56 protein-coding genes and 1 tRNA gene (1 of these 57 only partly in view) are annotated in these 57,671 nt (G+C 44.4%); 28 read left to right on the forward strand and 29 right to left on the reverse strand.

Features of this window, described 5'->3' with window-relative positions:
- Positions 1-492, reverse strand: partial view of a DNA-processing protein DprA gene (dprA, locus tag ABIX36_RS08170; RefSeq protein ID WP_348081675.1) — the 5' end (the start) only. Its footprint begins 609 nt before the window's first position; 492 of the gene's 1,101 nt are visible here — the first part of the coding sequence; the start codon lies at positions 490-492; its stop codon lies beyond the left edge, outside the window.
- 390 nt (positions 493-882) lie between these two features.
- Between dprA and ABIX36_RS08175 the strand changes: the two genes are divergently transcribed.
- Positions 883-1,260 carry a BlaI/MecI/CopY family transcriptional regulator gene (locus ABIX36_RS08175; protein WP_348081676.1) on the forward strand — a complete coding sequence of 126 codons (378 nt, stop codon included), beginning with the start codon at positions 883-885 and terminating at the stop codon, positions 1,258-1,260.
- Positions 1,257-3,674, forward strand: coding sequence for an energy transducer TonB (locus ABIX36_RS08180; RefSeq protein ID WP_348081677.1), 2,418 nt, complete (start codon positions 1,257-1,259; stop codon positions 3,672-3,674). The genes ABIX36_RS08175 and ABIX36_RS08180 overlap by 4 nt, the downstream gene beginning before the upstream one ends.
- Positions 3,675-3,679: 5 nt before the next feature.
- Here ABIX36_RS08180 and rsmG read toward each other — a convergent pair whose 3' ends face one another.
- From rsmG to ABIX36_RS08195, 3 genes are read right to left on the reverse strand one after another with little or no spacing between them, the layout of a single operon-like run.
- Positions 3,680-4,306, reverse strand: a complete 627-nt coding sequence (gene rsmG / locus ABIX36_RS08185; RefSeq protein ID WP_348081678.1) for a 16S rRNA (guanine(527)-N(7))-methyltransferase RsmG — start codon at positions 4,304-4,306, stop codon at positions 3,680-3,682.
- Positions 4,296-4,901, reverse strand: coding sequence for a sigma-70 family RNA polymerase sigma factor (locus ABIX36_RS08190; RefSeq protein WP_191190959.1), 606 nt, complete (start codon positions 4,899-4,901; stop codon positions 4,296-4,298). The genes rsmG and ABIX36_RS08190 overlap by 11 nt, the downstream gene beginning before the upstream one ends.
- On the reverse strand, positions 4,892-5,905 hold the full coding sequence (locus ABIX36_RS08195) for a glycosyltransferase (protein ID WP_348081679.1): 1,014 nt from the start codon (positions 5,903-5,905) through the stop codon (positions 4,892-4,894). Before ABIX36_RS08195 ends, ABIX36_RS08190 begins: the two co-directional genes overlap by 10 nt.
- A 392-nt stretch (positions 5,906-6,297) precedes the next feature.
- Here ABIX36_RS08195 and tgt point away from each other — a divergent pair, with 392 nt between their 5' ends.
- The 4 genes from tgt (at position 6,298) to ABIX36_RS08215 (ending at position 10,617) form a co-directional block, all read left to right on the forward strand.
- The gene (tgt, locus tag ABIX36_RS08200; protein ID WP_348081680.1) at positions 6,298-7,428 is read left to right on the forward strand and encodes a tRNA guanosine(34) transglycosylase Tgt; all 1,131 of its coding nucleotides are present in this window, start codon (positions 6,298-6,300) and stop codon (positions 7,426-7,428) included.
- Entirely contained in the window at positions 7,429-8,547 is a 1,119-nt protein-coding gene (locus ABIX36_RS08205; protein WP_348081681.1) for an LptF/LptG family permease, read from the forward strand. It abuts the gene before it with no gap.
- Positions 8,548-9,450: an EamA family transporter gene (locus tag ABIX36_RS08210; RefSeq protein ID WP_348081682.1), complete on the forward strand. Its 903-nt coding sequence runs from the start codon at positions 8,548-8,550 to the stop codon at positions 9,448-9,450.
- 894 nt (positions 9,451-10,344) lie between these two features.
- Entirely contained in the window at positions 10,345-10,617 is a 273-nt protein-coding gene (locus ABIX36_RS08215) for a hypothetical protein (RefSeq protein WP_348081683.1), read from the forward strand.
- Positions 10,618-10,693: 76 nt separating this feature from the next.
- Here ABIX36_RS08215 and ispE read toward each other — a convergent pair whose 3' ends face one another.
- Positions 10,694-11,500 carry a 4-(cytidine 5'-diphospho)-2-C-methyl-D-erythritol kinase gene (gene ispE / locus ABIX36_RS08220; RefSeq protein ID WP_348081684.1) on the reverse strand — a complete coding sequence of 269 codons (807 nt, stop codon included), beginning with the start codon at positions 11,498-11,500 and terminating at the stop codon, positions 10,694-10,696.
- Between the two features lie 608 nt (positions 11,501-12,108).
- Here ispE and ABIX36_RS08225 point away from each other — a divergent pair.
- The 7 genes from ABIX36_RS08225 (at position 12,109) to ABIX36_RS08255 (ending at position 19,820) form a co-directional block, all read left to right on the forward strand.
- Positions 12,109-12,930, forward strand: a complete 822-nt coding sequence (locus ABIX36_RS08225) for a thymidylate synthase (RefSeq protein WP_348081685.1) — start codon at positions 12,109-12,111, stop codon at positions 12,928-12,930.
- 5 nt (positions 12,931-12,935) lie between these two features.
- Positions 12,936-13,775 (forward strand): hypothetical protein, encoded by an 840-nt coding sequence (locus ABIX36_RS08230; protein ID WP_348081686.1) that lies wholly within the window; start codon positions 12,936-12,938, stop codon positions 13,773-13,775.
- Between the two features lie 37 nt (positions 13,776-13,812).
- Positions 13,813-13,989 carry a hypothetical protein gene (locus ABIX36_RS08235; protein ID WP_348081687.1) on the forward strand — a complete coding sequence of 59 codons (177 nt, stop codon included), beginning with the start codon at positions 13,813-13,815 and terminating at the stop codon, positions 13,987-13,989.
- Positions 13,986-14,468 (forward strand): dihydrofolate reductase, encoded by a 483-nt coding sequence (locus tag ABIX36_RS08240; RefSeq protein ID WP_348081688.1) that lies wholly within the window; start codon positions 13,986-13,988, stop codon positions 14,466-14,468. The genes ABIX36_RS08235 and ABIX36_RS08240 overlap by 4 nt, the downstream gene beginning before the upstream one ends.
- A 114-nt stretch (positions 14,469-14,582) precedes the next feature.
- Positions 14,583-17,552, forward strand: a complete 2,970-nt coding sequence (secDF, locus tag ABIX36_RS08245) for a protein translocase subunit SecDF (protein ID WP_348081689.1) — start codon at positions 14,583-14,585, stop codon at positions 17,550-17,552.
- Between the two features lie 93 nt (positions 17,553-17,645).
- The gene (locus ABIX36_RS08250) at positions 17,646-18,959 is read left to right on the forward strand and encodes an NAD(P)/FAD-dependent oxidoreductase (protein WP_348081690.1); all 1,314 of its coding nucleotides are present in this window, start codon (positions 17,646-17,648) and stop codon (positions 18,957-18,959) included.
- Positions 18,960-19,820 (forward strand): hydroxymethylglutaryl-CoA lyase, encoded by an 861-nt coding sequence (locus ABIX36_RS08255; protein WP_348081691.1) that lies wholly within the window; start codon positions 18,960-18,962, stop codon positions 19,818-19,820.
- Positions 19,821-19,910: 90 nt separating this feature from the next.
- Here ABIX36_RS08255 and ABIX36_RS08260 read toward each other — a convergent pair whose 3' ends face one another.
- From ABIX36_RS08260 to fbaA, 3 genes are all read right to left on the reverse strand, one after another.
- On the reverse strand, positions 19,911-20,342 hold the full coding sequence (locus ABIX36_RS08260) for a GNAT family N-acetyltransferase (RefSeq protein ID WP_348081692.1): 432 nt from the start codon (positions 20,340-20,342) through the stop codon (positions 19,911-19,913).
- Positions 20,302-20,805, reverse strand: coding sequence for a low affinity iron permease family protein (locus ABIX36_RS08265; RefSeq protein WP_348081693.1), 504 nt, complete (start codon positions 20,803-20,805; stop codon positions 20,302-20,304). The genes ABIX36_RS08260 and ABIX36_RS08265 overlap by 41 nt, the downstream gene beginning before the upstream one ends.
- A gap of 86 nt (positions 20,806-20,891) precedes the next feature.
- Positions 20,892-21,971 carry a class II fructose-bisphosphate aldolase gene (gene fbaA / locus ABIX36_RS08270; protein WP_348081694.1) on the reverse strand — a complete coding sequence of 360 codons (1,080 nt, stop codon included), beginning with the start codon at positions 21,969-21,971 and terminating at the stop codon, positions 20,892-20,894.
- Positions 21,972-22,215: 244 nt separating this feature from the next.
- On the opposite strand from fbaA, the gene accD reads away from it, so the two are divergent.
- Positions 22,216-23,079 carry an acetyl-CoA carboxylase, carboxyltransferase subunit beta gene (gene accD, locus ABIX36_RS08275; protein WP_348081807.1) on the forward strand — a complete coding sequence of 288 codons (864 nt, stop codon included), beginning with the start codon at positions 22,216-22,218 and terminating at the stop codon, positions 23,077-23,079.
- A 12-nt stretch (positions 23,080-23,091) separates the two neighbouring features.
- Here accD and ABIX36_RS08280 read toward each other — a convergent pair whose 3' ends face one another.
- The 4 genes from ABIX36_RS08280 to glmM all read right to left on the reverse strand — a co-directional run bounded on the left by ABIX36_RS08280 (position 23,092) and on the right by glmM (position 26,625).
- Positions 23,092-23,379, reverse strand: a complete 288-nt coding sequence (locus tag ABIX36_RS08280) for a hypothetical protein (protein WP_348081695.1) — start codon at positions 23,377-23,379, stop codon at positions 23,092-23,094.
- A gap of 162 nt (positions 23,380-23,541) precedes the next feature.
- Complete coding sequence (locus ABIX36_RS08285; protein WP_348081696.1) at positions 23,542-23,967, reverse strand: hypothetical protein; 426 nt, start codon at positions 23,965-23,967, stop codon at positions 23,542-23,544.
- Positions 23,968-24,003: 36 nt separating this feature from the next.
- Positions 24,004-25,140 carry a cysteine desulfurase family protein gene (locus ABIX36_RS08290; protein ID WP_348081697.1) on the reverse strand — a complete coding sequence of 379 codons (1,137 nt, stop codon included), beginning with the start codon at positions 25,138-25,140 and terminating at the stop codon, positions 24,004-24,006.
- A gap of 99 nt (positions 25,141-25,239) precedes the next feature.
- On the reverse strand, positions 25,240-26,625 hold the full coding sequence (glmM, locus tag ABIX36_RS08295) for a phosphoglucosamine mutase (protein ID WP_348081698.1): 1,386 nt from the start codon (positions 26,623-26,625) through the stop codon (positions 25,240-25,242).
- A gap of 128 nt (positions 26,626-26,753) precedes the next feature.
- On the opposite strand from glmM, the gene ABIX36_RS08300 reads away from it, so the two are divergent.
- Positions 26,754-27,323: a phosphatase PAP2 family protein gene (locus tag ABIX36_RS08300; protein WP_348081699.1), complete on the forward strand. Its 570-nt coding sequence runs from the start codon at positions 26,754-26,756 to the stop codon at positions 27,321-27,323.
- A 410-nt stretch (positions 27,324-27,733) separates the two neighbouring features.
- Here ABIX36_RS08300 and ABIX36_RS08305 read toward each other — a convergent pair whose 3' ends face one another.
- From ABIX36_RS08305 to ABIX36_RS08345, 9 genes are all read right to left on the reverse strand, one after another.
- Positions 27,734-28,186: a MarR family transcriptional regulator gene (locus ABIX36_RS08305; RefSeq protein WP_348081700.1), complete on the reverse strand. Its 453-nt coding sequence runs from the start codon at positions 28,184-28,186 to the stop codon at positions 27,734-27,736.
- A 36-nt stretch (positions 28,187-28,222) separates the two neighbouring features.
- A complete protein-coding gene (locus tag ABIX36_RS08310; protein ID WP_348081701.1) occupies positions 28,223-28,384 on the reverse strand; it encodes a DUF5522 domain-containing protein in 162 nt (53 codons plus the stop codon).
- Positions 28,384-29,322 (reverse strand): MBL fold metallo-hydrolase, encoded by a 939-nt coding sequence (locus tag ABIX36_RS08315; RefSeq protein WP_348081702.1) that lies wholly within the window; start codon positions 29,320-29,322, stop codon positions 28,384-28,386. Before ABIX36_RS08315 ends, ABIX36_RS08310 begins: the two co-directional genes overlap by 1 nt.
- The gene (gene coaE / locus ABIX36_RS08320) at positions 29,319-29,927 is read right to left on the reverse strand and encodes a dephospho-CoA kinase (RefSeq protein WP_348081703.1); all 609 of its coding nucleotides are present in this window, start codon (positions 29,925-29,927) and stop codon (positions 29,319-29,321) included. Before coaE ends, ABIX36_RS08315 begins: the two co-directional genes overlap by 4 nt.
- Positions 29,927-30,871: a CdaR family protein gene (locus ABIX36_RS08325; protein WP_348081704.1), complete on the reverse strand. Its 945-nt coding sequence runs from the start codon at positions 30,869-30,871 to the stop codon at positions 29,927-29,929. The genes coaE and ABIX36_RS08325 overlap by 1 nt, the downstream gene beginning before the upstream one ends.
- Before the next feature lie 102 nt (positions 30,872-30,973).
- A complete protein-coding gene (gene yajC, locus ABIX36_RS08330) occupies positions 30,974-31,303 on the reverse strand; it encodes a preprotein translocase subunit YajC (protein WP_348081705.1) in 330 nt (109 codons plus the stop codon).
- A gap of 19 nt (positions 31,304-31,322) precedes the next feature.
- Entirely contained in the window at positions 31,323-31,745 is a 423-nt protein-coding gene (locus tag ABIX36_RS08335) for a DUF1573 domain-containing protein (protein ID WP_348081706.1), read from the reverse strand.
- 7 nt (positions 31,746-31,752) lie between these two features.
- Positions 31,753-32,700, reverse strand: coding sequence for a transcription antitermination protein NusB (locus tag ABIX36_RS08340; protein ID WP_348081707.1), 948 nt, complete (start codon positions 32,698-32,700; stop codon positions 31,753-31,755).
- Between the two features lie 48 nt (positions 32,701-32,748).
- Positions 32,749-33,834 (reverse strand): Glu/Leu/Phe/Val dehydrogenase, encoded by a 1,086-nt coding sequence (locus ABIX36_RS08345; RefSeq protein ID WP_348081708.1) that lies wholly within the window; start codon positions 33,832-33,834, stop codon positions 32,749-32,751.
- Between the two features lie 198 nt (positions 33,835-34,032).
- Between ABIX36_RS08345 and ABIX36_RS08350 the strand changes: the two genes are divergently transcribed.
- From ABIX36_RS08350 to ABIX36_RS08365, 4 genes are all read left to right on the forward strand, one after another.
- Positions 34,033-34,518, forward strand: a complete 486-nt coding sequence (locus tag ABIX36_RS08350; protein ID WP_348081709.1) for an antitoxin Xre/MbcA/ParS toxin-binding domain-containing protein — start codon at positions 34,033-34,035, stop codon at positions 34,516-34,518.
- Positions 34,515-34,970 (forward strand): RES family NAD+ phosphorylase, encoded by a 456-nt coding sequence (locus ABIX36_RS08355; protein ID WP_348081710.1) that lies wholly within the window; start codon positions 34,515-34,517, stop codon positions 34,968-34,970. Before ABIX36_RS08350 ends, ABIX36_RS08355 begins: the two co-directional genes overlap by 4 nt.
- Positions 34,971-35,044: 74 nt before the next feature.
- Complete coding sequence (locus ABIX36_RS08360) at positions 35,045-36,835, forward strand: ABC transporter ATP-binding protein (protein WP_348081711.1); 1,791 nt, start codon at positions 35,045-35,047, stop codon at positions 36,833-36,835.
- A gap of 123 nt (positions 36,836-36,958) precedes the next feature.
- Positions 36,959-37,279, forward strand: coding sequence for a DUF3276 family protein (locus ABIX36_RS08365; RefSeq protein ID WP_128531608.1), 321 nt, complete (start codon positions 36,959-36,961; stop codon positions 37,277-37,279).
- A gap of 85 nt (positions 37,280-37,364) precedes the next feature.
- Here ABIX36_RS08365 and ABIX36_RS08370 read toward each other — a convergent pair whose 3' ends face one another.
- Together ABIX36_RS08370 and mgtE are read right to left on the reverse strand one after the other, a co-directional pair.
- Entirely contained in the window at positions 37,365-37,847 is a 483-nt protein-coding gene (locus tag ABIX36_RS08370) for a DUF5362 family protein (RefSeq protein ID WP_348081712.1), read from the reverse strand.
- A 54-nt stretch (positions 37,848-37,901) separates the two neighbouring features.
- A complete protein-coding gene (mgtE, locus tag ABIX36_RS08375; protein WP_348081713.1) occupies positions 37,902-39,272 on the reverse strand; it encodes a magnesium transporter in 1,371 nt (456 codons plus the stop codon).
- Between the two features lie 200 nt (positions 39,273-39,472).
- Between mgtE and ychF the strand changes: the two genes are divergently transcribed.
- The 5 genes from ychF to ABIX36_RS08400 all read left to right on the forward strand — a co-directional run bounded on the left by ychF (position 39,473) and on the right by ABIX36_RS08400 (position 46,233).
- The gene (gene ychF, locus ABIX36_RS08380; RefSeq protein ID WP_348081714.1) at positions 39,473-40,576 is read left to right on the forward strand and encodes a redox-regulated ATPase YchF; all 1,104 of its coding nucleotides are present in this window, start codon (positions 39,473-39,475) and stop codon (positions 40,574-40,576) included.
- Between the two features lie 424 nt (positions 40,577-41,000).
- Positions 41,001-43,019: a M13 family metallopeptidase gene (locus tag ABIX36_RS08385; RefSeq protein ID WP_348081715.1), complete on the forward strand. Its 2,019-nt coding sequence runs from the start codon at positions 41,001-41,003 to the stop codon at positions 43,017-43,019.
- Positions 43,020-43,163: 144 nt separating this feature from the next.
- Entirely contained in the window at positions 43,164-45,569 is a 2,406-nt protein-coding gene (locus ABIX36_RS08390; protein ID WP_348081716.1) for an outer membrane beta-barrel family protein, read from the forward strand.
- A 124-nt stretch (positions 45,570-45,693) separates the two neighbouring features.
- Positions 45,694-45,765 (forward strand) — tRNA-Arg (locus ABIX36_RS08395).
- A 117-nt stretch (positions 45,766-45,882) separates the two neighbouring features.
- A complete protein-coding gene (locus tag ABIX36_RS08400; RefSeq protein ID WP_348081717.1) occupies positions 45,883-46,233 on the forward strand; it encodes a hypothetical protein in 351 nt (116 codons plus the stop codon).
- An 11-nt stretch (positions 46,234-46,244) separates the two neighbouring features.
- Here the strand turns inward: ABIX36_RS08400 and ABIX36_RS08405 are convergent, their stop codons facing one another.
- From ABIX36_RS08405 to ABIX36_RS08425, 5 genes are all read right to left on the reverse strand, one after another.
- The gene (locus ABIX36_RS08405) at positions 46,245-46,436 is read right to left on the reverse strand and encodes a hypothetical protein (RefSeq protein ID WP_348081718.1); all 192 of its coding nucleotides are present in this window, start codon (positions 46,434-46,436) and stop codon (positions 46,245-46,247) included.
- An 89-nt stretch (positions 46,437-46,525) separates the two neighbouring features.
- Positions 46,526-46,975 carry a KTSC domain-containing protein gene (locus ABIX36_RS08410; RefSeq protein WP_348081719.1) on the reverse strand — a complete coding sequence of 150 codons (450 nt, stop codon included), beginning with the start codon at positions 46,973-46,975 and terminating at the stop codon, positions 46,526-46,528.
- Positions 46,976-47,133: 158 nt separating this feature from the next.
- Positions 47,134-48,222: a hypothetical protein gene (locus ABIX36_RS08415; protein ID WP_348081720.1), complete on the reverse strand. Its 1,089-nt coding sequence runs from the start codon at positions 48,220-48,222 to the stop codon at positions 47,134-47,136.
- 5 nt (positions 48,223-48,227) lie between these two features.
- Positions 48,228-49,082 (reverse strand): methyltransferase domain-containing protein, encoded by an 855-nt coding sequence (locus tag ABIX36_RS08420; protein WP_348081721.1) that lies wholly within the window; start codon positions 49,080-49,082, stop codon positions 48,228-48,230.
- Complete coding sequence (locus ABIX36_RS08425; RefSeq protein ID WP_348081722.1) at positions 49,075-50,832, reverse strand: FAD-binding protein; 1,758 nt, start codon at positions 50,830-50,832, stop codon at positions 49,075-49,077. The genes ABIX36_RS08420 and ABIX36_RS08425 overlap by 8 nt, the downstream gene beginning before the upstream one ends.
- Before the next feature lie 149 nt (positions 50,833-50,981).
- Here ABIX36_RS08425 and ABIX36_RS08430 point away from each other — a divergent pair, with 149 nt between their 5' ends.
- From ABIX36_RS08430 to ABIX36_RS08445, 4 genes are all read left to right on the forward strand, one after another.
- Positions 50,982-51,512, forward strand: a complete 531-nt coding sequence (locus tag ABIX36_RS08430) for an OmpA family protein (protein WP_348081723.1) — start codon at positions 50,982-50,984, stop codon at positions 51,510-51,512.
- 938 nt (positions 51,513-52,450) lie between these two features.
- Positions 52,451-53,707 (forward strand): glycoside hydrolase family 5 protein, encoded by a 1,257-nt coding sequence (locus ABIX36_RS08435; protein ID WP_348081724.1) that lies wholly within the window; start codon positions 52,451-52,453, stop codon positions 53,705-53,707.
- Between the two features lie 869 nt (positions 53,708-54,576).
- Positions 54,577-54,936, forward strand: a complete 360-nt coding sequence (locus tag ABIX36_RS08440; protein WP_348081725.1) for a hypothetical protein — start codon at positions 54,577-54,579, stop codon at positions 54,934-54,936.
- A 94-nt stretch (positions 54,937-55,030) separates the two neighbouring features.
- The gene (locus tag ABIX36_RS08445) at positions 55,031-57,064 is read left to right on the forward strand and encodes a PAS domain S-box protein (protein WP_348081726.1); all 2,034 of its coding nucleotides are present in this window, start codon (positions 55,031-55,033) and stop codon (positions 57,062-57,064) included.
- A 128-nt stretch (positions 57,065-57,192) separates the two neighbouring features.
- On the opposite strand, the gene ABIX36_RS08450 is transcribed toward ABIX36_RS08445, so the two are convergent.
- Complete coding sequence (locus tag ABIX36_RS08450; protein WP_348081727.1) at positions 57,193-57,636, reverse strand: carboxymuconolactone decarboxylase family protein; 444 nt, start codon at positions 57,634-57,636, stop codon at positions 57,193-57,195.
- Between the last annotated feature and the right edge of the window lie 35 nt (positions 57,637-57,671).

Raw genomic sequence — 57,671 nt, forward strand, 5'->3', positions numbered from 1 at the left:
ACCCATACGCAAACATTCTTTGTGCGCAGCCACATCTATACCCAGGGCCAGGCCGCTTGCTATTAATATATTGTATTCCTGCAGTTCTTCTACCAGTTGCTTACAAAGTTGCCTGCCGTAATCGGTAGCATTACGGGTGCCTACTATACTAATCACCCGCTGCATATTTAAGTTGGCGTTACCGCGTGAAAATAATAGTAATGGCGAATCGTGGCAGTTTTTTAAGCGCTTGGGGTATCGCGGATCGGTATAAAAAAACACATCGATGTTATTTCTTTCGATGAATTTCAACTCCAGCTCCGCGCGGCGCAGCGCCTCATCAAAATCGGCGAGTTGTAAAGTTTTTGCGCCAATACCACGCGCTTTGGTCAGCGCGGTTTTCGATAAACGGAAGATCTGCTCGGCATCGCCAAACTGACTTATCATGGATTTGGCCAGCACCGGGCCTATCTTTTTTACAAACGTTAAAGCGAGTTGATGATGTAACGACATAGTTTTTGCTGCACCTAAAATAGCAATAAATACCAAAATAATTAGCAATTTATTTGAAAACTCTCTCTTTTTATAAAGCGGCGGCTATGAGGCTGCTACAACTGTTCGGAAGATTAAAAAAGCGGAGGAATGTGCGGTTCCCCTCTTGAGAGGGGTGGAGGGGCGTGTTTCTGCCCCATGCATTTCGCAATTGCATGACGGCTAACACACCCCGCCACCACACAATCCCGCGCGCGCCCCTCTCGAGAGGGGAATAAAAGATTCTTCCGAACAGCTATGGTGTCCTCATTACCAGCTTAGCAGATTAAAAAGAATTTTAAAAAACTACAAAAATAGTTTGCAAACTATAAAAATAGTTCTACCTTAGCCTAACTACAAAAATAGTTTGCTATGAAAGTAAAAGAACTCACCAAAGCCGAAGAGCAGATCATGCAGATACTGTGGCAATTAAACGAAGCTATAGTAAAAGACATCATTGAGAAAATACCCGAACCAAAGCCTGCTTACAACACCGTATCTACCGTGGTAAGGGTGCTGGAGGGGAAAGGTTTTATCGATCATAGGGCGTACGGCAACTCGCATGTGTATTTCCCGCTCATTAGCGAGGACGATTATAAAAAATTCACTTTTGATAAGCTGATGAAAAACTACTTCAGCGATTCGTATAAAAGCCTGGTATCTTTTATTGCCGATGAGAAGAATCTCGGCCTGAAAGAACTGGATGAGCTAACCGAACTATTAAACAACCTAAAAAACAAAAAACAATGAACTGGCTGCACTACCTTGTTGAAGCAAATATTTACCTGGGGGTATTTTATTTGTGCTATTGCTTGTTTTTAAATAACGAAACCCACTACCTGCTGGGCCGCGCGTATCTGCTGTTTAGCTGCGTAGTTTCGTTTGTTCTGCCGGTTACCCAGCTTAGCGTGCTAAAACCGGTTGAGCAACTCACCCTGCAACCCGTAGTGTATACGCAGCCGGCAAATTATGGCCCCTTGCCCGAGATCACCATAATAGAGCCAGAAAAAAACGTTTCGATGGATGATGTATTGTTTTATGCCTACATCGCCGGCGCTATAATTACCCTATCGGTGCTGTTTTACCGCCTGTACCGCCTATCCTTACTCACCCGCAAAAGCAAGGCGTTATATGGTAATAAGTACAAGCTTATTCAACTCAACGGAGATAATACGGCCTTCTCTTTCTTCAATTACCTGTTCATTGGCACCGAAGTACCGCAAGCAGATACCATTATAGCGCACGAACTGGTACACATGCGCCAAAGGCATTCGGCCGATATTATTTTTGTGGAACTGCTAAAGGTCGTCAGTTGGTTCAACCCATTTATTTACCTGCTGCAAAGGAGTTTGCGTAGCATACACGAGTACATTGCCGATGAGCAAGCCGCCGCGCAGGAACGCGACGCCCTCACCTATTCTTCGTTTTTACTCAACAACGCCTACGGCCTGCAGGGCTCGCCTATTGCACATTCTTTCTTCAATTATAATCTTCTAAAAAAGAGAATCATCATGTTAAATCAAAAACGATCAGGCAGGTTAGCAAGGCTAAAATACCTGGCGGCGGTACCCCTTTGTGTAGGGATGCTGTGCGCATCAACACTCGTGTTCAGTAAAGATTACGCGCTTATCGACCTGGCGCCGAAGGCCACCCCGGTTGAAAAACCAACAGCTATCGACAGTAACTACACCTTAAAAATTGTCGACAAAAAAGGCATGACCCTCATTACCGATAAGGTTACCTTAACGGATAAAAAACATGGGATAAACAAATTTTACAGCGCCAACACCCTTACCCAAAAAGATATTGACGATGCCTTTAAAGTGGATGGCACTGTAATTTCAAAAGTAACAAGGGAATCGGTAAAGATCGATACTAATAAACGTAAACTATTCCCTCCGCTACCACCATATTCACTCAGGAAACCCTATGAGGCGATATCGGCCTATCTGCATAAAACTATAAAGTTCCCTGCCGAAGCGTTAAAGGCTAACGAGAACGGCGCGGTTGTATTTAGTTTTAAGTTGGATGCGGCAGGGAAAATAAATGATATAAAAGTGCTGCAAAGTAAAGGTAACGGTTACGAAGCGGTAGCGATTAAAGCCCTACAAGATTATCCTTACCCTATAAAAGAGGCCGCCGGGAAAAAAATACTCGAAATGAATTTTTGGTTGCCCAATAACCAGGCTACCTACCTTGCAAGCAATAAAACGAGGATGATACCCGGTTTTGTAGGCAACATTATTTTTCATAACGAAACAACCCCAGGTAACATACCTAACTTGCCACCTCCCCCTCCGCCCCACGCACCCAAAAAAATTGCCGCAGTACCACCAAAAGTAAAGCTGGCCCCACCCGTGGTAATAGCCGATCTGAACCCAAAAGCGGCTCCCGAAATTGAAATAGTACCAGTGCCTGCGGTTAAGGTTAAGGTTAAAGCAGCGCCAAAAGTATTAATTGATGTTAAACCAGTACCTCAGATCACTATAGACCCGTTACCGGCAATTGCACCGGCAAAGCCCGCAAAAGCAGCCAAGCCCGCTAAGGTTAAGGCAATTAAATTAGCGCCGCCTGTAGTGGTGCCAAACACCCCGGAAATAAAAATTGATGAGCAGCCTGCCACGCCAAAAGTTGGGCAGACGAAGTATAAAAAAGCTGAAAAATCTTTTATTATCCCACCATCTCCCCCGCTTAAAAATGCGCAATTGCAAGGGCCGCCGCCTGCTTATGATAAAGCTTACGTAGCGCTATATAGCCATATGACCCGCGCCATTCACTACCCAAATGCCGCCATCGAAAACAAAACTACGGGTAATGTAGTGCTATCTTACCGCGTAAACGCCAGCCATAAAATTATTGATATTAAGGTTTTAAAAAGCATCGGCAAAGGCTGCGACGAGGCGATGATAACTGCCTTAAAACAATACAAAGGTACTATTGCCAAGCCGGAAGGTGAATATTTTATCGCGGGTGCATTTATCCTGAACAAATACAGTAAAGCTTTTGAATCCCTTGGCGATTTGAGGTTTAAACCAAACTTTACCGGTTGGGTAGTGGTCGCCGCTAACGCCATGATGAGCAACGATAAAACAGCCAACATTATTCAAAATTCGCCAACTGCTGATATGGTTAGGCCCATAATTGCGTTCCAGGCAAATAAATAAAGGGCTTAACCCTTTACGTAGATAACCTGCTTGGTATCAAAAAACTCCTCCTCAAAATAATCCTTGAGGTAGAATTGCTGAACGATTAAACCCGATTCGGCAATTTCTTGTGTAAGGTCGCCCCCTTTTAAATAGAGGATCCCACTGGGTAACTTATTGGTGGTAGCCTTACTGAACTTCCCTCTCACCCATGGGTAAAAATCCTTCAGTTGCGTAACCGCGCGCGATACTACAAAATCAAATTTCTCCTTTATTTCTTCGGCGCGTGCGTGTGTCCCTGTAACATTTGTTAAGCCAAGTGCTGCCGCAACCTCGTTAACTACCTTTATTTTTTTGCCGATAGAATCTACCAGGTGAAAACTTGTTTCTGGGAAAAGGATAGCCAGGGGGATACCCGGGAAACCGCCGCCGGTGCCTACGTCAAGCACATTTTCGCCGGGTAAAAAGGACATTACTTTAGCTATTCCGAGGGAATGAAGCACGTGGCGCTCGTACAGCAGGTTGATATCCTTGCGCGATATTACGTTGATCTGGTTGTTCCAAAAAGTGTAAAGCTCCTGCAGGCGGGCAAATTGTTCTTGCTGTGCCGGGGTAATATCCGGGAAATATTTTAGGATCAGATCAGATGTCATCCTTATTATGTCTGTTAATAATGTTGCCTAAAAGGAACCTCGCCCTAAATAATTGCGCCTTTACGGTACCCAAAGGCAGGTCCAGTTGCTGGGCAATTTCCTCGTAAGATAACTCATCAAAATAGCGCAGGGTTATTAAATTACGGTAGCGGATGGGCAAGCTTTCTATGAGTAATTTAAGTTCCTCGGTTTGTTGCTTTTTGATGGAGGTTTCCTCCGGGTTCAGCACATCCGCCTTTATTTGCAGCGGTTTTTCGTCCCCGTCCTCGTCCAGCATACCGTGGATAGATTGCGTGTTGAGCTTTTTCTTGCGGATAAAATCGATACAGTTGTTGGTAGCCACGCGGAAAAGCCAGGTACTAAAAGCGTACTCGGGCTGGTATTTTTCCAGTTTTTCGAAGGCTTTGGCAAAGGTTTCCACGGTGAGGTCCATCGCGTCTTCCTTGTTGTTTACCATCTTCAGCACCATAAAGTAAATAGAGTCTTTATAGCGGTGCATCAGGTCGGCGTAAGCCTTTTGGTTACCTTCCCTGGCTTTCACTACCAGGTGAAAATCATTCTTGGCGTTCTCGGTAAAATTGGCGTTTACTTCCATCGGGTCGGTTTTATAAAAGTCCCTATCAATCCAAACACGTTTAAGTAAAGGTAGTATATCAAATCAAAAAAAGGCAGTGCCCAAAGCATATCGCCGGCATCCAGCTTTTTGTAAACCTTAAAATATATTGTTACCTGCAATATAAGCCTAAAAGCTACAATACCTATGGCAAGCAACGGTTCAAACTTAAATACAAGGCATAATATAAATAAAACATAAAACAAAAAGCCACTTACCGCATCAAAACTTAGCATACGGCGATGCTTGTTCTTATACTCTTTGCCCACACCCATATGCCGTTTTTTTTGCCTGAACCAGCTGCCAAGCGTTGTTTTTGCGGGCGTATAAGTAAAGGTATCGGGGTGTATCTCAATTACGGAATTTTCGGCTGTAGCGTTTTGGTTTACAAACAAATCGTCGTCGCCGCTCATCAGATGCATGTGCGCTGCAAACCCTTTCGATCCAAAAAACAGCGTTTTTGTATAGGCCAGGTTACGCCCTATGCCCATATAAGGGTCGCCGTTTAGGGCCGACGACAGGTAATTGATAGCCGTTTTCACGGTCTCGAACCGAACAAAGGAATTTAAGAAATTGCTGCTGCGGTAGTACGGCGAGTACCCTAAAACAATCTCCGCGCCCGGTGTGGTAAAGTTGGCGGCCATGCGGGTGATCCAATTTAAGGTAGCAGGCTTGCAATCGGCATCGGCAAACAAAAGATGCTCGTTTTTGGCTGCTTTTATGCCGAGGGTAAGTGCGAATTTTTTGCCGGTTTTATAGCGGTCGTGCTCGGTAATGGTTACAATTTTAAGGTGCGGGAATTCGCGTTGGATATCTTGCAACACATCATGCGAGTTGTCGTGCGAACAATCGTTCACAACCACTACCTCGTAATCGGGATAAGTTTGCTGTAATATATAAGGTAGGTTTTCGGTAAGGTTGCGGCTCTCGTTGCGCGCGCTGATGATCACCGAAATGGGAATATTAACTTGCGGCAGTTCTTCCAACGGCCTATAACTATATAGCCTGCTATGGTTACCAACTAAGTAGTATAGCTGAACAATGAAACAAAGCTGAAATAAAACAAATAACGCCTCTTGAATATAGCCTTCCAAAACCCTAAATAAAATGAATGCAAATTTGATAAAAAAGGTTGATATAGTGTTGGAAAAGTTGGGAGAAGTTATAAAGGTTGAAAGGGTTGTAGAGGTTAAAAAAATTGGAGTTGTTATGGAATGTGCTACTCAAAGCAAAAGTGGATTTGCTAATGGTTATTGCTTAAGAATATATCCCTTTTTAACACACAAAGTCTTCAACTTCTACAACTTTTTTTACCCTTTCTAACCTCTTCAACATCTCACATCCTTTCTCAACCTAAATCACTAATTTTGCGGCATTAATGGAATTTACTTTAACAGCACAAGACCCCCTATCTAAAGCCCGCGCGGGCGAACTTGTTACCGACCATGGCGTGATACAAACGCCCATTTTTATGCCGGTTGGCACAGCGGGCACCGTAAAAGCAGTGCATCAGCGCGAACTTAAGGATGATATTCAAGCTCAAATTATATTAGGCAATACCTACCATTTATACCTGCGCCCGGGTTTAGATACTATTGAAGGTGCTGGCGGATTGCATAAATTTAACGGCTGGGACGGCCCTATTTTAACCGATAGCGGCGGCTACCAGGTGTATTCGCTTACCGATGTACGCAAAATAAAGGAGGAAGGCGTTACCTTCCGCTCGCATGTGGATGGCTCAAAACACCTGTTTACTCCCGAAAATGTGATGGATATTCAGCGTGTAATTGGTGCCGATATTATCATGGCATTTGACGAGTGCACCCCTTATCCCTGCGATTATAACTACGCGAAACGCTCTATTGAAATGACCCATCGCTGGCTGAAACGCTGTTGCGACAGGTTTGATACCACCCAGCCAAAGTATGGTTACAACCAAACGTTGTTCCCTATTGTACAGGGTTCGGTGTATAAAGATCTGCGTGTACGGTCGGCAGAAGTGATCGCCTCTTTCGAACGCGAGGGCAACGCCATAGGCGGTTTATCTGTTGGCGAACCTGCCGAAGAGATGTACGCCATGACCGAAATTGTATGCGATATTCTACCGCAAAGCAAGCCCCGTTACCTGATGGGTGTAGGCACACCGGTGAATATTTTAGAGAATATTGCCCTCGGAATTGATATGTTCGACTGCGTAATGCCTACCCGGAACGCCCGCAACGGGATGCTTTTCACTAAGGATGGTATCATTAACATGCGTAACGAAAAGTGGAAAAACGACTTCTCGCCCATTGAAGCAGACAGCGACCTGTTTGCCGATACGCAGTATACTAAGGCCTATTTAAGGCACCTTATCCACTCGGGCGAGATGCTGGGAGCACAGATAGCAACGCTGCATAACCTGCACTTTTACTTGTGGCTGGTGAAAGAAGCACGCAATAAAATCATCAGCGGAGAGTTTTACGACTGGAAGAAAATTATGGTGAACCGCCTGGGGCAACGATTATAAATGAAGAAGCTCTTAGACCCGTATTTAAAGACCATTGATTGGTATATTATTAAGAAGTACCTGGGTACATTTATATTTACCTTGGGGCTGTTTATGGCTATATCTGTCGTATTTGATATCTCCGAACACCTGGATAACTTTCTCAGCAAACACGCATCGCTAAACGATATCATCTTTAAATATTACGCCGGTTTCATCCCGTTTTATATGATGATGCTGTCGCCGCTGATCAACTTTTTGTCGGTAATTTTTTTCACCGCCAAGATGGCCAACCAAACAGAGATAGTTCCTATACTGACCAGTAAGGCGAGTTTTTACCGCTTTTTAAGGCCGTATATGGTGTCAGCTTCGGTGATTTTTACCGTATCTATACTGGCTAATATCTTCATTATCCCGTTCACAAATAAATTAAAGGTAGACTTCGAAACCGCCAATTCCTTCATTAGCGGCGACGACCCAACCAAAAGCGAGGTCCACATTCAATTAGATAAAAACACCTTTGTTTTCCTGCAATCGTACGACCCGCAGGTGCATACCGGCTACCAGTTTATGCTCGAAAAATTCGAAGGGACGGAGCTTAAAATGCGGCTCACCGCGCCCAGTATTCAGTTTGATACGGTTAAAACAAGGTGGAAAATTATTAGTCCATCTATCCGTTATGTGAACGGCTTAAAGGAGAAATTCATCTCTAACGGACCGATGATAGATACCGTTTTAGACATGCGCCCAATTGATTTTGAGGTGCACGATAATGTGAATAGCAACGTGTATGGAGGTATGAGTTTAAAGGTTTTAAACACCCTTATAGAGAAAGAAAAGGTACGCGGAACCGGCGCTTTAATGGATATGGAATTTGAAAAATATCGCCGTTTTGTGGAGCCATTATCTTCATTTGTACTCTGCATTATCGCGGTTGCCATCTCATCCAGAAAGGTGCGGGGAGGCGTTGGCTTGCCCCTGGGGATAGGTATTTTTATCTGTTTTGTGTACATCGTAGTGAACCGTTTTGCGTTGGTTTTTGCAGTAAAAGGTCACTTCGAACCGCTACTTTCTGTGCTTATCCCTAACATAGTTTTTGGTATATTAGGCTGCGTATTGATAGTAAAAGCGCCCAAATAAATGCCCGAAAACGCCCCGGTACCGGCCTTAAATAAGAACCTCGTTATCCTCCATTTCACTGTTTTTGTGTGGGGATTTACAGGCATATTGGGCCAGCTCATCACCATATCTGCGGTAACGTTGGTTTGGTACAGGGTTGCAATTGCCGTTATTTCGCTGTTTTTTTACTTCACTTTCAGCAAAAAAGCGTACAAAATTGAGCCGAAAACACTGCTAAAAATGGCGCTTACAGGCGCTTTAGTGGGTGGCCACTGGATTCTTTTCTTCTCTTCCATTAAACTTTCCACTGTTCCGGTAACATTGGTTTGCCTCTCGTCCATCACGCTTTTTACGGCAATTTTCGAGCCCCTCATCAATAAAACGCGCATCTCAAAAATGGAGATCGTGGCCGGAATTTTTATAATCATTGGCATCGTCCTCATCTTTAAATTCGAAACACGATACACTAAGGGTATCATCGCAGGACTCATTAGCGCGGTGCTGGCGGCGCTCTTTGCCATCATCAATTCGCGTTTCGTGAAGAAGCACGAGGCTCCTGTCATCGCTTTTTATGAGCTCTCTGGTGCCTTTGTATGGATCACCATTTACCTCGCGGTAACCGGTAGCTTCCAAAATTTCAGCTTTCCAAAACCCACCGATATAGGCTACCTGGTACTGCTTGGCACCGTTTGTACATCGCTGGCTTACGTGGCCGGCGTATCTGTAATGCGCGAACTTTCTGCGTTCCGGGTGGCCCTCATCACCAACCTCGAGCCGGTGTACGGTATCATTATGGCTTTCCTTTTTCTGGGCGACAGGAACCGCGTAACCCCCGGTTTTTGGATAGGCGCGTTTATCATCCTCTCCACCATCTTCCTGTACCCGGTGGCGCAGAAGCAGGTTGCCAGGCGCAGAAGCAAATAATTTCATTCCCCAAAATTCTCATCAAATTCGTTGACAGTTGCCCAATCCTCTACCGGGGTAGGGGCAAAGCGCGCTTCAAAAACAGACCACGTTTTAAGCCCTTTTAAGACATCCAAATTTTCGGAGGGGAAATAGTGCACCTTATACAATTCCGCGCGACGCGCGCAAAATCACAAATCTTAATAGTGTACCGAATTAAAAATTCAGCAAAAAACAGCACTGGTATTGTCACGAGCTTTTATAACGATTTTATTGGACAATAAATTTTGAATTATCGATTTTATAAATAAATATATTTAACTTAAAATCAATATATTATATCATCTATATAACTCATTAATGCAAATAATTTAAACTTCAAAATTTTCAAAATACTAAACATATTAGTAGTCATTGACGCAATGTTTAAAATACCCATTTAAAAACATAATAATGAGTAAGATACAAGTTATTATATAACGCGATTATACAAACGACGAAAATTCAATTTTACACGTTAGAAAGTGTACCGAACTAAAAACAGAGAGTTACTAAAAAATCTCAGGAGTACTCCCGGCGTATTCAAATTGAAAAAAATGGAGAGAAGATCTGCCTTAAAAATTAGCTCGGCAGTTCCAAAGGGATTTAAAAACCGAGACAAAAAACTATGATATACGGGCACAAGCAATTGTGAGATTTTGGTACGCCTGAAAATTTCAAGCCGGGAAATGCATGGTAAATTTTCAACGTCCGGAAAAAATGGCCTGGTAAATTTTTCTACCGGAATTTTTGATCTGCAAGCTCCCCTCCTTTACCCCCACGTGAATTTTGAGCGCGGGCAATTCCCGGAACCGGGCCGGATAAAAAGTTGATTTTAAAATTGCATATTAGAGTAACCATAAGCGGTAGAATTTTATGCGCATCAAAACCATCATCATCGTGGCCATTGTTATTTTGTTGGCCATTATCTTTTTTCAAAATCAGCACACGGGCACGTTCTCTATTTTATTCTTTAGCATTTCCATAACCACCACGATGCTTGTTGTCGCGGTTATAGCGTTCATTGCTGGTTACCTCGCGGGCAAGCCAGGCAGATCAAAATACAACCACCTTGGCTACGAAGAAGACGTGCCCACCAACACAGATAAAAATACACTAAGCGACGAGGATAAGGATTACCTCAGTTAGATAAAGGAGTTAGTACAAATGAAAAAGGACAGGCGTTAGGCCTGTCCTTTTTCATTTTATTTTTGCTAACGATTTTCTAAACGTTATAAAAAACCTGGTTATATTCTTCCATCGCGCCCAGTGCTGGCGTACTCTCAAAAATCCCGAAAACGGACGCTCCACTCCCGCTCATACTGGCGTATAACGCGCCGTGTTCGTACAGCTCTGCTTTTACGCCACGGATAACGGGGTTGTCGCGGAAGATGTGCCCCTCAAAATCGTTCTTAATATGGCGTTTCCAATTCGCTATGGGGGTTTTTATAAGGTCGTATAATGATTCCTTAACAGGCGCCGGTTTTACGCCTCTGTAAGCCTCCGGGGTAGATACATGGGCATCTGGCATCACCAAAACAATTTGATAGGCTGTAAGGTCTAATTTTATGGCGTCAAACTCGTCGCCTTTGTCAAAAGCAAAAACGGGTTTACCTTCGATGAAAAAAGCGCAGTCGGCACCCAGCACGCGGGCGTAGTCCATCATGGCATCAACTGACAAACCAAGCCCGAATTTTTCGTTCATCAGTTTGATAAAAAAAGCGGCATCACTCGAGCCTCCGCCAAGCCCCGCGCCTATCGGGATGTTTTTGTGGAGATGGATTTTTACCGGTGGTAATTGGGGGAAATCCTTCTTCAGCAAATGGTAGCCTTTGATGCAAAGATTATCATTAAGATCGCCCGGAATATCCAGCCCCGAATAATCGAAGCTCAGCTCGTTGGCTTCTATTACTTCCAGCACATCGTTAATTTTTATCGGGTAAAAAACGGTCTCCAAATTGTGGTAGCCATCTGGTCGGCGTTCGGTAATATTGATGCCTATATTTATCTTTGCGTTTGGGAATACGATCATCCTTAAAATTTGATTAACAACCCATGTATTTATAAACATCGGTAGGATACCAAAATTAGATTATTTTTCTTTGTGTTGAGTTGAAGAAGTTGGAAAGGTTGGAGAAGTTAGAAAAGTTAAAATTGACATCTGAATAGTTACAAGATATGAATAGTTTCGAGGAACTTGATGTTTGGAAACAATGCCGATTGTATCGGATCACCATCCATAACCTTTTGCCAAGTTTCCCTATGGATGAAAAATACCGCTTGGTTGACCAATTAAAAAGATGTTCCAGATCGGTTACCGCCAACATCGCAGAGGGTCATGGCCGGTTTCACTACGGCGACAATATTAAATTCTGCAGAAATGCACGGGGCTCGTTAAATGAAACGTTAGATCATCTGATTTGCGCCCATGATGAAAATATTATCACCGCTGAAACACTAAGCGAACTAAGAATTATTTACGAAAACTGCTTCCGGCTTTTGAACGGTTACATATCATATTTAAAAACAAGATTAAGTCAAACTACAAGTTAGTAATTTCCAATAGTTGAAAATTAGGATTTGTTTATCAATCTTCAACTTTTCTAACCTTTCTAACTTTTAATAACTTTTACAACCAACATGAAACAATACCTCGACCTGATGCAGCACGTGATGGATGCCGGCGCGCAAAAGCACGACCGCACCGGCACCGGCACCCTCAGCGTATTTGGCTACCAAATGCGTTTTAACCTGCAGGATGGTTTTCCGATGGTGACCACCAAAAAGCTGCACCTGAAATCTATCATTCACGAACTGATCTGGTTTTTAACCGGCGATACCAATATCCAATATTTGAAAGATAACGGCGTGCGCATTTGGGATGAGTGGGCCGATGCCGACGGAAACCTCGGCCCGGTGTATGGCTATCAGTGGCGCTCCTGGCCAAAACCCGATGGTGGCCACATCGACCAGATCACCCAGGTGGTAAACCAGCTCAAGAACAATCCCGATTCGCGCCGCATTATGGTATCGGCCTGGAACGTAGCGGATGTAAACCAGATGGCCCTCCCGCCCTGCCATAGCCTGTTCCAGTTTTATGTGCAACCCCCTAACCCCCTGAAGGGGGAACTAAGAGGAAAGTTGTCTTGTCAGCTTTACCAGCGCAGTGCCGATATATTTTTGGGCGTGCCTTTCAACATTGCATCCTACGCCCTGCTCACTATGATGATGGCGCAAGTGTGCGACCTGGAGTATGGCGACTTCGTACACACCTTTGGCGATGCCCACATTTACAACAACCACCTGGACCAAGCCCGCCTGCAACTGAGCCGCGAGCCGAAGCCGCTGCCAACAATGAAGATCAATCCGGATGTGAAAGACATCTTCGGTTTTAAGTTCGAAGATTTCACGCTGGAGAATTATGAGCCGCATCCGCATATCAAAGGGGTTGTAGCAGTCTAATTATAATGGGCACTTGGGGAACGGCAATTTCATCCAATGATACCTTCGCGGATATCTATGCTGATTTTTTTGAGCAATACAATGATGGAGCAGTGCCACAAATTACTTCCAACCTAATCAAAGTAAATAAGGAAATCATAAACGATGATTCCGACAGCAATAACTTTTGGTTTGCGATAGCAAAGGCTCAATGGGAATGCAAAGCTTTAGAGCCTTCGATTTTTAGAAAAGTAAAAGAAATAATAGAATCAGGTGCCGACCTTTTATTGTGGCAAGAACTTGATGCCAATTCCAAAGATTTAAGAAACCGAAAAATTGCTTTAGATAAATTCCTCGCAGATATATCATCGGAACGGGCAAAACCAAAACCAAGAAAAAAGCCGATAGTAATACAAGCCCCTTTCGCAAAAGGCGATTGCATCACTTTTAAATTGGATAACGGCAATTACGGTGGGGCTGTTGTCTTGGAAGCCATAAACGATCACAAGACTGCAAGTAATCTAATTGCCACAACAAATCTTAATCAAAGCACCCGTCCCACTAAAAAAGACTTTTTAAGCGCCGCGGTGTTAATTTTAACTTTTGCGGCATGGAACGAAAAGCCTTTGATAAATTGGATCTTCGCTGTTGGTTATAAACGCGAACAGCATTTGTTTGAGATAGCACACAAAATTGAAGTGAAAGTCCTGTATGAGACAAAAGACACCAGATATTCTTTCGGGGGAGGTTTTGAACGGATAATCATTCAATCGGCAAACGATCAATTTACAACCAACAATCCGCAGTCAACCAAAACCATCACCGTCAAACAACTGATTGAAAAAAATAAATTCAAATTTTGGTGAAAAAGGGGTTAACCACCGATAATTTATAAATTTGCATATGACACGCGACGAACTAATAAAAGCGATACACGACTGCATAGAGAAACTGGAGGACAAAGATTTGCTTGAAGTTTTGATGTATTTAAAAAACAACGTCAGTGATGCTGATTTTGCTCAAAAGATGAGCAAAATTATTGAGGATAACAGAGAACTATTAGAAAGCCTTGCCGAATGATCATCTCCATCATAGTAGCCATTGGCGAAAACCACGCCATCGGTAAAAACAACCAGTTGCTTTGGCACATGCCAAACGATCTGAAACATTTTAAAGAAATAACATCGGGCCGCACCATTATCATGGGGCGCAAAACTTTCGATTCGGTTGGCAAGCCGCTGCCCAGGCGCCGCAATATTGTGGTAACGAGGCAGGATATCGAGATCCCCGGATGCGAGGTGGTGAAGTCGATGGATGAGGGTCTGGCGCTTTGTGCGCACGATGATGAAGTGTTTATTGGCGGCGGTGCCGAAATTTACCGCCAGGCGATGGATAAAACCGACAGGATCTATCTTACCATCGTGCACAAAGCGTTTGACGCGGATACCTTTTTCCCGGAAATCGACTACCTGCAATGGCAGGAAGTGAGCCGCGAAGATTTTGAGCCCGACGAAAAAAACCCGCTTCCTTATTCATTTATACAGCTAAACCGCCGCTAACAAAACCTGCTGTTATTTTGTTTCAATTAAAAATTTCATGCTTGTGAAATTTTATTAGATTTGCCGTCTATTTTTAAAAAGCTTATAAACTAATTAATTACATATAAATTCGCGATGCAAGGTAAAGGGGTTATTAAATTTTTCGCCATTCTGCTGGCTGTTGTGTGCATATACCAGCTTTCTTTTACATGGGTGGCCCATAAAGTTGAGAAGGATGCCAAGGAATATGCCAAAGGCAATACTGAAAAGGAAACTGCCTATTTAGATTCTATTTCTACTCAACCGGTATATCCATTATTCGGCCACACCTACCAGTACTGCTTAGACAGGGAACTGGCTTTAGGCTTGGATTTGAAAGGTGGCATGAGTGTTACCATGCAGATCTCGTTACGCGAGCTGGTACAAACCTTATCAAACAACAACCCGGACCCGGCTTTTAAACAAGCCATGGCCGATGCTGAAAAAGATGTTGTAACCACTCAGAAAGATTACATCACTCTTTTTGTTGATGCTTACGAAAAACGCGTGCCCAACGGAAAATTGGCTGCCATATTTGCAAACAGCAACAACCAGGATAAAGTAAAGTTCAACTCTACCAACAGCCAGGTTGAAGCTTACCTGAAAGACCAGGCCACCGCCGCCGTGCAGCAATCATACACTGTACTGCACCGTCGTGTGGATCAGTTTGGCGTTACGCAGCCAAACATTCAGTTGCAAAAAAGTACCAACCGTATTTTGATAGAGCTACCAGGTGTTAAAGAACCGGATCGTGTACGTAAACTTTTATCGGGTACTGCCAAATTGGAGTTTTATCAAACTTACGATAACACCGAAGTATACTCGTTGTTAAACAACGTAAACAGCGTACTGGGTGCAAAAAGCAAAGCTGCTGCTAAAACAGATACAGCCAAAGTAACAGCTGCTGTTAAAACGCCAACCAGCTTAAAAGATTCTGCAAACTCCTTATTAAACAAACTTAAAAACGCAAACGGTAAAGATTCGTCCGCGCTAAACAACAAAGCGCAGCTGGCTGCGCAAAACCCGTTGTTCTCGGTAATGAGCCTGGTTACTACCACTGATGCCAACAACCAGCAGCAATTGGCCCCTGGCCCTATTGTTGGTTACTCGCAGGTAAAAGATACTGCTAAAGTAAATTCATACCTGCGCAGCGCCGATGCAGCTACGGTATTGCCACGTAATATCAAATTCCTTTGGGGTGTGAAACCTATTGATAAAACAAAGGTGTTCCAGTTATACGCTATTAAATTAGCTGGTGCCGAAAATGGCCCGGTACTTAACGGCGATGTGATCACTGATGCCCATAAAGATGTTAACCAGCTTAACGGTGGTTACGAGGTTATCATGAACATGAACTCGCAGGGTGCCCAGAAATGGAAAAACATTACCGCCGAGGCATCTGCCGGTGCAAACAAAAGATCTATCGCTATCGTGTTAGATGATAATGTTTACTCTGCCCCTAACGTTCAAAACGAAATTTCGGGTGGTGTATCATCAATCTCCGGTAACTTTAAAATGGAAGATACCGAAGATTTAGCCAACGTATTAAAAGCAGGCCGCCTGCTTGCACCTGCCCGTATTGTTGGCGGTGAAGTTGTAGGTCCGTCATTGGGCCAGCAAGCTATCAGCGCAGGTTTACTGTCTTGTATCCTTGGTTTGGTGGTTATCCTTATTTTCATGGTTGCTTACTACAATCGTGCAGGTACCGTTGCCGTAGTTGCGGTATTGGTTAACGTATTCTTTCTGTTGGGTGTGTTGGTGAGTATCCGTGCGGTACTAACCCTGCCGGGTATTGCCGGTATCATCCTCATATTGGGTGTGGCGGTTGATGCCAACGTATTGGTTTATGAACGTGTACGCGAAGAGCTTGGCTTAGGCAAATCTATCCGTATTGCTGTTGCCGATGGTTTTAAACATGCTTTACCTTCTATCCTTGATGCCAACATCAGTACTTTCTTAACAGGTATTATCTTATTCGTATTCGGTTCGGGCCCAATACAAGGTTTCGCAACCACATTAATGATCGGTATCGTTACTACCTTGTTCTGCTCGTTATTAATATCAAGGCTGATATTTGAATTTATGCTTGAAAAAGAGTGGGATATTAAATTTTCAAACCCTTGGAGCTCGCATACCTTCAAAAACGCTAACTACGGTTTTGTGAAAAACCGCTTTAAGTTTTATATCTTCTCTGGTATATTCATTGCTGCCGGTTTGGTATCAATGGCAACCCGTGGCTTTAACTACGGTGTAGACTTTGGTGGTGGCCGTACATACCTTGTACAGTTCCCTAACAAAGCAGCTACGCCAGAACAAATTCACCAGGAACTGGATAAAGCTTTGGGCTTTGGTTCGGAAGTAAAAACATATGGTGCCGATAAGATCGCCATCACTACCAACTATCTCATTGACGACACCGCTACGGATGCCGACGATAGAGTAGAGGCCGCTTTAATTAATGCTTTAAAAGTAAGCCCGGTTACAACCATTACTAAAGATGATATTTTAAGCCACTCCAAAGTGGAAGCCACTGTTGCTAATGAGCTTAAGGCTTCGGCAAAATGGACCATCATCATTGCTATCTTAGCAATATCGGCTTATATATTGATCAGGTTCCGCAAATGGCAATTTAGCCTTGGTGCAATGGTTGCAACCGTGCACGATGCGCTGATGGTATTGTCTTTCTTCTCGTTGTTTAAAGATGTATTACCGTTCTCGCTTGATATCGACCAGGCGTTTGTCGCTGCGCTGCTTACCGTTATTGGTTATTCTATTAACGATACCGTGGTAGTGTTTGACCGTATCCGCGAGTTCCTGAACTTGCACCATGCTAAAACCGATGACCCTAAAGAGGTTATTAATCATGCTATCAACAACACGTTAAGCCGTACAATTATTACCGCTTTAACCGTGGTATTGATCTTGATCATATTGTTCCTTTTTGGTGGCGATGTGTTACGCGGTTTCTCATTCGCGTTATTGATAGGTGTGCTTTTCGGAACATACTCGTCTATCTGTGTGGCGACACCAGTTATCATCGACTTTGGAAAGAAAGACCTGAGATAATAAATTATGACATTATAATTAAGGCTCCAAAGAACATTTGGAGCCTTTTTTGTTTTAACAGCTGAGGATTAAATACACAACAATCTACGTATCATGAACCCTAACGAACTGTCAAAATTCCCAACAGTAGTTATCATAGGCGGTGGCTTCGGTGGCATACAGGTTGCCAAACAGCTTGCCAATAAGCCTGTAGAAGTTATACTGCTTGATAAACATAATTACCATACTTTTCAACCACTGCTTTACCAGGTAGCCACCGGCGGGCTGGAGGCCGAATCAATAGGCTTTTCTCTCCGCAAAAACTTTGAGGGGCAAAAAAATCTTCGTTTCCGCATTGCCGAAGTGAGCAAAATAGATACGGAACGCAACGTGGTGCAAACCGATATAGGCCCTTTCCCTTACGATTACCTGGTGATAGCCACCGGCTCTACCACTAATTTCTTCGGCAATAAGGATATCGAAAAGCACGCCATGCCGATGAAATCGATTCCGGAAGCACTCAACCTGCGCTATATGGTGCTACAAAACCTGGAGGAAGCCATTTTAAAGCCCTCTAAGGAAGAACGCGCGCCATACCTATCATTCGTGCTGGTTGGTGCCGGCCCTACCGGTGTGGAGCTTGCAGGCGCTTTAGCCGAATTGCGCAATCACGTGCTTAATAAGGATTACCCCGAACTGGCCAAAGAAGAAATGAGGGTTTACCTGGTAGATTTTCTGCCGAAGGTATTGGGCCCTTTTTCTGATGAAGGCTCCAACGCAGCAAAGGGTTACCTCACCAAAATGGGTGTAGAAGTATTGCTGAATGTAAAAGTAGAAAGCTATAATGGCGAAGAAATTAAATTCGAGGGTGGTAAAAGTATCCGCACCAAAAATGTTATCTGGTCGGCAGGTGTGGCTGGTGTTGTACCCGAAGGTGTTTCTAAAGAAGCCATAGAGCGCGGCAACAGGGTTAAGGTAGATAACGTTTGCCGCATGGTAGGCAGCAGCAACATCTTCGCTATTGGCGATGTGGCTGCCATGATTACCGATGATACGCCAAAAGGGCACCCGGGCGTGGCACAGGTGGCTATACAAATGGGGCAGCTTACCGGCAAAAACATCAACCGCATTATTCGTGGCGAACAGCCCGAGCCGTTTAAATATTTTGATAAGGGCTCATTGGCTACCATAGGCCGCAACAAAGCCATCGCCGATTTGGGCAAGATCAGGTTCCAGGGATTTTTTGCCTGGCTGATATGGATGTTTGTGCATCTCATTTCGCTGATGGGCGGGCGTAACAGGGTAATTGTATTCATCAACTGGGTAGCCAGTTATGTAAATAACAACGGTGGCAGCAGGCTCATTATCCGTAAGTTTGAGCGCGAAGAACTGGCGCAGAAGGATGTACAGGTTTCAAAAGTCGACTAAATGGCTGAGCAGATAAGAATAACCGAATGCCCCCGCGATGCCATGCAGGGCCTTACCGAATTTGTACCTACGGATGTAAAGGCCGCCTATATCAACCTGCTGTTACAGGTAGGTTTTGATACCATAGATTTCGGCAGCTTTGTATCGCCGAAGGCCATCCCCCAACTGCGCGATAGCGCGGAAGTATTAAGCAAGCTTGATCTGAGCAGCACGCGATCTAAACTATTGGCCATTATAGCCAATTACCGGGGTGCAGATGAAGCTGCGACGCACGAGGAGATTACCTTTTTAGGATATCCATTTTCCATCTCAGAGACTTTTCAACTGAGAAACACCAACACAACCATTAACCAAGCCTTTGACAACGTAAAGCGGATAAATGAGCTTTGCCTCGCTAAAGATAAATCGCTGCTGATATACCTTTCCATGGGTTTTGGTAACCCCTATGGCGACGAATGGAACGCGGAAATAGTGCAGCACTGGGCACAAAAGATGATCGATGAAGGTATTGGTTACATTGCGCTATCTGATACTATTGGCATTGCCGAACCGGAGCAGATCAGCGCCCTGTACCCGGCATTGACCAAAATGTCGGAGATCACGAGTTTTGGGTTGCACCTGCACTCCACGCCCGATACCTGGCAGAAAAAAGTATCCGCTGCCTACGAGGCCGGCTGTACCCGTTTTGATGCCGCCCTGAAAGGCTACGGCGGCTGCCCAATGGCCAAAGACGACCTCACAGGCAACATCGCCACCGAAAACCTGATAGCCTACCTCCTGCACCAAAACAGCGACCCTGGCCTTGATTTGGATAAATTAGGCGAAGCAATGGAATATTCGGGTAAAGTGTTTAGTTCGTAGAGGCAAGAAATAAGAATCAAGAGACAAGAATTGAATATATCTCCACACGTCATTGCGGGACGGTTGTTAGTGCCCAATCTAAATCTGAAATTACTTCCGCACCATCTTATAATGCCTTATCCCCGCTTCTTCAAACTCGGGCCCGGTTTTTTCAAAACCGAAGCGCTCGTATAAGGTAACAGCAGCTAACTGGGCGTGCATATAAATGTAAGTGGCATCGGCAGGTAAAGCGCCCAGTACGTTGCGCACCAGCTCCTGCCCTACGCCAAAACCGCGGAATTTTTTCAGTACGGCAAAACGCTCCAGTTTATAGCCTTTATCGGTTTTTCTCCAGCGGCAGGCGCCGGCGGGCTCGCCATCAACCGTGGCTAAAAAATGCGTGCTTTCATCTTCAAACTCCCACTCCAGTTCGGGCGGGCAATCTTGTTCAACAACAAATACTTCGCGGCGTATGGCAAATACTTTCTCCAGTTCAATAGGATCACTTACCTGATGTACTTCTATTTTTGAGGGCTCGGGCATAATGAGATTTAGATTTATAGCCGGTTTGCTTGCTTGAATGGTTCTCCTCCGCCGCGTCTATCGAATGCGTACAGGTAAGGTCATCTTCCTTCTCGGCAAGATCGGATAATTTTACATAAAATTTATGTAATTGGTCCAGGTCTATTTCGCTCAGGTCCTCAATATCCACCATTCGGTTACTGGCTCCCTGGTGCGAAGCAAGCAACTCGTTCAGTTTCAAATGGATGGCCTTTGAGTCTTTATTCTGCGATTTCTGGATGAGGAACACCATTAAAAAGGTGATGATGGTAGTACCCGTATTGATGATGAGTTGCCAGGTGTCCGAATAATTAAATATCGGCCCCGTTATTAGCCATACTACAATAGTGGATATTGCAATAATAAATGCAGCCGAACTACCGGTGGCCATAGTTGCCCAATTGGAAAATCGTTCGAATAAGTTATTGTTCTTCTTTTTAGCCATGTTGCTTAATATTTAACCTTACAAACCTAAAAAAACCGCCAATGTTCTTACACAAGGGCGGTTTTTATTCTTATGAGCTATGTAGCTTATATCTTGCTGTTAGCGTCGATGCAATTCAGATCGCCGAAGGCAACGGTTAAGCGTTTTACAAAAGTTTCTTCGGCCTTGCGTAACCATACGCGTGGATCGTAGTATTTTTTGTTTGGCGAATCATCTCCATCCGGGCTGCCAATTTGTGTTTGCAAATAGCCTTCTTTTGCCTGGTAGTAATCTTTTATACCTTCCCAAAATGCAAACTGCATATCGGTATCAATGTTCATTTTTATAGCTCCGTAAGATATCGCTTCGCGAATTTCTTCCTGTGATGAACCCGAACCACCGTGGAATACGAAGTTGATAGGTTTATCGGCAGTAAGGTTGTGCTTTGTCTTTAAAAACTCCTGAGAGTTGTGCAGGATAACCGGTTGCAATTTAACGTTACCTGGTTTGTACACACCGTGTACATTACCAAATGCAGCAGCAATGGTGAATTTATCGCTCACTTTAGAAAGTTCTTCGTAAGCGTAAGCAACCTCTTCTGGCTGGGTGTATAAGCGTGAGCTATCTACATCAGAGTTATCAACGCCGTCTTCTTCGCCGCCGGTTACACCAAGTTCAATTTCAACGGTCATGCCCATTTTAGCCATACGGGCTAAGTATTTGGCAGATATTTCGATATTTTCTTCGATAGGTTCTTCAGAAAGATCGAGCATGTGTGAAGAGAACAGAGGTTTGCCGGTTTCAGCAAAAAATTTCTCGCCATGCTCTAACAAACCGTCTATCCATGGCAATAATTTTTTTGCGGCATGGTCGGTATGTAAAATTACGGCAACACCGTAATGTTCAGCTAATAAATGCACGTGCTTTGCCGCAGATACACCGCCTAAGATACAGGCCTGTAGTTTTGAATTATCCAGCGATTTACCCGCGTAAAACTGCGCGCCGCCGTTTGATAATTGAATAATAACAGGAGAATTGACAGCCTTTGCTGTTTCCATTACTGCATTTATAGTGTTTGTGCCTATAACGTTTACCGCCGGCAAAGCAAACTGGTGCTCTTTAGCTGCTTCAAATAGCTCCTGCACCTGGTCTCCGGTCAGTACGCCCTTGTAATCTTTTAAACTCATTAACTTTATGAACTTTATGTTTGTGCGCCGAAGTTATAAAAATAGTTGAAAAGTTTGACGGTTTGACGTTTGAAAAGTTGAATAATATACATAGACGCCCGTTTATGTAGACTTTACGCCCTATCGCAAAGCTTTAATATATTTTTTAAGTGCGGTTTCAAAAAGACATTTCAACATTAAAACATTATAACCTTACAACCTTTTTTTCGTTTCTTTGCACTACTTGAAAGACTTAGAAATAGATATGGCGTGGTTTAAGCGAGAACTTAAAGGGATAATTACGACTACTGAGGAAAAGAAGGAAGCCCCCGACGGCATCTGGAACAAATGCCCCAACTGTAAAAAACCTTTGCATTACTCCGAGCAGGTTGAAAACCAATACGTTTGCCACTACTGTGGTTTCCACATACGCATTGGCTCCAAAGAGTATTTTTCTATTCTGTTTGATGATAACCAATTTACCGAACTGTTTGGCGGCCTTACCTCCGGCGACCCGCTGCACTTTACGGATACCAAAAAATACACCGACCGCTTAGTTGAAACCAAAAAGAAAACCGGTTTACAGGATGCTATCCGCGCAGGCGTTGGCAAAATGAACGGGCAAGATGTGGTTATCGCTTGTATGGATTTTAACTTCATTGGCGGCTCTATGGGTTCGGTAGTGGGCGAAAAGATAGCCCGGTCTATCGATCACAGTATTGCTAATAAGATCCCTTTCCTGATGATCTCCAAATCGGGAGGTGCCCGAATGATGGAAGCAGCCTTCTCGCTGATGCAGATGGCCAAAACATCGGCTAAACTGGCCCTTTTAAGCCAGGCAAAAATACCTTATATCTCTTTACTTACCGACCCAACAACAGGCGGTGTAACCGCATCTTACGCTATGCTGGGCGACATCAATATTGCCGAGCCGGGTTCACTAATTGGCTTTGCCGGCCCGAGGGTTATTAAGGAAACTATTAAAAAAGACTTACCAAAAGGATTCCAAACCGCCGAATTTGTACAGGAACACGGTTTCCTCGATTTTATAGTGGACCGCAGGGAAATGAAAGAAAAATTAGCGAGCTTTTTAAAGATGCTAGCGCCCGTAGCCCCCCCCGCCCCCTGAAGGGGGGCTTGGTTATATCCCTTCTGTACCAGGCTCGTGCCCTACCATACGGCCTGTAGTGCGGCCATGCGGACGGCTTTCAAAATCTGCACGTGCCGGGCCTTCAGACGGGAACTCTTTTCTATCCGGCTGGGTTACATCATTTTGTTCGCTGTATGATGCATCATTGCCTTCCTGCTGTTGTTCTTGTTCGTTCTGCTGGCGGTAACCTGTACCCTCCTGTTCGCTTTGGCGCTCTTCAGGTGTTTCGTTCGGGTTATGGCTTGGATTGTATTCCGGGTTTCTTTCGTTGCTTTCCATGATATTTAGTTTTTAATTGTTCATTAACCATCAACCAAAAACAATACCAATTTTAACGATAACGAAATTTAATTACCATTTCTTCTTCCGGTGCCCTAACTGGAAGGCTTGGAATGCGACGGTGAGGACACCATCAACAGCGGCAAAAAAGACAATAAGTAATTATCTTAATTCAATTTTTTCACCTTTTTTAATATCGTCTATTGTCCAGCTATTATAGATTATAATCGCATCGCTGACCCGACTTAGTATATCATTTTTGAAAAAACTTAGTTCTGCTTTCTCGATCAAATTGTATTTTAAAAGATAACGGGTATCGCGTGTGTCAATGGATTTCATCATAGAAGACGAGAAGCTTAACTTATCAGGCAAATCATCGAACACAATTGAGAAGCTTCCATAAGGCCCCTCGTTTTTACAGAAACTAAAAGCTATGCCCTCTGTTTTCTCAATCGAAAATTTTAACTTCCAATTATGGCTTTTAAAAAGTGGTTTTACAATTTTCTCTATATTTAATATCTCGTCGAACAACGCAAAGTATTGTTCCTCGTTAATTGTAGAGTAAACATTATATAGTAATTTTCTCATTTGGGTTGTAAGATAATATTCCGAAGAAACGTATCCTTACGCGCTCACCATGCAAAGCTCTTTCAACTTAGCAACCGTAAAATCAACTTCATCCTTAGTATTATACTTAGAGAAGGAGAACCTAACCGATGGCCTGTCCGCGCTGGCGCCGATGGCGGTTAACACGTGCGAGCCAATATCCGAGCCGGAACTGCATGCACTGCCACCCGATGCCGAAATGCCTGCAATATCCAGGTTAAACAGCAGCATATCTGCCATGTCCATCTCCGGGAAGGAGGTGTTCAGTACAGTATACAGGCTCTTCGCCGGGTCAGTTTCGCCGTTGAAGGCAACGCCAGGTATTTCCTGTATCATTTTAGCCATCATGTAGCTTTTCAAGTCCTGTATGTAAGTTTGGTGGGCGCCCATTTCGGTGTAGGCCAGTTCCAGTGCTTTGGCAAGGCCGGCTATGCCGTAAACGTTTTCGGTACCGCCGCGCATGTTGCGTTCCTGTGCGCCCCCGTATATCATGGGGTTGATTTTTACTTTGTGATTCACGTGCAAAAAGCCAACGCCTTTTGGGCCGTGCAGCTTGTGGGCCGCGCATACCATAAAGTGCACTTTAAGCTTCTGTAGATCGTGTAGGTAGTGGCCAACGGTTTGCACGGTATCGCTGTGGAAAATAGCATTATAGGCCTCACACAGGTCGCCTACGCGTTCTATATCGGTAATGGTACCCAACTCGTTATTGGCGTGCATCAGGGACACAAAACTGCGCTCGTTATCCTTCAGCAAAGTTTCCAGGTGGTTGTAATCTACGTTGCCTTTACAATCAACATCCACATAGCTTAGTTTGATGATACCCGATTTTTCCATCGACTGCAACGTATGGATCACCGCGTGGTGCTCCAGCTTGGTGGTGATGGCGTGGGTAAGCTTATGATCGATAATGCCGCAACGGATAGCGGTGTTATCGGCCTCGGTACCACCGCTGGTGAAGAAGATCTCCGCAGGCGAGGTGTGCAGCAGGTTAGCTACGGTTTTACGCGAACGCTCTATCAGCGTGCGTACTTCACGGCCATGGGCGTGTATGGAGGATGGGTTGCCAAACTGGTTCTCCATCACCTTGTACATTTCCTTTAAAACTTCAGGATCGAGGGCGGTAGTGGCTGCATTATCGAAGTAAACGCGCATAGTAGTAAGTGGTGAATGGTGAGTTGTGAGTGGTTATTGCTCCGAATTTTCCGGTCTTTCAGACTTACCGTCTTCCGGAGTTCGGACTCATACCAACCGTTATAAATTTAATATTTCTTTTATGTCTGCTATGATCTTTTCGGCCAGGTTATTCGCTACTGTTTCCGAATTTGCTTCAGAATAGATGCGGATAATGGGTTCGGTATTCGATCTGCGCAAATGTACCCATTCTTTGTCAAATTCTATTTTCAGGCCATCAATTGTTGAGTGCGGCTGCTTTTGGTATTTCTCCTCAACTTTCAGCAGCAGCGCGTCTATATCCATCTCCGGCGTAAGCGTTATTTTGTTTTTGGAGATAAAATAACCCGGGTAAGAGGCCCTCAGAACGGATACCGGTTTGCCAAATTTAGCCAAATGGGTTAAAAACAAAGCGATACCCACCAGCGCGTCGCGGCCGTAGTGCAGTTCGGGATAGATGACCCCGCCATTGCCTTCGCCGCCTATAACAGCGTCAACTTCTTTCATTTTATTTACCACGTTCACTTCGCCAACGGCAGCGGCATGGTATTCGCCGCCTTCCTTTTCGGTAACGTCCCGCAGGGCACGGGTAGATGACAGGTTGGATACCGTATTGCCTTTGTTGTTCTTCAGCACATAGTCGGCAACGGCAACCAGGGTATATTCTTCACCAAATACGTTGCCATCTTCGCACACAAAGCAAAGGCGATCCACATCCGGGTCAACCGCTATACCCAGGTCGGCATTTTTCTTGGTCACTTCCTGAGCTAAGGCTACCAAATTCTCGGGCAGCGGCTCGGGGTTATGCGGAAAATGGCCATCGGGCTCGCAGTATAATTCGTGAATGGTATTTACGCCCAGGGTTTTTAACAAGGCCGGCACAAAAATGCCACCGGTAGAGTTTACGCAATCAATCACTACCTTAAAATCGGCAGCTTTGATGGCTTCTACATCCACTAAAGGCAGGGCCAGTATTTTATCGATATGTTTTTGCAGGTAGCTATCGTCCTTAGTCACTTTACCAAGGGCATCTACACCGGCGTATATAAAATCGCTGTTTTCGGCAATTTCTAAAACTTCTTTTCCATCGGCATCGCTGATGAATTCGCCATCGGCGTTCAGCAGTTTCAGGGCGTTCCATTGTTTGGGGTTGTGGCTGGCCGTGAGGATGATACCTCCCGCAGCCTGCTCATCGGGCACGGCAACTTCTACGGTTGGTGTTGTGGATAGGCCGAGGTCTATCACATCAATACCCAAACCTTGTAAAGTGCCGATAACGAGGTTGTTCACCATATCACCGGATAGGCGTGCGTCGCGGCCGATAACGATCTTTTTGATACCCGAGCGTTTAACCGCCCAGCTGCCGTATGCCGATGTGAACTTTACAATATCCAAAGGCGTTAAGCCGTCGCCTGCTGCCCCGCCAATGGTGCCCCTGATGCCCGAAATTGATTTTATGAGTGTCAAAATGTGCTGTTATTTAGGCTGCAAAAATAAGTTATTTAACCCATAGCATTGTAAACATACGGTAGTTTTAAGGCTGAATTTATTGGCTATATTTGGCGCGTAAACATTATTTATCCGCCAGAAAGCCAATGCCCGATTTCCTTTTACAGCTCGACCGGCATTTATTTTACTTCATCAACCACGACCTATCCAACGCGTTCTTCGACTGGATAATGCCCCTGATGCGCAACCCCGGGTTTTGGATCCCGCTGTATATCTTCATCATCGCTTTCTGTATTTACCGCTATAAAAAACAGGGTGCCGTATTGGTGCTAATACTTGCCTTAGCTGCCGGCTTCGCCGATTTTACCAGCGCCACAATTATAAAAAAACAGGTACAGCGCGCCAGGCCCTGCCGGGATGCGGTTACCTCCCAAACCGTCATCAGCAGGGTGCCCTGTGGAACGGGCTACAGCTTCCCCTCCACCCACGCAACAGACCATTTTGCCCTCGCTGCTTTCCTTTGTTGCCTGTTTTACCGCAGATGGAAATGGGCTGGCATCACGGCCCTGATATGGGCTGCTATTATCTGCTTTGCGCAGGTGTATGTTGGTGTTCATTACCCGGTAGATGTTGTAGCAGGCGGGCTGTATGGGGCTTTAGTGGGTTGGTTATTTGCCTTAGGGTTTAGAAAATTGCAGCCGGGATTTAAGGCGTAGAACTAAGCTGGCAAACCCCTCCCAAAGGTTATAGCCTATTAAAAACAACATAATTCAATCCTATCAGCCCTGCTAAGATTCGCTTCAATTTGGGCATCGCTATTCCCATCGGTAACATTTTTTTATGGCAAAACAGGGTTAACATAACTTAACACAATTTCAATAATTATTTTTTAATTATTTGATAATCAATAAATTACAAAAACAGAGGGTTAACATTTTTTGGGGGAATAGTCGTGTCACCATAAATGCTAAAACTTCTACTATGAAATCGTAAAAAAACTTAATAAATAAATCTTCTGATGGGCTATTACTCTTCGAGGGGAATTAAAAAAAGAGGAAAGGCGCCCGTTTTGCACATGCGCCTTCTATATCTTGTTTTCCTGATTTAAAAAATCTTGTTTCTAAACTTAAGCCCCCCTCATTTTATCCAATAGTTCGCTCAACTGGCCTGCCTCTTCTTCGGTAAGGTTTTCGCCGAGGATGTCGCGGGTTTTAAATTCCTTATCCATTTTGGACAGGATCTCCAGCCCCTGGTCGCTGATGCGGATATCTACAGCGCGGCGGTCCTTATTGTTAGTGCAGCGCGACACCAATTCCTTTTGTACCAGCCTGTCTACAATGCGGGATGCATCGGACATCTTATCTATCATGCGCTCTTTCAGCAGGTTAACGGTTGCGGGCTTTGGGTATTGGCCACGCAGAATACGCAGTATATTAAACTGTTGCTGGGTTAAATTGTACTGTTCGAATTTTGGGCGTGATATATTGGCCATCCAGCCGTACGTGTACGACAGGTTGATGGCCGCTTTGTGGTAATTATCCTCAAAATTCGTGCTTTTGATATCTTCCTCTATTCCCATTTTAACGCAATACCTTGATTTTGATGCAAATATAACTTATTTATTTTCTTTTTGTTTTTCCTCCTCTTCGCGCCCATAGTTCCAGGGGCAGTGCAGGCATTTGTTTTTGCAGCAATAACCGCGTTTTAAATGATATTCTTTTGTGAAAACAAAGTTACCATCCTCGTTGATGTAGTAGTCTACGTTTTCCTGCAGCATTAGTTCAGCAATTTTACAAAAATATCATTTTTAAAATGATCCCGAAGGTGTTTACCCTCCCCGTGCAGGGTCCAAACTTGTTTTGGTTGGGTTTGTTCTATAGTGTGGAGGATATCGGCCCAGTCGGCATGGTCGGATATAAACAGGGTATCCTGCGCGTTTACCTGTAAATTCTTCCATCCCGAAGCAAATAAGCGCTTAACGCCGGTTGCCCGCAAATAACTATCAAACGTAAAGGGCGGCACAATGTACACCCACTCCTCCTGCGTTTTCATCAGCTTGCGCCCATACATCTGGTGTTTGCCCAGGGCGAAACCCATCTTCTCGTAAATAGCGTTAATGGGCATAATGCGATGATGCACCAATATCTTTTTTTGCGGCGCGTAATCGTTTATCATCCTGATCAGGCGCTGGCTTTTGCCGAGGCTGTAGGCCCCTAACAGAATATTTACCTTGATGTCGTTCAGTTTTTTTATCTCCTCAACCGGGTCGGGATGGGCGGTGTTGGGTTCTGCAAAAGTACTTTCGGTGATCAGTACATCTGCCTTTACAAATTGCATAGGCTCACAGGTGCTGTCAGGTTGCAGCTTGTAATCACCTGTATACAAATACCTTGCCCTCTTATATTCCATAAGCACCTGCGCGGAGCCGGGCATGTGGCCCGCAGGAATAAAAGTTATTTGCACGCCTCCAAGCTCAAATGGGGCATTATAATCGGCAGTATAAATTACCTTCCCTGCGCTTTTGCCGTAGCGCAGCTGCATAAAAGCGATAGTAGCAGTGGTGGCATATACATTGGTATTCCCGCTTACGGCGTGGTCGGCATGGGCGTGGGTAATTACGGCTTTAGCTACGGGTTGTTTTGGGTCGAGGTAGAAATCGCCGTAACGGCAGTATAGCCCGTTGGCATCGAAAGAAAGAAAATCGTCTAATATCATTCGCTTTGAGCAAGAGACAGGTATAATTTGTGCAGTTGCAACACCCGTGGTATTACCAGTTCGGTATCGTCGTTAATAATTATATCGTTAGCCAGATCCAGTTTTTGCTCTTCGCTCATTTGGCGGCTATTACGTTTCTGTACTTCTTCTTCACTTACCTTATCGCGCAGCATTACACGCTGCAGGCGTATTTTCTCAGGTGCCGATATCATCAGCGAGCGATGGCACATTTTGTAGGAATCGCTTTCGAACAGTAATGCAGCCTCCTTTAATACATAAGGCACATCTTTTCGCCCTTTGAATTGCTGCACCCACACCTCAAAAGCACGGAAAACAGCCGGATGTACCAACCGGTTTAGCTTTACCAGCTCTTCCTCGTTATTAAAAACAATTCCGGCGATATGCTTGCGGTTAAGCGTTTCGTCGGCCAGGTAGGATTCAGTACCGAAGGTTTCTTTGATGCCCTCCACCAGGATAACATCTTTCACCATCACCTTTTTAGCTTCATCGTCCGCATAAAAAACGGGGATGCCCAATACCTCAAATATTTTGCAAACCGTAGTTTTGCCGCTGCCTATATTGCCGGTGATGCCTACTTTAAACATTATTTCTTAACGATGAAATCCACATTTTGTGGCTCTATTTTTACTATTTTACTGTACGATGGCAGGTGGTTAAGCCTTACCGTTAACACACGGTAGCCCTGCTTCCACTGGTCAAGATCGGCCACGGCCTCAAAATCATCCTCGTTCATATCGGGGTAATCCTTCAGCGAAGTGGTGAACGTAACCCGTACCTTCTGCGGAAAGATCTTAACGTCATAAAAGTTACGATTGTTGATCAGTTTAACCGGGATCTGCATCGTTTTCTCGGTAAACTCGTCTACCGGAATACTCACAAAAACGCTTTTAGGCAGCACATTGAGGTTACCCTCGCCGGAAGGCACCAGGTTAACCCGCGACCTGAAACTTTCGCTAACGTCGTTTAAATTAACCGAATCGGTTCGCCAGTATTTGATCTTAGCAAGTACCTCGGCAGGGCCGCTAATGGTAACGTATGCCGGTTTCATGCGTATAGCACCAGACTGTGCAAACTGCCGCTGGTAATGCAACGCCGTTACCAGTTTTACGGGTACGCGCTTGATGAGCCGGTTTGAGAAATCGAAGTAAAGCGTATCGGGGTTAAAGGCCACAATTTGGTGGTCTAGGTCCTTCTTATCGTTTATTTGGCTTAGCTGCGTGCTTAAAACTACATAGTTTTTATTTTCGAGCGTGCTAAGATCTACCGTAACAGCCTTGTTCTCGCCGGTCATCTGCGAAAACAGCATCTTCCAGCCGGTACCTTGCACCGTTGCGTTTATGGTATCGGGCTGAAGTGAGTGAAATGCACGCCGCTGCGGGGTATTCTTAAAATTAAGCACCCGCTTAACGGTGTATTTATAAGGATTTGATAGCACCGTAAATAACCAGGCAAATAAAGCAACCACCAGGCAGGTAACAAAAGCGGATAGCCGCCTGCGCTCAATTGCCGATAATTTGATTATTGCCATTTTTAGATAAAAAGAATAGAAGGAGAAAGGACAAAGGTAAACTTTGTAAAACAAAAGAAGGCGAAAGAAATCTTTCGCCTTTTACCTTTATCCTTTTATGGCTTATTTAACTACCGCGGGGGTGTTTAAAGCTTTAGATTCTTCTAAAGAGATAGCCGATTTGCTGAAACGGATGCGGCCACCATTCTCTACTTCAATTAAAAAAGTTGTATCGGCAACTTCGTATATTTTACCGTGGATACCGGAGGTGGTAATTACCTTATCGCCTTTTTTAAGCTCTTCAACGTATTTCTTCTGATCTTTCGCTTTTTTCATTTGCGGGCGTATCATGAAAAAATAAAATACTACCGCAATTAACCCGAACATGATGAACTGTGGGTTGATACCGTAAAAATTAGGCGATGCTGCCTGTAAAAAAATAGTTGCTGTCATTTTTAAATTTATATATTAATTAGTTTGTTACCTCGCCAATAAGGTGCACCATAGTTTGTGCAGGGTTTGTATTGGCGGTAACGGTTATCTGTTTATCCTGCAGGCCCATTTTGCCTATACTGCTAAAAGTTACTTTTATAACACCATCGGCCCCGGGCTGTATCGGCGTTTTTGGTGCCTCGGGTTTTGTACAACCACACGTGGCTATAGCATCCTTAATAATTAAGGGCGATTTGCCGGTGTTGGTAAATTTAAACTCGTAAGTTACCTTATCGCCTGTTTTAATTTTACCAAAATCGTGCGATTCTTTTTCAAACTTCATCACCGGCGCATTGGTAGCGCTTACATTATCGGCAGTTGCAGCACCGCCTGTTTTGGTAGATGAATTACATGCCGAAAACAACATCCCGGCAACCATGGTACATAAGATCAGCTTTTTCATTATATTGTTATTCTATTAATCCTCTGCCTATTTTCTTTACTTTATTCTCTGCTTTCAACTCAAATAAAATCTTGTCTAATATACCGTTTATAAACGAATTACTTTTAGGTGTACTAAACTCTTTGGAGATCTCCAGGTACTCGTTAATGGTAACCTTAACCGGGATGGACGTAAAATTAATAAATTCTGTAATAGCCATCTTCATTAATAAGGTATCCATCATCGCGATACGATCCGGCTCCCAATTTTGGGTTTTCTGGGCGATGAGTTCCTGGTATGGGGTATCAAACCTGATGGTTTGCTCAAACAGGTTTACTACAAAATCCCTGTCCTCCACCCAATTGCCGCTAATTTCGGCCAGGTGATTTTCTTTAGGGTCATCGTAGGCAAAGTTTTTAAACGTTTTGGCAATAAGCGCCTGTAAAACCTCTCTATCTACCGGCCAGTAAATAAACTTATCCTCAAAAACCTGCTCGGCAAGTGATGATTTAAGGATAACTTTTTTGAAGATGAATTTAATGATGTCTTTATCGCTACCGATGGTGTCCTCGGTTTTCGCCAGGTATTCGGCGTAATCCGTAGAGTTTTTTAAAGTAGTGAACAGCGATTTTGCCAGTTCGGGATCAAACGACCAGTCTACCTTGTATTTTTTTAGCGAAACGAGGTATTCTTTATTATCACCAAGAGAAGTAAAAAAGCGGTTAGTTAATATTTTAAGATTGGGATTTAAGTCATCGGCGGTTGGCAAGTGCTTATTGGCTCTTTCTTCCGCGTCGCGCTCCGTGTACGATATTACTTCGCTGATAAGCGACAGCATCCAGATGTACATTTCAAATACCTGGTCTATACTGCTTAAGAGCTGTTTTTCGTGATGTTTGATATCGCGTGAGTTCGATTGGTGGTACGCATACAACGATTGTAATACTTTTACCCTAAGGTGCCTTCTGTTTAACATTTGTAAGAACGATTATGCCGCCCGGTGGCTGGCTGTTTATGATAATAATTAATAGGTTGACTTTACTTTTTTAATATCTGAAATACGTTTTTCGGCAATTTTGTTTGCAGCGTTTACAGTAGAAATATTTTCGGCCTTTGATAGCTTTAAAACATTACGCGTGGCTTCGTAAATATTCTCTGTAAGCTGCATGGTGCGCTTTTTACTAAAGCCCATCAGTTCCGAATAGCAATTGATAATGCCACCCGCGTTTATTACGTAATCCGGCGCAAACAGGATGCCTTTATCCAGCAGCATTTGGCCGTGCAGCGCCTCGTCCTGTAACTGGTTATTTGCCGAACCTGCTATAATAGGGCATTGCAATTTGGCAATGGTTTGTGTGTTGATAGTAGAGCCTAAGGCACAAGGCGCATAGATATCGGCATTAATATCAAATATCGAATTGTTTGATACCGCTTCGGCACCATATTTTTTTGATACCTGGCGGGTACGCTCGTCGTTAATATCGCTGATGTAAACCTTGGCGTTCTCCTCGCGCAGTAATTTTACCAAATGCTCGCCTACGTGGCCAATGCCCTGTACAATAACAGATTTGCCGGTTACGCTATCGTGGCCATAGAGTTCCTTAATGCAGGCTTTAATACCCATATAAACACCCAACGCGGCAATAGGCGCAGGATCACCGCTCCCGCCCATGGTTTCGGGTACGCCGGTAACGTGTTCGGTCTCCATGCGGATGTACTCCATATCGCGTGGATTGGTACCTACATCCTCGGCGGTAATAAATTCGCCATTAAGGTTTTTGATGAACCTGCCAAATTTGCGCAGTAAAGCTTCTGTTTTGTCTTTACGTGAATCGCCGATGATAACCGCTTTACCCCCACCGAGGTTTAAACCCGCGATGGCCGATTTATACGTCATGCTTTTGGACAGGCGCAATACATCCTGCAGGGCTTCCTGCTCGGTTTTGTAGGCCCAAAATCGGGTGCCACCCAAAGCCGGGCCCAACGTAGTATCATGAATAGCGATGATGGCCCTCAAACCGGTATCCGGATCGCTGCAAAACACAACTTTTTTGTGGCCGAGAGCGTCGAGCTGGTTAAAAATACTATCGGTTGGTTGTTGCAAAGGCATTACAGAACGGCAAAAAAAATTCGTTTTTCAGTTCTGCAAAAGTAGAGGTTTTTTTAATAGGGACAAAGTATAATAGTCCTAAGTCGTAAAACACCTAAAGTCAGTCAGGTAAAGTTATTTTTGGGCGGAAATTAAAACAAATTTGAAATTCAGGACATTTGTCTGTATCTTAGGAGACATAAAGCACGGAGGTAAAAAATGAAAGAGTCAAAAGTGTTTAATATTGAGAACCTCGGGTACGAGGTATCTGAAAGTGATAACGTTTTCAATTTTTTATTATCAGAAGCAAGCGTTGCCTATCAGCGTACGCCACGTTCCACAGAAAACGCCATAGATAACATCCGCAATGGCCTGCCTAAACTGGCTATTGATACCGTTTTGGCTAAAACAAGCATATCGCGCTCACAGCTTTCTAACATCCTGCACATCAGTACCCGCCAGTTAAACCGCTACGAAAAAGATGATCGCCTCTCTCCAGAGCAATCGAACTTTTTGTATGAGTTTACACGTATTTACACCCGTGGCCTGGATGTTTTGGGTGATGCCGCAACTATTGACGCATGGCTGGCCCGCCCTAATATGGCATTAGGCGATGTATCTCCCATAGAATTACTGGATACCGGCGAAGGTGCCCGCATGGTGAATGACCTGCTTACAAACATCGAATACGGCTTTTATTCGTGATATTTTACAGGATAACGAGGGAGAAATACGCCCGCGACCTCAGCGGCAAAGGAGGGTTGCTTTCGGCAGCACGCTGGCATAAGCACATCCCGGTGATATATGCGTCGGTAAATTCATCAACCTGTATTTTAGAGAAACTGGTGCACCTGCATACCGAAGAGATACACAACGACCTGGTAATAGTAACCATTATTGTACCAGATGATACCGCGAGCGAGCGAATAGATATAGGACAGTTACCTGTTAACTGGCGTAAATATCCCGCGCCAGCCCTACTGCAACGCATTGGCAATGCGTGGCTAAAATCTGAAGGCACTTTGCTGCTTTATATCCCCAGCGCTATAGACCCGCTTGCCAAAAACGTTTTAATAAACCCTTTGCATCCCGATGCAGCTGCATTAATAATTGGCGATATACAGCCTTTTAGGTTTGATAAAAGATTGGTAAAATAACGCCACGCCAACGCCATATTTACGCTTTTACCTTTCTATCCTTGTGCTCTTTTACTTACTTTTGGCCATAGCCAATGAAAGCACTCGCGTACCTCAATAAATTCTTTTATAAATACCGCTGGCGATTGGTGCCGGGCGTGCTGTTTGTTATCATATCAAACATATTCGCCGTGTTACCCGCGCAGGTGGTTAGGGTAGCATTTGACCTGGTTACCGAGAACATTAGCACGTACCAGCTTTTCAGCGGTTTTAACCGGCAGGAGATGATCTATGACATCTTTGGCTCAAGCCTGCTGTTGTTTGGTGTGCTGGTATTGATACTGGCTTTACTAAGGGGCCTGTTCTTGTTTTTTATGCGGCAAACCATTATATTGATGTCGCGCCATATCGAGTATGATATGAAGAACGAGATCTACAGCCATTACCAGCGCTTATCTCTTGCTTTTTACCGCCGCCACAACACCGGCGACCTGATGAACCGTGTTACCGAGGATGTTAGCCGGGTGCGCATGTACCTGGGGCCGGGCATTATGTACAGCATTAACACGGTAATCCTTTTCATCCTGGTTATTTACGCCATGCTTACGGTAAACGTGCGGCTTGCCGTATTTTCGGTATTGCCGCTCCCTGTTTTAGCGGTTATTATTTTTTACGTGAACACCATTATAGAACATCGCAGCGAGCAGATCCAGCAGCGCCTTTCGGGCTTATCCAGCTTTGTGCAGGAGAACTTTTCGGGCATCCGGGTGATCAAATCTTACGTGCGCGAAGGTTTTGTACGCGAGAAATTTGCCGCCGAAAGCGAAGACTATAAAACCCAAAGCATGGCCATGGCCAAAGTGCAAGCCATGTTTTTCCCATCTATGCTGCTGCTTATCGGGCTCAGTAATGTGATCACTATGTATATTGGCGGCGTGGAGGTAATGAAGGGCAATATCACCGCGGGTAACATCGCCGAATTTATTGTATACCTTAATATGCTGGCTTTCCCGGTGATATCGTTGGGCTGGGTAACCTCGCTGATACAGCGTGCCGCAGCGTCGCAAAAGCGCATAAACGAATTTTTGCACGAGGAGCCCGAGATACGGTCGCCCAATGCTTTACCGCATACGCTGGCGGGCAAAATTGAGTTCAGGGATGTATCGTTCACCTACCCGGATACCGGCATACAGGCATTAAAGAACGTATCATTTATAGCCAATCCCGGAGAAATGGTGGCTATTATCGGCCGTACCGGCTCGGGGAAATCTACCATCGGTAACATCATCATGCGAATGTATGATACCACCGGCGGGCAGGTTTTAATAGACGATAAACCGCTCACCCAACTCCATCTGGATAATTACCGCTCGCAAATTGGCTTTGTGCCGCAGGAGGTTTTCCTGTTTTCGGATATCATATCGCACAACATAGCCTTCAGTGCCGATGTGCTGGATATGCCCCGCGTAGAGCAGGCAGCTAGAGATGCCGCCGTTTACCAGAATATTATGGAACTGGAAAAAGGTTTTGACACCTTGATAGGAGAACGCGGCGTTACCCTTAGCGGTGGGCAAAAACAGCGCGTGAGCATTGCAAGGGCCATTGTAAAGCAACCACAGGTGTTGATTTTTGATGATTGCCTATCCGCCGTTGACACCCGCACTGAGGAGGAGATATTGAACAACCTGGGCCGCATTATGCAGGATAAAACCAGCATTATTATCTCGCACCGCATCTCTACCATCAAAAATGCCGACAAGATATTGGTAATTGATAATGGCGAAATTATTGAACAAGGCACCCACAATGAGCTGATGGAACTGAGGACGGCTTACTATGAACTTTACGAAAAGCAATTGCTTGAGGAAGAGGAAAAGCCTGCGTAACGGCACACACTACAATTTATTGCACAGTAATTTTATTAAATAGTCAATATTGTTACAATTAATACTTGCGCTTTAAAAATTTAATTATATTTATCCCAACCAAAACTATTACAATTACGATTTATGGGAGATTTTGACAACAGAGAGCGTGAAGAGGTGCACTCGAAAAAGGTGAGAGCCGGGAAGAGAACTTATTTTTTTGACGTAAAGGCAACCCGGTCTAACGATTATTATGTTACGATCACTGAAAGCAAAAAACGTTTGGAAGACGGGGTTTTTATAAAACACAAAATATTTTTATACAAAGAAGATTTTGAAAAATTTGCCGAAGGACTGAAAGAAACGGTAGATTATATAAAAGACCACCAGGAGGTTACAGAGAAACGATACGAGTTTAGCGAAAGCCCTGAGGTGGCCAAAGCAGACGAAGATTTCTCTTTTTAAGAATAGGCCCTAATTTAAACCTGAATATTACAAGCAAAAGTACCCCGCCCAAAAGGCAGGGTATTTTTGTTTTACAGCAAATGCTTTAATGCGCGCCGGCTAAACTGGCCATAACGCCGAGTATGCCAAAAGCAATTGCCAGCACATAAAATGATATAACAACAATAGTGGTTATTCCCCAAAGCTTAAAGAAAGATTTTAATTTACTGAATGCTAAGGTGGCCCCTTCGGAATCGTTAAAGACTACGGCTTTTTTTATCCTGCTGCCAAACTGGTAAACGTACAACGCAAAGAAGAACGAAAACAAAGCGACAAACAGGTAAATAACTGTCATTAACGTACCCATGCCTGCAGACATAAGTGCCATCATAGGATTGATCCGCGCCATGGCCGCGAAAATACTGCCTATAAACAAAGCTAATACAGCAACCAGGCCCGACATTACAAAACCCACAATGCCTATGAAAGAAGCCCACCGCCCGGCTTTTTGAAGATAATACTTTGCGTCTGCGGTTATTACCATTTGTGGCTCGCCGGCCGTTTCTAAAATGTTATCTGTTGTATCCATCGTTTAAGGTTTAAATTTCTTAAAAATATAAAATTAAACCTTAATTAAAACTGCCTACAACAAAACACCATTCATAAAGGCCACAGCCACGCTGAAGTAAATAATGAGCCCGGTAACATCTACCAGGGTGGCCACAAAGGGAGCCGAAGAAGTTGCAGGGTCGGCACCGAGTTTCTTTAAAAGCAAGGGGAGCATAGAGCCGGCCAGTGACCCCCAAAGCACCACTCCTATCAGCGAGAAGCCGATAGTAAGACCAACCAGCATCCAGTGTGGACCATAAAGCGTGCTAAACATACTGAAAGCCGCTATCCTTAAAAAGCCAATGATACCCAGGGTGATCCCCAGCATTAGCCCGGAGATGATCTCGCGGCGCATTACGCGCCACCAATCAGCAATGGTTACCTCGCCCAGGGCCATAGCCTGTATAATTAAGGTTGAAGCCTGCGAGCCGCTGTTGCCCCCGCTGGATATGATCAATGGGATAAACAATGCCAGCACCACCGCTTTTTCAATAGCGTGCTCAAAAAAGCCCATGGCGGTAGCCGTAAGCATTTCGCCCAAAAATAGTATCACCAGCCAGCCCACGCGTTTTTTTACCAGGCGGAAGAGGTTGATATCCAGGTAGGGCTCGTCCAATGCTTCGGTACCACCAATTTTCTGGATGTCTTCGGTGTATTCTTCGTTAGCTATCCAAAGGATATCATCAACGGTAACAATTCCTAATAATATATTTTCGCTATCTGTAACCGGCAAGGCCGTGCGGTTATTCATCCTGAACACGTTGATGGCATCCTGCTGAGGGTCGCTGGCGCTGAGGGCTATCAGTCGGCCGTCCATCAGGTCGCTCACCTTGGTTTCGGGTTTCACCAGCAAGATCTCGCGGATCCGTATATCATCCAGCAGTACGCCGTTCTCGTCTATCACATAAATAACATCAATGGTTTCGGAGTTTTTACCGTACCGGCGGATGTGTGACAGCACGCGGGTTACATCCCATGTTTTTTTAACAGCGATATAATCGGGTGTCATCAAACGGCCAACGCTGTCTTCCTCATAACCTAAAAGCGATAGCGCTTCTTTACGATCGGCAGGACTGAGGTGAAGGATGAGATTTTTTACGGCATCGCCGTGCAATTCGGCAAAAAAAGCGGTACGGTCATCGGGTGGCAGCGCGTTAACTATTTCGCCAACCTTTTGCCCGGTTAATTTTTTGATGATGCGCTCCTGTGTGGGGAAATCGAGGATGCGGAAAACATTTACCGCCCGGTTGAGCGATAAGATAGCGATGAATTTAGGGCCGTGCTCAGGCAATTCGCTTATAAGCTCTTCTACGTCAGATATATTGAGGCTATTCAAATATTCCTGTAGCTGCGTTGTATCTTCCTGCTCCAGTAACAATTCTATCTGCTCAACCATCTCTTCCATAAAAAACCCTCTTGCTTACATCTTTTTAACCTGTTTTATGCCTTGTATTAGCGCTGGCAAAAGTCGTTTATTTTTTCAAATTACAAGCCTTTTTTTCTGTTATCTTTGCAGCCGATTTGAGTTGGCAGTTTACAGTTTCCGGTATGCAGTCAAAATTCAATTTTTGAGTTTAGGAATTAGAATTTAGAATTTTAAAATACATGGGTTTACAATGTGGTATAGTAGGTTTGCCAAATGTGGGTAAGTCGACACTTTTTAACTGTTTATCAAATGCAAAGGCGCAGGCGGCCAATTTCCCGTTCTGTACAATCGAACCCAACGTGGGTGTAATAACCGTGCCGGATGAGCGCTTAACCAAGCTTACCGAGATAGTAAACCCAAAAAACGTGGTGCCAAACGTTATTGAGATAGTAGATATTGCCGGCCTTGTAAAAGGTGCCAGCAAAGGCGAAGGCCTGGGTAACCAGTTTTTGGCCAATATCCGCGCTACCAATGCTATCATTCACGTGCTGCGCTGCTTTGATGACGATAACGTGATCCACGTAGATGGCTCGGTTGATCCTATCCGCGATAAAGAGATCATTGATACCGAACTTCAGTTGAAGGATCTGGATTCGATAGAAAAAAAGATCTCCAAAATAGAGAAAATGGCCAAAACCGGTGGCGATAAGGAAGCTAAAAAGGCTTACGACGTGCTTACCATTTACCGCAACCACCTGCTGGAAGGTAAAAGCGCCCGTACCGCACCCGTTGCAGAAGGAGACGAGGAATACATTGCCGATATATGGCTGCTTACCGCAAAACCGGTAATGTACGTTTGTAATGTTGACGAAGCATCTGTTGTGAGCGGCAATGCTTACGTGGAACGCGTGAAAGCGGTTGCCAAGGAAGAGAATGCCGAAGTATTGATCATCTCCGCCCAAATTGAAGCAGAAATTGCAGAAATGGAATCGTACGATGATCGCCAGATGTTTTTATCGGACCTGGGTTTAACCGAGTCTGGCGTAACGCAGTTGATAAAAGCGGCTTACCGCCTGCTTAACCTGGCCACTTACTTTACTGCCGGTGTGCAGGAAGTACGCGCCTGGACCATCACCAAAGGCTTCACCGCGCCGCAAGCTGCGGGTGTTATCCATACCGATTTTGAGAAGGGTTTTATCCGTGCCGAGGTGATCAAATACGAGGATTTTGTAAAATACAACGGCTCGGAAGCTGCTATTAAAGAAGCAGGTAAAATGGGTGTAGAAGGTAAAACCTATATAGTTGCAGACGGCGACGTGATGCACTTTAGGTTTAACGTTTAGGCCGGGAGCCCCCTAACCCACTGAAGGGGGAATAAGAATTTCGAACACCGAATTTTGAATTAGGAATGATGAAGGCAACTTCGGAGTTCGATATTCAGCATTCGGTGTTCGGCGTTTAAAATGCCAAATTTATTCGCCCGGTCAGGCGTCCACGCCTGACCGGGCGGTGGTAGGAGGCACCTATGGAGCCAACGCCATTGCCTATTATTTCTATAAACACGGTGCTCCTAACGGAGCGTAAAACTCAATTTCGGCTAACACCCCGGAGGAGTATCGTGTTTATAGCAACAGAAGAAAAACGAGAAGACTCCGTAGGTGCCGCCTAATCATCGACTTGTTTAAACGCGATTTCCCTGCGACCACCAGATTTTAAACTTGCACCGCTCAAAAAAAGACTACCTTTAAAAAAACTCTGCAATTTTTTATGAAGAAAGTACTTTACCTGTTTTTTGCTTTATTTATCCTCAGCGCCTGGAACAACCCGGATGATCCTAAGAGAAAGTTTGTTGATGTAGCGGGGATAGATTCCACAATAAGCCCCGGCGATAATTTCTTTCGTTTTGTAAACGGCAGATGGTACGATACCGTAAAAATCGCGGATGATCAATCTGGTGTAGGTTCTTACTCGTTCCTAAATATCCCGCAAAAACAACTGCTGCAAACCATACTGGATAGTGTTTCAAAAACGAAGAATACGATGGGAAGTATCGACCAAAAGGTAGGCGATTTTTACGCCTCCGGGATGGATACCCTAACTATTAACAAACGCGGATACCAGCCTGTTGCGCCAATACTTGCACGTATCAATGCCATAAACAACGTGCCATCGCTCATGAAATTTGTTGCGAATGAAGCAAAAACAAGCAACTCCTCCATCATTGGCTTCAACATTTCGCCCGATAATAAGAACAGCGGCATTAACATTGCCCATGCTTACCAGAGCGGTACCGGTTTACCTGAAAAGGGCTATTATTTTAAAACAGATTCATCTACGCTGCACGCTCAGCAGGCTTATAAAAAATACATCAGCACCCTGTTTCAGTTAACAGGCAGTACCCTTGCCGCCGCCACAAAAAATGCAGCCGTTTGTTATAACCTCGAAAAACAAATTGCAGCATCACATAAATCAAATATCGAATTAAGGGATATCAAAGCCAATTACAATAAAATAGCTATTGCATCCCTCCGCAAAACCCAGGCTAATATAGGCTGGGCAGCATTGCTTGCCAACCTGGGTGCAAAAACCGATTATATTGATATGGCGCAACCTGCTTATTACAATAAGTTGAATTCATTGCTGAGATCCGTTCCCATAAACGACTGGAAAACTTATTTAAAAGCCAATACTCTTATCAACTACGCCGGTACGTTGAGCAAACCATTTGTGAATGCCTCTTTTGAGTTTCGTAAGGTGCTATCCGGCCAGGCCACGCAAAAATCGCGCAGGCAAATCATCACTGATGATGTAGATAACTACTTAGGGCAGGCATTGGGTCAGCTGTATGTAAAACGATATTTTAATGAGGATGCCAAAAAACGTGTGCTTGTGCTGGTAAATAACCTGCAAAAGTCGTTTGAAAACAGGATAAACCATCTTGACTGGATGAGCGATAGCACTAAAATAAAAGCAAAAGAAAAATTATACGCCATCACCAAAAAACTTGGTTACCCGGATAAATGGCGGAATTACGATAGGGTAAATATCAACAGGAACAGGTACTTTGAAAACATACTCTCGCTCAATCAAAACGATTACCAGGTTCAACTGGCAAAACTGAATAAGCCGGTTGATAAAACGGAATGGGGCACAACGCCTTCTACGGTTACCGCTTATTATAACCCATCTTTTAACGAGGTCGTTTTCCCGGCAGGGATCCTGCAGTTCCCCTATTTTGATTTTTCGGCAGATGATGCCATTAACTATGGCGGCATTGGGATGGTAATTGGCCACGAAATGACCCATGCCTTTGACGACCAGGGTGCACAATTTGATAAGGATGGCAACGTAAAAAACTGGTGGACAAAAGAGGATTACGAAAAGTTCAAATCGAAAACAAGCCAGGTATCAAGCCTATATAGTTCGTTTACCGTGTTAGATACTGTACATGTAAAAGGTGCATTAACCCTGGGCGAAAACACTGCTGATAACGGCGGCATTGCCATAGCTTACGACGCTTTCAAGATGACAGAACAAGGAAAAGGTTCTGTTAAAATTGATGGCTTTACGCCCGACCAACGTTTTTTTCTGTCGATCGCCCGGATATGGCGGGTAAAAACAAGGGATGCGTTCCTTCGTACCTATGTAAATACCAACCCGCATTCACCGGCTATGTGGCGTGTAAATGCCCCGTTGATGAATTTCGACCCGTTTTATAAGGCGTTTAACGTAAAAGAAGGCGATAAAAACTACAAGCGCGAAGATCAAAGGATCAAGATATGGTAGTAAGTACAAGGCCCGGAACTGACTGACCGAAGAAATTGGAACCCGGCGGGTGTTTTAAATGCTGATTTTTGTAACGTTTGCCTGGGTCCCACAGTCTTACCTACCAAATACTGATCGATGATATATTTAAGAATAACTGTTTGCATGGCTTTGCTATGCCTTTTTGGGTTACGGGTTTACAGCCAGCCAAACAACGCACATAGTTTTTCGCTCATCGTATCTATAGAAAAAGCACAACCTGCCGAGGCTGCCACAGTAAAGCTGCTAAAAGCACATACCGTAATTCAAACCACCATTACCAACCTAAAAGGCGTTGCCAGCTTCAACAATATCAAAACCGGCGATTATACCTTTTTGGTGACCTATACCGGTTACAAGCCTCAAACTACACATGTTTACCATTTCCCGGGCAGTACAAGCCAGGATACCGTTACCCTGCGAGCGGCAAGTACCGGCCTGCAGGAAGTAAACATCACCGCCAAAACGCCGCCCATTACCTACAAACAGGGTAAAGTAATATTGGATGTTAACGCGTCGGTAGCCAATACGGGATCAACGGTGCTGGAAGTATTGGAACGCTCGCCGGGTGTAACAGTAGACAGGAACGGCGGCATAGCTCTCAACGGAAAAGCAGGTGTAACGGTGATGATAGATGATAAACTCACCTACCTCTCGGGCACCGAACTGGCCAACCTGCTCGGCAGCATGAGCTCTACCCAGGTATCGCAAATAGAACTGATAGCCAACCCAACCGCCAAATACGATGCCAGCGGCAACGCGGGTATCATCAATATCAAAACAAAAAAGAATACGGTAAGAGGCTTTAACGGCTCGCTCACTACATCTTTTGGGCAGGGCGTTTACGCAAAGAACAACAACAGCGTTACCTTAAACTACCGCGTTGGTAAATTCAATACCTTCCTGAATTACAGCATGAACTATAATGAGAATTTCTTCAGCATATATGCCCTGCGGAAATATTACGATAGCAATAAACAGCTAACCGCTATGCTCGATCAATTCTCCTACCTGCCAAGCAGCGCTTTAAACAATACCATAAAAACCGGGGTTGACTATTACCTGAGCGATAAAACCACCCTTGGCCTGGTACTTACCGGCACTACGGTTAGGCGCAATAGCAGCAACCGCGCCAATGCCGATTGGCAAAGCCCGCAGGGCGTGCTCGATTCGGCCATTTATACCACCAACAGCAGCAAAAACCGCTTTAAAAATGCCGGCATCAATCTAAATTTAAGGCATAAAATATCTGCATCGCAGGATTTGGCCGTTGATGCCGATTACCTGCATTACGACATCCGTGCAAACCAGGATTTTAAGAACGAATTAAGTGGCAACAATGGTTATGAGGAGATCTCTCGCGGCAATATCCCCACTACCATCAGCATCGGCTCGGCCAAGGCAGATTATACCATAAAGATTAATAAAACCGATGTGCTGCAATTTGGCGGCAAAGCATCGTTTAGCAACACTGATAACCTGGCCGCTTACCAAAACCTCGTAGGCCCAAACTGGGTAGATGACAACATTAAAAACAACCACTTTATTTATAAAGAGAAGATAAACGCGCTGTACTCTTCGTACGATACCAGGCTTGGCAAGGTAAGCGGTCAGTTTGGGTTACGGTACGAGCATACGGGTTACGACGCCAGCCAATTGGGGAATGCTATCCAGAAAGACTCTTCGTTCTCGCGCGCTTACGGGCAGTTTTTCCCGAGCGGGTATTTAAGTTTGCAGGCAGATACCGCTAACAGCTTTACCTTCACGGCCAGCCGCAGGATAGATCGTCCGCCTTTTCAAAACCTTAACCCGTTTTACCTCATCATTAACAAGTACACTTATAGTACGGGTAACCCCTTCCTGTTGCCGCAATTCAGCTGGAACTTTGAAGTGAGTCACCAATACAAAAACCTGCTGCGTACGGCAGTATCATACAACCGTATTAAAAACTATTTCTCACAGATCTTTGTGGCCGACCCAAGTAACGACGCTATCCTGCTTTACACCCAAGGCAATGTGGGCAGCACCTATAATGTAGGCGCATCGCTTACCCTAACCACCTCGCCGGTAAGCTGGTGGAGCTTAACCACACAGGCACAGTACAACCATAAACAGCTAAAAGGCTTCAACGGCAACACCTATACTACCGAGATAGATCAGTTGAACCTGAACGCCAATAACCAGTTCAGCATTGGCAAAAAATATACGGCAGAGCTATCGGGCTTTTATACTACCCGTGCCCGTAATGATGTGGCCGAATTGCTTTACCCAACCGGGCAGGTATCTGTAGGTGTCTCCCGGCCGGTATTTGGTAAAAAAGGCACCTTAAAATTCAGCGCCCGCGATGTATTTTACACCAACGCCATGGAAGGTTTTACCACTTTCCCCAATGCTACCGAGTATTTTTTACTGCGGAGAGACAGCCGGGTTTACAGCATATCGTTCACTTATCGCTTTGGGAAGCAATATAAAACCGTAAAACGCACCGGCGGCAGCGCAGGCGACGAGATAGACAGGGTTGGGAACGGGTAAACGAATTTTAAGAATTGATAGAATTTTGATAGTTAACGGAATACACTCTGTCCATTCGTTAATTCCATAAAATTCGAGTTCAGACATTCAGGATGCAGAATTATCCTATATTTGCGCAGATTTTGTTTCCGTAGTTCAATGGATAGAATTATGGCCTCCGAAGCCGTCGATATGAGTTCGAATCTCATCGGAAACACAAAAACGCCTTGCTGAAAATTCAGCAGGGCGTTTTGCTTTAATATTGGGTCGATTTAAAATCTGCGGAAACTTTTATAGCTGCCGTTTGTACTTGTAGGTATAAAAACGCTTAGTTATGGATAACGCAACCGTGAACCACCTCAACATCCCATCATTAGGTATTACAACCGATAATGGCCAAACCCTTAATGTATATTTTGAGCCGATGAACGCAACACTGGCCGATTGCGAAAATTGCCCGGTGTATGCCATTTACCGCGCTAAGGATAAAAACGACAGCATTTTTAACCACCTCAGCATTCCCGGTGAAATTGGCGACAACATCCCAGGGCTGGATAACATCAACCAAAAAGATTACCTCGGCGAAATTAACTTCACCGCAAACGGGGAATGGGAATACGATGGCGAAAAACTATCTGCGGCAGAGCAACAGCAAGTGGCGGAACATATACAAGCGCAGCTATAATATTATCGGGCCTATAAATTATCAGTGACTTTTTTTGTCGCGGGCGATTGATTTAAACTTTTCCTGAAACCGAAAATAACGGCCATTATAAGCCCAAAGTTAAAGGCCACGCTAAAATTCAACATGCCTAACCCTATAGATGCGCCAATGATGAAGCCAACAAAGGCTCCCTTGTAAGAAAAGTTTTTTGCAAGAAATATCATGGCTACATTGGTTAAGGTTAAATGGTGTGTTAAATTTAGCTTTAAAAATAACACCAACCAAACCTTAGCAATGTAACATACAGCGCTAATTAAGCGCTTGCCACCAACCTGCTTACGCTGCGGTAAACATAGTTATTGAAAATGTGCCTGCGGGCAAATCTTCCCGGCGAATCGGCGTTGATAAGCTTTACATAAACCGCTTTAGGTACATCAAAGTACTCATATTCGCTGCCATCCAAAAAGCTCACCTTAAGCACCTGGGATTTGTATTCAAAATCGGCTATGTTAGATGATGACGTAGTAAGGGTGTAATCGGCAATAGTTTGGTTACGGGTTTCAGGCGCAATGCTTACCAAAAAGTGGTACGCTTCTATAATGGTTTTGCTTTTTTCTTCCGCAGCTTCCTTTTCCTCAGCACTATGCTGAAATTTATCAGGGTGCCAGGTTTTCATCATACCACGGTAAATGGTTTTTAATTCCTGCAGTTCCGCAGCCTCGTTAACGCCCAAAAGCTTCCTGTAATCTACTATTTTTTTCATGCTTGTTTTTATTCGTATGCTTATTAACGTTGAAAATGAAGCAGATATAGCTAATCACCATCGCAGAAAATACGCCGCAAAGGTACGGTTTTTAAATTTGCTGTGCAATGGTTCGCGGGATATTGTATTAAGGATAGAGTAGCTGTTTAAAAAAGAATTTAGTAATCGTAAACGTGCTCTATAGTGGCCTTTTTGCCCAGTAATTCCCGCAAAACCGGGCTTAAGTTTTTAACCGTGGTAACAATGGCTATACGGTTTAAACCTGGCTTGGTAACTATAGGCTGCGTAAATATCACTTTGAGATCTTTAGCCGGGGCCATCGGTTTTGTGCTTAGTACAGTAAGCATAATAGCGCCGTTGTTACCTGCAATTTCCTTAAAATTTACACCCAGCAGGGCCAGCTTGCAAACCGCCGGGTTAAAATCGGCATAGCGGGGCAAATTCATCATCACCGAGTCGCTACTGAGCTGTATCAGATCTTTTACCTCGGGATACTCAGTCATTTTTGCCGGGAAGCCGTCGGTTATTACAGCGGTATTAAGCAGCGCCTCGTCGTAGGCGGACTTGGTGCCCTGCTTTATTAGCCAGCCGTATCCACTCTTTACCAAAAGTTCAGTAGTGAGGTAATACTTACGCTCCATCTTTCGTAAAAAATGCGGACCGAAAAAATCAGTTGTGCTCCAAAGATCGCTCAATTGGGCGTTAAAGTTGTAATCGTACCAGGGCGTAGCTTCAATAAAGTTAACGTAGCTACGCATGTAGCGGGCGTTAAACTTATCTTCTTCGGTCATATGCGTATTATCGGTAACGCGGCCAATGGTTGTTTCGTAAAACGACTTAATGCCATATTCCACCGTGGTGCTCACGCCTATCACCATAATCATAATATGATAGCCAGTGTTGAATTTATAATTGCCCTTTATTTGATCGTACACCACTCCGTAACCATTCCACAACTGATCGATGTGATTAGTATACGGAAACGAGGTTGATGTATGCTGCTCAAAATAATCAGCCTGCTCTTTCGGGCTAAAAACCAAAAACCATTCGGGATAGGTTAAAAAAGTTTGGTCGGTGGGGCGTACATCTTTTTGCGGGGTGGCGGGGTGAGGGTTTATTGTTAGCCACGTCTTATCCATAACAAGCCCCTTGCCCGCAGCAATGGTGTCGGGTTTCTTGTTTTTTAAGGCGAAAACAATGCCGGCTAATACCACAGCAATTAAAGTCAATATCCGCAGCCTGGCCATATTTATTATTTAATAAAATGCATTAAAGTATTGTCCGATGGATCCTTGTCCTGCAGCACCCGCGCTCCGCTATCCTTAAACCCGGCTTTGGCAATAATAGCCGCCCATTCGTCGGCCGACTTAAAGTTTTTGAAATCCTTGGCCTCAAACTCATAGCTTTCATTTAAACCAGCATTAAACACCGTGTGCACCAATGATACAAAGGTTGCCATTTGCGGTGTTTTCACATCATGATCGTGGATAATGAAAGACCCACCCGGGCGCAGGATGCGGAATATAGATTGTACAAAACCGTCCAGCCTGTCAACCGGGCAATGATGCAGGCCAATATAGCAGGTAACCAGCGCTATACTTTCATCAGCAATATCGTGCTTGCTTACCGGCTGGTAATCTTTAATATTAATGAAGGTACCGAGTTTACTTAGTTGCCCGCGTTCCATAATATCGCCGGGAGAGTTTGTTGGAGCAATATCGTTAAGCAGACAAATAGGGCCGGTAACTTTTACCTGCTTCCGCAACTGGCTGATATATCTGCCGGTAGAACCGATCTCTACATAACCGTCAATTTGGTCTTTACCGCCTAAAAGCCCAAGGGTTTGGCGGGCTATTTCCTTTTTTTGTTTTTTAAGGGCCGGCAGCGCATAGGTTAATTCCGAAAGAAAGGGCTTTATCCCGGGCAACTTGCTCTGCACCGATTTGTAAATCGCCTCATCGGTATTGTTGGCTGCTGTTTCTTCTTTTATCAGCTGATGAAATTTATCCTCGGGATAAAGGTGGAATATCACCTGCAAAAATCGGTAAAAATCATCGCTCCATTTGGTATTGTTAAATACAGCTTTAAATTCTGATGCCTCAGCCATTGGTTTGTTGGTTTAATGGTTTATAATATGTGTCCCAAAGCGTATTCCTGAATTTGTTACCCGGATCAAGCTTTGCTTTCAATTGAAATAATTTATGCGCATTGGGGTATGCTTTAAAAAACTGTTCTGCAGTTGGGTGTATTTGGTAGGGCAGGTAATATGCTCCGTTTACGGCAATCACCGCGTCGGCAAGTTCCCGTGTCCAAACGGCAACGGCATGTTTGGCCGCAGCATCCGTACGTTGCTTGTAATACACCACAAAAGCAAATACTTCTTCGCGTGCCCATGCCATGTAGGTGCCGGGGTCGGCTCTGGCGTGCCGCATGGAAACATTCAGCACATTCACATTATATCGGATAAAGATCTCCGCCATAGTAGCCTCAAATTCTTCAAAGCGCTGCACGGGTACAAAATACTCCAGCAAAACGTAGGTGCTGTCGGTACGCGAGCGCGGTTCCAGCTCGGCAACATCATAACCGGCCTCGTAATTGCGCCAGTGTATTTTCTTCCCTCTAAAAAGCAGCGGATCTATCAGGTATTCCCTGCGCCATTTACCCAATGGTGTTTCCGTGAACGACCATAAAAAATAGCGTTCCAAAGGATATGATTCCTTCAATGGCATCAACCGGGTTTTTACCGTTGGTTTTTCGTCCGTTTCTACCCAGGTTACTGCCCTTAATTTTTTGTATTGGGGCGGATAAATATCTCCGTTATGGAACACAGCCTTCCCATTATCGCGAATGTTTTTAAAGAAGAAGTCTTTATACTCCGCAACGTCCATCTTCTTATCAATGCGTTTTATGGCCACGTTATCCGCAAGTTCCAGTTCGGCTTGTGTAATTATACCTATCGCATTATATCCACCTATCGCGCCAAAAAACACTTCCGGGTTTTCCTGCAGACTGGCGTGCACCAGCGAGCCATCTGCCAGCATTACGTCTATCGAACGGATCGATAATACCACCGGCCCCAAACCCATATAGCGGCCATGCGCGTTTACGCTTAGCGCACCGCCCACTGTAAAATTGGCATAGGTTTGCATAATTTTCACGCTCAGATCGTGCTCATCAATATATTGCTGAATATCACACCAGCGGATCCCGGTTTGTACTTTTATCAGCTTAGCTTCCTTATCAAACTCCAGCACTTTGTTCAACCCGCGGATATCCACATGAATGCTGTTGGGGCTTGCCGTTTGCCCACCCATGCTAAAGCGCCCACCGCCCACAGAAATGCTGCCGGTCGTATTTTTTACAATTGTACAAAGCTCCTCAACAGATACAGGGCGAACAATGCCCGATACCAGCACCGGGTTTAACCGGGTTACATCGTCGATAATACGTTCATCGGTTTTAAGGTGTGGAATATCGCGGCCTGCGTCGTTCTTCAAATAATCCGCAGCCGCACCCGGCACCGAGCCATAACGGTTGCCTGCGTAATTGCCTTTCTTAAACCCGAGGCACCAGATAAGCCACAAGGGCCCAATTACGGGTATAACAACCGTTAGCAGCCAATACCCCGATCGGTTCTGGTCGTGCAACCGTTTCATGGATGTGGCTACAACTATCCAAAACAAAAATGGGTATAAGATCCACGTTGAACCGTAGCCTATAGTAAAGGCAAGTAAATTAAACAGCACGTAAAATGTACACCAGTAAAACAGGGCAGCAAGCCAGTAAACGCCTTTGGAAAGGCGGCCGTTAAAAGTAAATAGCAGGTAGGTAACCGGTAGTTTTTGTTGTAATCGCATTTATTATAAGCCTAAGCTAATATATAATTTTGTTTGAATTACTGTGTGTTAGCACCGTTTTTTTACCATACTTTCTGTTGAAACAAAAAGCAAATTACAATATGCATCCATAGCAAACGTTTTATATTTTTACGAAAACCCTTATTCATATGAAATTATTAAGATCAAGTATCCTTGCGGCTGCTATTTTATCAGCAGTTGTTTTATTCCCGGCCTGTAAAGCCAAAAAAGCCGTGGTTGCCCAGGCACCTGCTCCTGTAGCCGAGCCCGCGAAACCTGCACCGGTAGAAACACCAAAACCAGCCCCACCTGTGGCTGAAACACCTGCACCGGCTCCTACCCCACCGAATTATAACTTCAGCAATATTCAGTTTGAATTTAACTCAGGGATCTTAAAAACAGATTCGTACCCTGCGCTGGATAAAGCGGTTGCAGAAATGAAGAAGGACCTTTCGGTTAAGTTTATACTGAACGGAAACTCATCTGCCGAAGGTACCGATGCGCATAATATGGAGCTTTCTGTTGAACGCGCTACCGCCGTTAAACTGTATTTAACAAACAGCGGCATCAGCAGCGATAATTTAACCGTAAAAGGCTGGGGCGAAAGCAAACCTATTGCCGATAACAAAACCGAAGAAGGCCGTGTATTGAACCGCCGCGTAGAAATTAAAAAGCAATAAAGCCTACCCAGAACCAGATTGGAGCCTGTTTGCCAAAAGCAGGCTCGCACATTAGTTTAACAGCTCCGCAATGTACACATTGTGGAGCTGTTATTCTTTCTGATAAAAATACGCACCTTTAATATTCCCTTTAAAAATAGAATTAGAAAGATCTATCGATAGATCTTTAATTTGATCAAAAGATCGTTTTGATTAAAAACCAAACCGCCTGTTTGGCCAACTCTTCCAATTTGCGAATAAAAGAGGTTGGGGATATCACCATTACTCCCGGGATCGAGGTGGTGTTTCGAGCCTTTTCATACTATATCCCGTCCCCATCGCCGTTAAATATATCATGAAACTGGCCGGGGTGTAACATTTGAACTATACTTAGAAACATTTGACCCCTTCCAAGAGGTGGTTCTGTCTTAATTTTACTGTTGAATTCAGATGAAGGCGATGGGTGGTGAACCGGTATTATTGCCGGTAAAACTCCTCATTTTGCAGGAAAGATCTGATAGTGTTTCATTAAGCATTATCAAAACACTGCCCAATACAGCCTTTTTTCTGACTCCAGTTTTCCGCTGCAAGCTAACCAGTTTATATAAACAATTAACAAAAACGCACACCATCTTAACATCTGACGAGCGTTTGATGCTAACGTTAAACGAGCTTTTATCATCTAAAGCCACTTTTTTCGTACTGATGAATAGCGTGCTATAGTGGCCATAAGAACAATCGCCACTAAAGCTTAAAAACCAATTATAAACGCTCAGCTCTGTAATTTTTTGAGGTAAGGGGATGATGAGAAGCCGAACCAGGAATGGTTCCGTTTATATAAGCACCCGGCACCTGGATTTGGTACCGATCTCTTATGAGTGATCAAATTATTAAATACATGCATAAAATTAAAACCTTTGAAATAAACCAAATAATTATATACCTAAAAAAACAATGTTATGAAAAACGTTAAGCTAACGATCTTGCTTTTTGCAGCGCTATGCGCTGCAAGTTCCTGCACAAAAAAAGAAGCGGATCTACCCGCGGCAGAAGTATCACAGAGCAGCAAAGAGTCAAATCAAACTCTTGCTGCAAAAAGAGGGACGTACCCAAGTTATAATATCAGTCCCTTACCTCCCGATGCTTCGGGAATGCCCAGTAACGCTGTTCAGCTTGCCGCAAGTATGAAGCTTGGATGGAATCTTGGAAATACCCTTGAAGCGATAGGAAGCGAAACGGCCTGGGGTAATCCTGTGACCACACAGGCGCTAATTGATAAGGTTAAGCAAAGTGGTTTCAATGCGGTGCGAATTCCCTGTTCATGGGATCAGTATGCTAATGCCTCCACAGCCCAAATACAAGCTCAGTGGCTCGATCATGTAAAACAAGTTGTACAATATTGTATTAATGATGGCCTGTATGTTATTCTCAATGTTCATTGGGATGGTGGATGGCTCGACGGCCATATCAATACACAGGATCAGGCTTCAGTGAATGCAAAACAAAAAGCATTCTGGGAACAAATAGCCACCAAGATGCGGGGCTTTGATGAACATTTAATGTTTGCGAGTGCTAATGAGCCACCTGTGAGCAATGCAACAGAAATGAGTATCCTGCTTTCCTATCATCAAACTTTTGTCAATGCCGTTCGATCAACCGGAGGACGCAACAGCTACAGGGTTTTGGTGGTTCAGGGGCCGTCAACAGACATTGATAATACAACAACGCTTATGAACACACTCCCTTCAGATCCCACAGCCAGTCGCATGATGGTCGAGGTCCATTACTATGGTCCGTATCAATTTTGCGGATTGACTACAGATGCTACCTGGGGATCAATGTTTTATTATTGGGGAAGTGGATATCATTCAACAACTGATCCGTCGCGAAACGCCACATGGGGTGAAGAAAGTTACGTGATCGATGAGTTTCAAAAAATGAAAACCAAGTTTATAAACAATGGCATTCCGGTAGTATTGGGCGAATATGGAGCCATTCGTCGTACTACGCTTACCGGCAATGCACTTACACTTCATCTGGCTTCAAGGGCATACTGGGATAAATATATTACGCAGCAGGCAAAAGCGAATGGCCTGCTTCCTTTTTATTGGGATGAAGGGTCACTTGGAAATAACGGCTTCGGAATTATGAACAGGCCAGCCAATACAGTAGGAGATCAACAGGCATTGGATGCGCTGATACTTGGTGCTCAATAGTAATAACCGGGCTTCGATCAACATGCGGTTTGCGCCGGTTCGGGAGTCTTTCCGCCCACTGGGAGAGATGCCGAAGGCATAGAGAATATACAACTATGCTAATTCACCTCAGCTTAGAGGCTGTATCATAAATTATGAGCAGCCTCTTTTATGATTTAATAATTTGGGGGGCTTCGGATAATTTTGTGTTGATCGTCTGATCTTAGAAACTGTTAAATTTAACACTGCGCATTCTTCCACGCCAATTTTCTTGCCTTTTCCCGTAGCATGGTATTGATCTCATCAAATAGCCACTGCCACCCTGTTTTTAGCAAATAAAATAGAGCATTCATATCGGTTTGGTGCTGTTAAATATTTTCTATTATTTGCCACTGGGCGTCGCTTAATCTCAGCACGTCATTCACCATGGAGTTCGGCTTATCGGCACTGTTTAATAACGCGCCCGCAAATGAGGACTTCGACAAAAATAAAAGGCCTGTTGCGGCAATAGCGCCGCTGCCAATAATCCTGCGCCTGCTTAGATGATGCTTTTCGATAAAATTTAACTTGTTTGGGTAATAATGTTGGTTAAACCAAAGTTATTAATTTAATGATACGGGCAAAGCTTGTATTAAATGCGTTACAATGACACATTGAAGACGGTGATTAGTGAGTGGAGAATAGAGAGTGGTTTTTAATGCAGATCCGGGGAAGTGTTAGGCGATAATTACCCAATTTGCTAACCTCCTGTGATGAAAAGTTAAAGGCGTCTGCGCATCTAAGATTAAAAAACCGAACACCCAAATACCTATAAAAAATTGATTACCTGTTTAATTGCCTAAACTAAATAGCTACGCACCATTTAATTATTATACCTTTACGGCTTACGCATGGAAGAAAGAAAATATTTAACAACCTGGAAGCGGTACATTCCGGTTATCCGTCTGCATCTTAAAAAGAGCCTTAACGAAGAACAAAGCTTCAAATTAAATATAACCGATTTTGAATCGGCGGGCGACCGCGGCAAATCTGGCTATACCTTTAATTTAAGTATGGAAAACGGTAAGGTGATCAACAACATCAGCGGATCGGCCGTAGCGCGCGACCTTTATGAGGCCCTTAAAGCAGATGAAGCCATCAAAGCTTTTCTGCAAGACAGGAGCATCAAAATATCCGTAGGAAAATCTTTCCTGCTGACCATAAAAACCACCCACGTTTCGAGCTATAAAACAGAAACACCCCAGGAATAAGGGTTGTTAGCTGCGGGTAATAACACATATTCAAAATTGTTTTAAAAAGATAATAAATTTAAAAACAACTTATTGGAGTAAGTGTTTTACTGCTATGTCTGAAATTTCTCCAGCCGGTAAAGTAATTACTTTGCCGGGCAATGTTGCACCCGCAGGTGATAATTCATTTGCTGCCGGTGTATTAGAAAATTTGCCGGTTGCCGTTTACAATTGCGATGCTAATGGTTTTATTACCTTTTATAACCACGCGGCTGTTAAACTTTGGGGGCGTACCCCGCAAATTGGGAAAGACCTTTGGTGCGGATCGTGGAAAATATACAATCCGGATGGCAGCCCTATGCCGCTTGATAATTGTCCCATGGCCAAAACACTTACTACCGGCATTGCGGTGGAGGGAGAAGAAATATTAGTTGAGCGCCCCGATGGAAGCACCAGGTATGTGCTCCCCCACCCGGTTCCGATCTACGCCGGTGAAAAACTCATTGGCGCTACCAACACTCTTATTGATATTACCGAACACAAAGCCGACGAAACCAGACAGGCCGTGCTTGCAGCAATAATTGAGTCGTCAGACGATGCTATTGTCAGCAAGACGCTTGATGGCATTATCACCAGCTGGAACAGGGGTGCAGAAAGGTTATTCGGTTATAATGAAGCAGAGGTAATTGGCAAACACATCAGCATCCTGATCCCGCACGATCGCTTACAGGAAGAGGCGGTTATCATCGAAAAAGTGCGCAACAGCGAAAAGGTGGACCATTTTGAAACCATCCGCCTGAACAGTAAAGGTGCTGAGATCCCTATTTCACTTACTGTTTCGCCTATCAAAAACAAAAAAGGCTTAATTATAGGCGGTTCTAAGATCGCGAGGGACATCAGCAAGCAAAAGCAGGCCGAAACAGATTTGCAACGCTATGCCGACAACCTGGAGACCCTAAACTCGGTTGGCCGTTTAATATCAGCAGAACTGGATATCCAAAACATCCTGCAAAAAGTTACCGATGCAACAACTCAGCTTACGGGCGCTGCATTTGGCGCGTTTTTTCATAACCTGACAGATGAAAAAGGCGAATCGTACATGCTATATACCTTATCGGGTGCACCAAGGGAAGCGTTTGAAAAGTTTGGAATGCCACGTAATACCCAAATCTTTCATCAAACCTTTAGCGGAGCTGGCATTGTTAGGGTAGACGATATTACAAAGGACCCGCGTTACGGTCACAACCACCCACATAAAGGGATGCCCGAAGGGCACTTGCCGGTGGTGAGCTACCTGGCCGTACCGGTAATGTCCAAATCGGGCGCGGTATTGGGAGGCTTATTTTTTGGCCATCCACAGCCCGGAAAATTCACAATTGAGCACGAAAAACTGATCAGCGCGGTGGCTACGCATGCCTCGGTTGCGCTTGATAACGCAAAACTGTATGAAGAGATAACGCTGCTCAACTCCAAAAAAGATGATTTTATTGGTATGGCCAGCCACGAATTAAAGACCCCCGTTACCAGCATACAGGGATACCTGCAAATAGTTGAACGGAGCTTAGCTAACGACGACAAGAACAAATTATTTGTTACCAAGGCCCGCAACCAGGTGGGTAAACTGGCCGCCCTTATTGCCGACTTGCTTGATGTATCTAAAATACAAACCGGTAAGCTCCCGTTTTCATACAGCAAGTTTAACGCAGAAGCATTGATAGCCGAAGTAGTAGAAATGATGCGGAATAGCCAGCATACGCACCAGATACGGTTGGAACAAGAGCTGAGCACCCTCGTAATAAATGCCGATCAACAGCGCTTAGAGCAGGTTATTATCAACCTCGTATCAAACGCTATTAAGTATTCGCCAGACGCGAAGGAAATTATTGTAAGGGCTGACGCCACTTCAACATCGCTACATGTATCGGTGCAGGATTTTGGCATTGGCATTGATAAAAGCCAGCAGGAACGCGTTTTCACCAGGTTTTACCGCGTGGAAAATCTGGCAGCACATATGTCGGGACTCGGCATAGGCCTGTACATTAGTCACGAAATAGTGAACCGCCACAATGGGAAAATATGGTTGGAAAGCAGCCCCGGTGCGGGTTCTACCTTCCATTTCCAGATCCCGATAAATCATCAAACGGCTTAAGAGCGCGTCATTTTTCCCCGATAATTAGGCAAGCACCGCTCTAAACAAAAAAAGAGACGCGAAGTATCGCGCCTCTACGGGGGGAATGCTATAATAAAACCGCAATGTTTTACGCCTCCCTCGATGTATTATTTCTGCAACTCGGGCATTAGTTCGGTGGTGATCCCTATCCGGTTCCAGGCGTTGATAGTAATGATAGCCATTATCACTTGTGCCAAATAGGTCTCGTCAAACAGCCCTGCAACACGGTTATACGTTTCGTTTGAAACATGATTCGCGGCTATCAGCGTAACTTCTTCGGTAAGGGCAAGGATGGCCTGTTCCTGCTCATCAAAAAAATTGGTATCGCGCCAGGCGTTTAGGGCGTAAATACGCTGCTCGGTTTCGCCTGCCTTGCGGGCATCGCGGGTGTGCATATCTATGCAATAGGCACAGCCGTTTATTTGCGACGCGCGGATCTTGATCAGGTCTTTATGCTTGTGAGAAACGCCTGTACTTTCAACGTATTTTTCTAATGCATACATGGCGCGATATGCGGCGGGTTCGGCGGTGTTTAATTTCAATCTGCTCATTGTCTTATTGTTTTTGTTAAGACAAAGTTGCGCAT

Source organism: Mucilaginibacter sp. (assembly GCF_039925265.1).
GTDB lineage: Bacteria > Bacteroidota > Bacteroidia > Sphingobacteriales > Sphingobacteriaceae > Mucilaginibacter.

Excerpts from the sequence above, each read along its gene's own strand:
- ABIX36_RS08345 (WP_348081708.1), bottom strand. The coding sequence starts at position 33,834 with ATGCCTTTGCAACAACCAACCGATAGTATTTTTAACCAGCTCGACGCT.
- ABIX36_RS08415 (WP_348081720.1), bottom strand. The coding sequence starts at position 48,222 with ATGGCCAGGCTGCGGATATTGACTTTAATTGCTGTGGTATTAGCCGGC.
- ABIX36_RS08265 (WP_348081693.1), bottom strand. The coding sequence starts at position 20,805 with ATGGCTAAAAAGAAGAACAATAACTTATTCGAACGATTTTCCAATTGG.
- secDF (WP_348081689.1), top strand. The coding sequence starts at position 14,583 with ATGCAAGGTAAAGGGGTTATTAAATTTTTCGCCATTCTGCTGGCTGTT.
- fbaA (WP_348081694.1), bottom strand. The coding sequence starts at position 21,971 with ATGAGTTTAAAAGATTACAAGGGCGTACTGACCGGAGACCAGGTGCAG.
- ABIX36_RS08360 (WP_348081711.1), top strand. The coding sequence starts at position 35,045 with ATGAAAGCACTCGCGTACCTCAATAAATTCTTTTATAAATACCGCTGG.
- tgt (WP_348081680.1), top strand. The coding sequence starts at position 6,298 with ATGGAATTTACTTTAACAGCACAAGACCCCCTATCTAAAGCCCGCGCG.
- ABIX36_RS08285 (WP_348081696.1), bottom strand. The coding sequence starts at position 23,967 with ATGAGAAAATTACTATATAATGTTTACTCTACAATTAACGAGGAACAA.
- ABIX36_RS08445 (WP_348081726.1), top strand. The coding sequence starts at position 55,031 with ATGTCTGAAATTTCTCCAGCCGGTAAAGTAATTACTTTGCCGGGCAAT.
- mgtE (WP_348081713.1), bottom strand. The coding sequence starts at position 39,272 with ATGGAAGAGATGGTTGAGCAGATAGAATTGTTACTGGAGCAGGAAGAT.
- ABIX36_RS08215 (WP_348081683.1), top strand. The coding sequence starts at position 10,345 with ATGCGCATCAAAACCATCATCATCGTGGCCATTGTTATTTTGTTGGCC.
- yajC (WP_348081705.1), bottom strand. The coding sequence starts at position 31,303 with ATGACAGCAACTATTTTTTTACAGGCAGCATCGCCTAATTTTTACGGT.
- ABIX36_RS08325 (WP_348081704.1), bottom strand. The coding sequence starts at position 30,871 with ATGGCAATAATCAAATTATCGGCAATTGAGCGCAGGCGGCTATCCGCT.
- ABIX36_RS08310 (WP_348081701.1), bottom strand. The coding sequence starts at position 28,384 with ATGCTGCAGGAAAACGTAGACTACTACATCAACGAGGATGGTAACTTT.
- ABIX36_RS08180 (WP_348081677.1), top strand. The coding sequence starts at position 1,257 with ATGAACTGGCTGCACTACCTTGTTGAAGCAAATATTTACCTGGGGGTA.
- ABIX36_RS08400 (WP_348081717.1), top strand. The coding sequence starts at position 45,883 with ATGGATAACGCAACCGTGAACCACCTCAACATCCCATCATTAGGTATT.
- rsmG (WP_348081678.1), bottom strand. The coding sequence starts at position 4,306 with ATGACATCTGATCTGATCCTAAAATATTTCCCGGATATTACCCCGGCA.
- ABIX36_RS08440 (WP_348081725.1), top strand. The coding sequence starts at position 54,577 with ATGGAAGAAAGAAAATATTTAACAACCTGGAAGCGGTACATTCCGGTT.
- ABIX36_RS08205 (WP_348081681.1), top strand. The coding sequence starts at position 7,429 with ATGAAGAAGCTCTTAGACCCGTATTTAAAGACCATTGATTGGTATATT.
- ABIX36_RS08405 (WP_348081718.1), bottom strand. The coding sequence starts at position 46,436 with ATGATATTTCTTGCAAAAAACTTTTCTTACAAGGGAGCCTTTGTTGGC.
- ABIX36_RS08420 (WP_348081721.1), bottom strand. The coding sequence starts at position 49,082 with ATGGCTGAGGCATCAGAATTTAAAGCTGTATTTAACAATACCAAATGG.
- ABIX36_RS08250 (WP_348081690.1), top strand. The coding sequence starts at position 17,646 with ATGAACCCTAACGAACTGTCAAAATTCCCAACAGTAGTTATCATAGGC.
- ABIX36_RS08260 (WP_348081692.1), bottom strand. The coding sequence starts at position 20,342 with ATGCCCGAGCCCTCAAAAATAGAAGTACATCAGGTAAGTGATCCTATT.
- ABIX36_RS08305 (WP_348081700.1), bottom strand. The coding sequence starts at position 28,186 with ATGGGAATAGAGGAAGATATCAAAAGCACGAATTTTGAGGATAATTAC.
- ABIX36_RS08280 (WP_348081695.1), bottom strand. The coding sequence starts at position 23,379 with ATGGAAAGCAACGAAAGAAACCCGGAATACAATCCAAGCCATAACCCG.
- ABIX36_RS08390 (WP_348081716.1), top strand. The coding sequence starts at position 43,164 with ATGGCTTTGCTATGCCTTTTTGGGTTACGGGTTTACAGCCAGCCAAAC.
- ABIX36_RS08240 (WP_348081688.1), top strand. The coding sequence starts at position 13,986 with ATGATCATCTCCATCATAGTAGCCATTGGCGAAAACCACGCCATCGGT.
- ABIX36_RS08175 (WP_348081676.1), top strand. The coding sequence starts at position 883 with ATGAAAGTAAAAGAACTCACCAAAGCCGAAGAGCAGATCATGCAGATA.
- ABIX36_RS08410 (WP_348081719.1), bottom strand. The coding sequence starts at position 46,975 with ATGAAAAAAATAGTAGATTACAGGAAGCTTTTGGGCGTTAACGAGGCT.
- coaE (WP_348081703.1), bottom strand. The coding sequence starts at position 29,927 with ATGTTTAAAGTAGGCATCACCGGCAATATAGGCAGCGGCAAAACTACG.
- ABIX36_RS08290 (WP_348081697.1), bottom strand. The coding sequence starts at position 25,140 with ATGCGCGTTTACTTCGATAATGCAGCCACTACCGCCCTCGATCCTGAA.
- ABIX36_RS08210 (WP_348081682.1), top strand. The coding sequence starts at position 8,548 with ATGCCCGAAAACGCCCCGGTACCGGCCTTAAATAAGAACCTCGTTATC.
- ychF (WP_348081714.1), top strand. The coding sequence starts at position 39,473 with ATGGGTTTACAATGTGGTATAGTAGGTTTGCCAAATGTGGGTAAGTCG.
- ABIX36_RS08425 (WP_348081722.1), bottom strand. The coding sequence starts at position 50,832 with ATGCGATTACAACAAAAACTACCGGTTACCTACCTGCTATTTACTTTT.
- ABIX36_RS08350 (WP_348081709.1), top strand. The coding sequence starts at position 34,033 with ATGAAAGAGTCAAAAGTGTTTAATATTGAGAACCTCGGGTACGAGGTA.
- ABIX36_RS08235 (WP_348081687.1), top strand. The coding sequence starts at position 13,813 with ATGACACGCGACGAACTAATAAAAGCGATACACGACTGCATAGAGAAA.
- ABIX36_RS08370 (WP_348081712.1), bottom strand. The coding sequence starts at position 37,847 with ATGGATACAACAGATAACATTTTAGAAACGGCCGGCGAGCCACAAATG.
- ABIX36_RS08300 (WP_348081699.1), top strand. The coding sequence starts at position 26,754 with ATGCCCGATTTCCTTTTACAGCTCGACCGGCATTTATTTTACTTCATC.
- ABIX36_RS08340 (WP_348081707.1), bottom strand. The coding sequence starts at position 32,700 with ATGTTAAACAGAAGGCACCTTAGGGTAAAAGTATTACAATCGTTGTAT.
- ispE (WP_348081684.1), bottom strand. The coding sequence starts at position 11,500 with ATGATCGTATTCCCAAACGCAAAGATAAATATAGGCATCAATATTACC.
- ABIX36_RS08225 (WP_348081685.1), top strand. The coding sequence starts at position 12,109 with ATGAAACAATACCTCGACCTGATGCAGCACGTGATGGATGCCGGCGCG.
- ABIX36_RS08255 (WP_348081691.1), top strand. The coding sequence starts at position 18,960 with ATGGCTGAGCAGATAAGAATAACCGAATGCCCCCGCGATGCCATGCAG.
- ABIX36_RS08190 (WP_191190959.1), bottom strand. The coding sequence starts at position 4,901 with ATGGAAGTAAACGCCAATTTTACCGAGAACGCCAAGAATGATTTTCAC.
- ABIX36_RS08365 (WP_128531608.1), top strand. The coding sequence starts at position 36,959 with ATGGGAGATTTTGACAACAGAGAGCGTGAAGAGGTGCACTCGAAAAAG.
- ABIX36_RS08335 (WP_348081706.1), bottom strand. The coding sequence starts at position 31,745 with ATGAAAAAGCTGATCTTATGTACCATGGTTGCCGGGATGTTGTTTTCG.
- ABIX36_RS08450 (WP_348081727.1), bottom strand. The coding sequence starts at position 57,636 with ATGAGCAGATTGAAATTAAACACCGCCGAACCCGCCGCATATCGCGCC.
- ABIX36_RS08230 (WP_348081686.1), top strand. The coding sequence starts at position 12,936 with ATGGGCACTTGGGGAACGGCAATTTCATCCAATGATACCTTCGCGGAT.
- accD (WP_348081807.1), top strand. The coding sequence starts at position 22,216 with ATGGCGTGGTTTAAGCGAGAACTTAAAGGGATAATTACGACTACTGAG.
- ABIX36_RS08435 (WP_348081724.1), top strand. The coding sequence starts at position 52,451 with ATGAAAAACGTTAAGCTAACGATCTTGCTTTTTGCAGCGCTATGCGCT.
- ABIX36_RS08430 (WP_348081723.1), top strand. The coding sequence starts at position 50,982 with ATGAAATTATTAAGATCAAGTATCCTTGCGGCTGCTATTTTATCAGCA.
- ABIX36_RS08385 (WP_348081715.1), top strand. The coding sequence starts at position 41,001 with ATGAAGAAAGTACTTTACCTGTTTTTTGCTTTATTTATCCTCAGCGCC.
- ABIX36_RS08315 (WP_348081702.1), bottom strand. The coding sequence starts at position 29,322 with ATGATATTAGACGATTTTCTTTCTTTCGATGCCAACGGGCTATACTGC.